52 protein-coding genes (1 of these 52 only partly in view) are annotated in these 56,415 nt (G+C 72.5%); 13 read left to right on the forward strand and 39 right to left on the reverse strand.

Annotated elements, in window-relative coordinates; translation table 11 throughout:
• Positions 1 to 180: 180 nt before the first annotated feature.
• Positions 181 to 822 carry a TetR/AcrR family transcriptional regulator gene (locus ACFWPT_RS24460; protein ID WP_380373201.1) on the reverse strand — a complete coding sequence of 214 codons (642 nt, stop codon included), beginning with the start codon at positions 820 to 822 and terminating at the stop codon, positions 181 to 183.
• A gap of 295 nt (positions 823 to 1,117) precedes the next feature.
• On the opposite strand from ACFWPT_RS24460, the gene ACFWPT_RS24465 reads away from it, so the two are divergent.
• The 3 genes from ACFWPT_RS24465 to ACFWPT_RS24475 all read left to right on the forward strand — a co-directional run bounded on the left by ACFWPT_RS24465 (position 1,118) and on the right by ACFWPT_RS24475 (position 3,926).
• A complete protein-coding gene (locus tag ACFWPT_RS24465; RefSeq protein ID WP_380484294.1) occupies positions 1,118 to 1,711 on the forward strand; it encodes a DUF6542 domain-containing protein in 594 nt (197 codons plus the stop codon).
• Positions 1,704 to 3,356, forward strand: coding sequence for an LCP family protein (locus tag ACFWPT_RS24470; protein WP_380484296.1), 1,653 nt, complete (start codon positions 1,704 to 1,706; stop codon positions 3,354 to 3,356). The genes ACFWPT_RS24465 and ACFWPT_RS24470 overlap by 8 nt, the downstream gene beginning before the upstream one ends.
• Positions 3,357 to 3,545: 189 nt before the next feature.
• Positions 3,546 to 3,926 (forward strand): VOC family protein, encoded by a 381-nt coding sequence (locus ACFWPT_RS24475; protein ID WP_380484298.1) that lies wholly within the window; start codon positions 3,546 to 3,548, stop codon positions 3,924 to 3,926.
• Positions 3,927 to 4,051: 125 nt separating this feature from the next.
• Here ACFWPT_RS24475 and ACFWPT_RS24480 read toward each other — a convergent pair whose 3' ends face one another.
• From ACFWPT_RS24480 to ACFWPT_RS24575, 20 genes are all read right to left on the reverse strand, one after another.
• Complete coding sequence (locus tag ACFWPT_RS24480; protein ID WP_063348136.1) at positions 4,052 to 5,107, reverse strand: 2-oxoacid:ferredoxin oxidoreductase subunit beta; 1,056 nt, start codon at positions 5,105 to 5,107, stop codon at positions 4,052 to 4,054.
• A complete protein-coding gene (locus tag ACFWPT_RS24485) occupies positions 5,104 to 7,101 on the reverse strand; it encodes a 2-oxoacid:acceptor oxidoreductase subunit alpha (RefSeq protein WP_380484300.1) in 1,998 nt (665 codons plus the stop codon). Before ACFWPT_RS24485 ends, ACFWPT_RS24480 begins: the two co-directional genes overlap by 4 nt.
• 245 nt (positions 7,102 to 7,346) lie before the next feature.
• Positions 7,347 to 8,009: a response regulator transcription factor gene (locus tag ACFWPT_RS24490; protein ID WP_063348138.1), complete on the reverse strand. Its 663-nt coding sequence runs from the start codon at positions 8,007 to 8,009 to the stop codon at positions 7,347 to 7,349.
• A gap of 115 nt (positions 8,010 to 8,124) precedes the next feature.
• A complete protein-coding gene (locus tag ACFWPT_RS24495) occupies positions 8,125 to 9,135 on the reverse strand; it encodes a polyprenyl synthetase family protein (protein ID WP_063351191.1) in 1,011 nt (336 codons plus the stop codon).
• 303 nt (positions 9,136 to 9,438) lie between these two features.
• A complete protein-coding gene (gene nuoN / locus ACFWPT_RS24500) occupies positions 9,439 to 11,061 on the reverse strand; it encodes an NADH-quinone oxidoreductase subunit NuoN (RefSeq protein WP_063351192.1) in 1,623 nt (540 codons plus the stop codon).
• Between the two features lie 11 nt (positions 11,062 to 11,072).
• Positions 11,073 to 12,707 (reverse strand): NADH-quinone oxidoreductase subunit M, encoded by a 1,635-nt coding sequence (locus ACFWPT_RS24505; protein WP_063348139.1) that lies wholly within the window; start codon positions 12,705 to 12,707, stop codon positions 11,073 to 11,075.
• A 34-nt stretch (positions 12,708 to 12,741) separates the two neighbouring features.
• A complete protein-coding gene (gene nuoL, locus ACFWPT_RS24510; RefSeq protein ID WP_380484302.1) occupies positions 12,742 to 14,637 on the reverse strand; it encodes an NADH-quinone oxidoreductase subunit L in 1,896 nt (631 codons plus the stop codon).
• Positions 14,638 to 14,650: 13 nt separating this feature from the next.
• Positions 14,651 to 14,950: an NADH-quinone oxidoreductase subunit NuoK gene (nuoK, locus tag ACFWPT_RS24515; protein WP_030060110.1), complete on the reverse strand. Its 300-nt coding sequence runs from the start codon at positions 14,948 to 14,950 to the stop codon at positions 14,651 to 14,653.
• On the reverse strand, positions 14,947 to 15,963 hold the full coding sequence (locus ACFWPT_RS24520) for an NADH-quinone oxidoreductase subunit J (protein ID WP_380484304.1): 1,017 nt from the start codon (positions 15,961 to 15,963) through the stop codon (positions 14,947 to 14,949). The genes nuoK and ACFWPT_RS24520 overlap by 4 nt, the downstream gene beginning before the upstream one ends.
• Entirely contained in the window at positions 15,960 to 16,562 is a 603-nt protein-coding gene (gene nuoI, locus ACFWPT_RS24525; RefSeq protein WP_063348141.1) for an NADH-quinone oxidoreductase subunit NuoI, read from the reverse strand. The genes ACFWPT_RS24520 and nuoI overlap by 4 nt, the downstream gene beginning before the upstream one ends.
• A gap of 6 nt (positions 16,563 to 16,568) precedes the next feature.
• On the reverse strand, positions 16,569 to 17,897 hold the full coding sequence (gene nuoH / locus ACFWPT_RS24530; protein ID WP_380423201.1) for an NADH-quinone oxidoreductase subunit NuoH: 1,329 nt from the start codon (positions 17,895 to 17,897) through the stop codon (positions 16,569 to 16,571).
• The gene (locus ACFWPT_RS24535; protein WP_380484307.1) at positions 17,894 to 20,437 is read right to left on the reverse strand and encodes an NADH-quinone oxidoreductase subunit G; all 2,544 of its coding nucleotides are present in this window, start codon (positions 20,435 to 20,437) and stop codon (positions 17,894 to 17,896) included. The genes nuoH and ACFWPT_RS24535 overlap by 4 nt, the downstream gene beginning before the upstream one ends.
• Positions 20,434 to 21,795, reverse strand: a complete 1,362-nt coding sequence (gene nuoF / locus ACFWPT_RS24540) for an NADH-quinone oxidoreductase subunit NuoF (RefSeq protein ID WP_380344889.1) — start codon at positions 21,793 to 21,795, stop codon at positions 20,434 to 20,436. Before nuoF ends, ACFWPT_RS24535 begins: the two co-directional genes overlap by 4 nt.
• On the reverse strand, positions 21,795 to 22,559 hold the full coding sequence (nuoE, locus tag ACFWPT_RS24545; RefSeq protein ID WP_380373304.1) for an NADH-quinone oxidoreductase subunit NuoE: 765 nt from the start codon (positions 22,557 to 22,559) through the stop codon (positions 21,795 to 21,797). The genes nuoF and nuoE overlap by 1 nt, the downstream gene beginning before the upstream one ends.
• A 17-nt stretch (positions 22,560 to 22,576) precedes the next feature.
• Complete coding sequence (locus ACFWPT_RS24550) at positions 22,577 to 23,953, reverse strand: NADH-quinone oxidoreductase subunit D (protein ID WP_380373228.1); 1,377 nt, start codon at positions 23,951 to 23,953, stop codon at positions 22,577 to 22,579.
• Positions 23,953 to 24,666, reverse strand: a complete 714-nt coding sequence (locus ACFWPT_RS24555; protein ID WP_380373231.1) for an NADH-quinone oxidoreductase subunit C — start codon at positions 24,664 to 24,666, stop codon at positions 23,953 to 23,955. The genes ACFWPT_RS24550 and ACFWPT_RS24555 overlap by 1 nt, the downstream gene beginning before the upstream one ends.
• Complete coding sequence (locus ACFWPT_RS24560; RefSeq protein WP_063348147.1) at positions 24,663 to 25,217, reverse strand: NADH-quinone oxidoreductase subunit B family protein; 555 nt, start codon at positions 25,215 to 25,217, stop codon at positions 24,663 to 24,665. Before ACFWPT_RS24560 ends, ACFWPT_RS24555 begins: the two co-directional genes overlap by 4 nt.
• A gap of 100 nt (positions 25,218 to 25,317) precedes the next feature.
• The gene (locus tag ACFWPT_RS24565; protein WP_030060100.1) at positions 25,318 to 25,677 is read right to left on the reverse strand and encodes an NADH-quinone oxidoreductase subunit A; all 360 of its coding nucleotides are present in this window, start codon (positions 25,675 to 25,677) and stop codon (positions 25,318 to 25,320) included.
• 695 nt (positions 25,678 to 26,372) lie between these two features.
• The gene (locus tag ACFWPT_RS24570; protein WP_380344892.1) at positions 26,373 to 27,053 is read right to left on the reverse strand and encodes a response regulator; all 681 of its coding nucleotides are present in this window, start codon (positions 27,051 to 27,053) and stop codon (positions 26,373 to 26,375) included.
• Positions 27,050 to 28,174 (reverse strand): sensor histidine kinase, encoded by a 1,125-nt coding sequence (locus ACFWPT_RS24575; protein ID WP_380484309.1) that lies wholly within the window; start codon positions 28,172 to 28,174, stop codon positions 27,050 to 27,052. The genes ACFWPT_RS24570 and ACFWPT_RS24575 overlap by 4 nt, the downstream gene beginning before the upstream one ends.
• 193 nt (positions 28,175 to 28,367) lie before the next feature.
• On the opposite strand from ACFWPT_RS24575, the gene ACFWPT_RS24580 reads away from it, so the two are divergent.
• Positions 28,368 to 28,922 carry a hypothetical protein gene (locus ACFWPT_RS24580; protein WP_380373237.1) on the forward strand — a complete coding sequence of 185 codons (555 nt, stop codon included), beginning with the start codon at positions 28,368 to 28,370 and terminating at the stop codon, positions 28,920 to 28,922.
• Positions 28,923 to 28,935: 13 nt separating this feature from the next.
• Here ACFWPT_RS24580 and ACFWPT_RS24585 read toward each other — a convergent pair whose 3' ends face one another.
• Together ACFWPT_RS24585 and ACFWPT_RS24590 are read right to left on the reverse strand one after the other, a co-directional pair.
• On the reverse strand, positions 28,936 to 29,940 hold the full coding sequence (locus ACFWPT_RS24585) for a DMT family transporter (RefSeq protein ID WP_380373239.1): 1,005 nt from the start codon (positions 29,938 to 29,940) through the stop codon (positions 28,936 to 28,938).
• A 248-nt stretch (positions 29,941 to 30,188) separates the two neighbouring features.
• Positions 30,189 to 30,854, reverse strand: coding sequence for a CatB-related O-acetyltransferase (locus ACFWPT_RS24590; protein WP_380484311.1), 666 nt, complete (start codon positions 30,852 to 30,854; stop codon positions 30,189 to 30,191).
• Positions 30,855 to 30,948: 94 nt separating this feature from the next.
• Between ACFWPT_RS24590 and ACFWPT_RS24595 the strand changes: the two genes are divergently transcribed.
• From ACFWPT_RS24595 to ACFWPT_RS24605, 3 genes are all read left to right on the forward strand, one after another.
• Entirely contained in the window at positions 30,949 to 31,695 is a 747-nt protein-coding gene (locus ACFWPT_RS24595; RefSeq protein WP_380484313.1) for a TetR/AcrR family transcriptional regulator, read from the forward strand.
• An 85-nt stretch (positions 31,696 to 31,780) separates the two neighbouring features.
• A complete protein-coding gene (locus ACFWPT_RS24600) occupies positions 31,781 to 32,479 on the forward strand; it encodes a peptidylprolyl isomerase (protein WP_363371732.1) in 699 nt (232 codons plus the stop codon).
• A gap of 131 nt (positions 32,480 to 32,610) precedes the next feature.
• On the forward strand, positions 32,611 to 32,973 hold the full coding sequence (locus ACFWPT_RS24605) for a MazG-like family protein (RefSeq protein WP_063348152.1): 363 nt from the start codon (positions 32,611 to 32,613) through the stop codon (positions 32,971 to 32,973).
• A 54-nt stretch (positions 32,974 to 33,027) separates the two neighbouring features.
• Here ACFWPT_RS24605 and ACFWPT_RS24610 read toward each other — a convergent pair whose 3' ends face one another.
• From ACFWPT_RS24610 to ACFWPT_RS24635, 6 genes are all read right to left on the reverse strand, one after another.
• Positions 33,028 to 34,317: a geranylgeranyl reductase family protein gene (locus ACFWPT_RS24610; RefSeq protein WP_063351195.1), complete on the reverse strand. Its 1,290-nt coding sequence runs from the start codon at positions 34,315 to 34,317 to the stop codon at positions 33,028 to 33,030.
• A gap of 134 nt (positions 34,318 to 34,451) precedes the next feature.
• On the reverse strand, positions 34,452 to 35,147 hold the full coding sequence (locus tag ACFWPT_RS24615; protein ID WP_063348153.1) for a demethylmenaquinone methyltransferase: 696 nt from the start codon (positions 35,145 to 35,147) through the stop codon (positions 34,452 to 34,454).
• A gap of 236 nt (positions 35,148 to 35,383) precedes the next feature.
• The gene (locus ACFWPT_RS24620; RefSeq protein ID WP_159398455.1) at positions 35,384 to 35,971 is read right to left on the reverse strand and encodes a hypothetical protein; all 588 of its coding nucleotides are present in this window, start codon (positions 35,969 to 35,971) and stop codon (positions 35,384 to 35,386) included.
• Positions 35,972 to 36,218: 247 nt separating this feature from the next.
• A complete protein-coding gene (locus tag ACFWPT_RS24625) occupies positions 36,219 to 36,935 on the reverse strand; it encodes a hypothetical protein (protein WP_380484316.1) in 717 nt (238 codons plus the stop codon).
• A gap of 16 nt (positions 36,936 to 36,951) precedes the next feature.
• Positions 36,952 to 38,172 carry a cyclic dehypoxanthinyl futalosine synthase gene (mqnC, locus tag ACFWPT_RS24630; RefSeq protein ID WP_063348156.1) on the reverse strand — a complete coding sequence of 407 codons (1,221 nt, stop codon included), beginning with the start codon at positions 38,170 to 38,172 and terminating at the stop codon, positions 36,952 to 36,954.
• Between the two features lie 189 nt (positions 38,173 to 38,361).
• Positions 38,362 to 39,264, reverse strand: coding sequence for a menaquinone biosynthetic enzyme MqnA/MqnD family protein (locus tag ACFWPT_RS24635; RefSeq protein ID WP_063348157.1), 903 nt, complete (start codon positions 39,262 to 39,264; stop codon positions 38,362 to 38,364).
• 368 nt (positions 39,265 to 39,632) lie between these two features.
• Here ACFWPT_RS24635 and ACFWPT_RS24640 point away from each other — a divergent pair, with 368 nt between their 5' ends.
• Positions 39,633 to 39,836 carry a cold-shock protein gene (locus ACFWPT_RS24640; protein ID WP_052580872.1) on the forward strand — a complete coding sequence of 68 codons (204 nt, stop codon included), beginning with the start codon at positions 39,633 to 39,635 and terminating at the stop codon, positions 39,834 to 39,836.
• A gap of 266 nt (positions 39,837 to 40,102) precedes the next feature.
• On the opposite strand, the gene ACFWPT_RS24645 is transcribed toward ACFWPT_RS24640, so the two are convergent.
• The gene (locus ACFWPT_RS24645; RefSeq protein ID WP_063348158.1) at positions 40,103 to 41,449 is read right to left on the reverse strand and encodes a dicarboxylate/amino acid:cation symporter; all 1,347 of its coding nucleotides are present in this window, start codon (positions 41,447 to 41,449) and stop codon (positions 40,103 to 40,105) included.
• Positions 41,450 to 41,872: 423 nt separating this feature from the next.
• On the opposite strand from ACFWPT_RS24645, the gene ACFWPT_RS24650 reads away from it, so the two are divergent.
• Positions 41,873 to 43,090 carry an MFS transporter gene (locus ACFWPT_RS24650; protein WP_380484318.1) on the forward strand — a complete coding sequence of 406 codons (1,218 nt, stop codon included), beginning with the start codon at positions 41,873 to 41,875 and terminating at the stop codon, positions 43,088 to 43,090.
• A 92-nt stretch (positions 43,091 to 43,182) separates the two neighbouring features.
• Here ACFWPT_RS24650 and ACFWPT_RS24655 read toward each other — a convergent pair whose 3' ends face one another.
• The 4 genes from ACFWPT_RS24655 to ACFWPT_RS24670 form a co-directional block, all read right to left on the reverse strand.
• Entirely contained in the window at positions 43,183 to 44,418 is a 1,236-nt protein-coding gene (locus tag ACFWPT_RS24655; protein WP_380484320.1) for a LacI family DNA-binding transcriptional regulator, read from the reverse strand.
• Positions 44,419 to 44,447: 29 nt separating this feature from the next.
• Entirely contained in the window at positions 44,448 to 44,792 is a 345-nt protein-coding gene (locus tag ACFWPT_RS24660; protein WP_063348160.1) for a DUF4229 domain-containing protein, read from the reverse strand.
• Between the two features lie 137 nt (positions 44,793 to 44,929).
• Positions 44,930 to 45,457, reverse strand: a complete 528-nt coding sequence (locus ACFWPT_RS24665; protein WP_380484322.1) for a GNAT family N-acetyltransferase — start codon at positions 45,455 to 45,457, stop codon at positions 44,930 to 44,932.
• A 45-nt stretch (positions 45,458 to 45,502) separates the two neighbouring features.
• Positions 45,503 to 46,834, reverse strand: a complete 1,332-nt coding sequence (locus tag ACFWPT_RS24670) for an MFS transporter (RefSeq protein WP_380373260.1) — start codon at positions 46,832 to 46,834, stop codon at positions 45,503 to 45,505.
• Between the two features lie 196 nt (positions 46,835 to 47,030).
• Between ACFWPT_RS24670 and ACFWPT_RS24675 the strand changes: the two genes are divergently transcribed.
• Positions 47,031 to 48,002, forward strand: coding sequence for a GlxA family transcriptional regulator (locus ACFWPT_RS24675; RefSeq protein WP_063348163.1), 972 nt, complete (start codon positions 47,031 to 47,033; stop codon positions 48,000 to 48,002).
• A gap of 450 nt (positions 48,003 to 48,452) precedes the next feature.
• Here the strand turns inward: ACFWPT_RS24675 and ACFWPT_RS24680 are convergent, their stop codons facing one another.
• Positions 48,453 to 48,926 (reverse strand): ATP-binding protein, encoded by a 474-nt coding sequence (locus tag ACFWPT_RS24680; RefSeq protein WP_063348164.1) that lies wholly within the window; start codon positions 48,924 to 48,926, stop codon positions 48,453 to 48,455.
• A 629-nt stretch (positions 48,927 to 49,555) separates the two neighbouring features.
• On the opposite strand from ACFWPT_RS24680, the gene ACFWPT_RS24685 reads away from it, so the two are divergent.
• Together ACFWPT_RS24685 and ACFWPT_RS24690 are read left to right on the forward strand one after the other, a co-directional pair.
• Positions 49,556 to 50,227, forward strand: coding sequence for a sigma-70 family RNA polymerase sigma factor (locus ACFWPT_RS24685; RefSeq protein WP_363371749.1), 672 nt, complete (start codon positions 49,556 to 49,558; stop codon positions 50,225 to 50,227).
• Positions 50,224 to 51,459, forward strand: coding sequence for a zf-HC2 domain-containing protein (locus tag ACFWPT_RS24690; RefSeq protein ID WP_380484324.1), 1,236 nt, complete (start codon positions 50,224 to 50,226; stop codon positions 51,457 to 51,459). Before ACFWPT_RS24685 ends, ACFWPT_RS24690 begins: the two co-directional genes overlap by 4 nt.
• A 33-nt stretch (positions 51,460 to 51,492) precedes the next feature.
• Here ACFWPT_RS24690 and purU read toward each other — a convergent pair whose 3' ends face one another.
• Entirely contained in the window at positions 51,493 to 52,359 is an 867-nt protein-coding gene (purU, locus tag ACFWPT_RS24695; RefSeq protein WP_371517487.1) for a formyltetrahydrofolate deformylase, read from the reverse strand.
• A 175-nt stretch (positions 52,360 to 52,534) separates the two neighbouring features.
• Entirely contained in the window at positions 52,535 to 53,050 is a 516-nt protein-coding gene (locus tag ACFWPT_RS24700) for a hypothetical protein (RefSeq protein WP_079135686.1), read from the reverse strand.
• 174 nt (positions 53,051 to 53,224) lie between these two features.
• Between ACFWPT_RS24700 and ACFWPT_RS24705 the strand changes: the two genes are divergently transcribed.
• Entirely contained in the window at positions 53,225 to 54,523 is a 1,299-nt protein-coding gene (locus ACFWPT_RS24705; RefSeq protein ID WP_380484328.1) for an ABC transporter substrate-binding protein, read from the forward strand.
• A 103-nt stretch (positions 54,524 to 54,626) separates the two neighbouring features.
• On the opposite strand, the gene ACFWPT_RS24710 is transcribed toward ACFWPT_RS24705, so the two are convergent.
• Entirely contained in the window at positions 54,627 to 55,850 is a 1,224-nt protein-coding gene (locus tag ACFWPT_RS24710) for a hypothetical protein (protein WP_380484330.1), read from the reverse strand.
• Between the two features lie 207 nt (positions 55,851 to 56,057).
• Positions 56,058 to 56,415: the final stretch of a hypothetical protein gene (locus ACFWPT_RS24715; protein ID WP_063348171.1), read on the reverse strand. Its footprint extends 1,019 nt past the window's final position; 358 of the gene's 1,377 nt are visible here — the last part of the coding sequence; its start codon lies off the right edge, out of view; it ends in the stop codon at positions 56,058 to 56,060.

The following is a 56,415-nucleotide window of genomic DNA, read 5'->3' on the forward strand; positions in this document are numbered from 1 at the left end:
GGGGGGGGGGGGGTTGGGGGGGCGCGCCGGACCCCTCCGGGCCCCCCCACGAGTGGGCCCCGTGACACGCCGCCGGACCCCTCCCCGGCGGCGTGTCACGGTCAGGCTTCCGCCGTCACCGTGCCGCGGGCGTCTCACGCTCCGGCGCCCGCTGTCACCGCGCCACCGGCACCCGCGCCGTCACCGCACCGCGGGCACCCGGTGGATCCGCAGGAAGGCGTCGACACCGAGCGCCGCGATCCGGGCGAGCTCCTCGTCCGCCACCGGCAGGGCGCCCCAGAACGAGCGCTCGGCGACGCCGTGGAAGGTCAGCAGCGTGAACTGCTCGGCGGTCTGCGGGGCGTCGTCGACGACCAGCAGGCCCCGGTCCGCGATCACCTCGAACCGCTGCGCGAGGTCGCGCTGCGAGGCGATCGGGCCGGCCTCCAGCCACGCCTCCAGGACGTCGGCCGGGATGTTGGCGACCTCGGCGCGGATGGCCCGGCCGAGCGCGCCGCGATCCCCGGCCGAGAGGACGGCCCGGGCCCGTTCGACCGCGAAGTCGGTGAGGTCCTGGCGCAGGTCCACCACCCGGTCGAGGTGCTTGTCCATCAACTCGCGTATGACCTCGGTCAGTTCGGCCGAGTTCTGGAGTGCGACGGAGAGGAAGAGGGTCTCCTTGTCGGCGAAGTGGTTGTAGACCGTGCGCTTGGACACCCCGGCCTCCGCCGCGATCGCGTCCATGCTGGCCCGGACGTAGCCCTCGCGCCCGAACACCGCCGTCGCGGCCCGCGTGATCGCCTTGCGCTTCTCCGGCCGTCCCGCTCCGCCCGTCGCCGCCACGGCGTCACTCCTCATCTACCGGGGCTCTCGAAAACTGCCCGGTGTAGTGTCTCCCGAGCCCGCCTGAGCCGGGTTGCCATCGAACAAGGGTGCTCTATGCTGCCTACAACCTCTACACCCGTGTAGAGGGAATTCAACAGCACGCCTGCCCCCGACCGGAAAACGGAAGCCGAGCGCGGGAACCGGCCGGCCGAACAGCAGCGTCCAGAAGTGGCAGCGCACAACGGCTCATCACACGAGGACCGGGCGCAGACGCCACAGGGGCGCAGAGCACGGGAACACCGGGGGTGAGTGCGTGGCGGGGCGGCGAGGACGGACGTCCAACCAAGAGGCACGCGGGCGAACGCCCGGCCAGGAGACGCAGGCGCGGACGACCGACCAACGGACGGCCGGCCAGCGGACGACCGGCCAGCAGGCACCGGGGCGGACGACCGACCAACGGACACCGGGACGCACCTCCGACCAGGGAGCCCGCCGGCGGGCGAACAAGGCCCCCGCCCACCCCCGCCCCTTCCCCGGCGGAGCGGCCCTGCCCGCGGCCCTGGCCGTGGGGCTGCCGGCGGCAGGCGCCGGGATCGACGAGCTCTCCGGCCCCGGCATGGGGACGGCCTTCCTGGTGGGCGCCGTGCTCGGCACCGGCCTGGCGGCCGCACTCAGCAGCCGCAACGGCTGGTGGTGGGTCCTCGCCGCCTCCCCGCTGCTGGTCCTGGGGGTGACGGCCGGCGCGGAACTGCTGGCCAACGGCGACGCCTACCAGGGCAAGAACCTGGCCACCGGCTCCGCGAAGTGGGTGGTCCACGACTTTCCCGTGATGGCCGCGGCCGTCGCAACGGCCGCCCTGGTGATCGTGGTCCGGCTGGTCCGGGACCGGAGGAGGGACCATGGCTGAGAACCCGCAGACCCGGGACGGCGGCCGCACCGCCGCGCCCCCGACCCGCCGCACCTCCCCCCTGCTGATCGCGGGCCGGACGCTGGCCTGCTCGGTCGCCCTGGCGGTGTTCGCCGCCAGCGGGGTGGTCTGGTACGAGGTGACGTCCCTCACCGACGGGATGACCACCTCCAACGCCATCGCCGAGACCAAGAAGAACGCGCCCAAGCACCTCGACAACTCGGTCAACATCCTGCTGATCGGCCTCGACAGCCGCAAGAACATGGACGGGACGGACCTGCCGCCGGAGTTCGTCCAGGACGAACTGCACGCCGGCCACAGCTCCGACATCGGCGGCTACAACACCAACTCCCTGATCCTGCTGCACATCCCCGCCGGCGGCGGCAAGGCGCAGGCCGTCTCCATCCCCCGTGACGACTACGTCATGACCTACACCGGGGACGGCAAGCAGGCCGGCATGCGCAAGATCAAGGAGGCCTACGGCGAGGCCAAGGAGAAGGCCACCCCGGCCCTCCAGGCGAAGGGGCTCAAGGGCGCGGACCTGGAGAAGGCCGGCCGCGACGCCGGCCGGGCGGCCACCATCCAGACCGTGCAGAAGTTCCTCGACCAGCCCGTCGACCACATAGCCGAGGTCAACCTGATGGGCTTCTACGACATCGCCAAGGCCGTCGAGCCGATCGAGGTCTGCCTCACCCACGACACCAAGGACCCGGCCATGGAGGGCCAGGGCTCCGGCGCCGACTTCCACAAGGGCATCAACAAGCTCAACGCCTCCCAGGCGCTCTCCTTCGTCCGCCAGCGCCACAACCTGGACGGCCCGGACGGCAACAGCGGCGACTTCGCCCGCACCCACCGCCAGCAGGCCTTCATCTCCTCCGTCGTGCACAAGCTCAAGCAGGACGGCGTCATCAGCGACCTCGGCAAGCTGCAGCAGCTGTTCGGCGTGGTGCAGAAGGACCTGGTCATCGACAACGAGTGGAACGTCCTCGACTTCGCCCAGCAGGCCCCCAACCTCACCGGCGGCAACGTCGAGTTCAACACCCTGACCTTCGACGGCTTCGGCACCCGCAACGGCCAGGACGTCAACCTCGTCACCCCCGCGAAGCTCCAGAAGGTCGTCAAGCAGATCTTCGGCTACGCCGACTCCGCCCCGGCCGCCCCCGACGCGGCGGGCGACACGCCCACCCCGGCGGCCTCCTCCGCGCCGGCCACGACCGCACCGCCCACCACCAAGGCCGCCGCCCCCACCACCGTGGACGTCTTCAACGCCTCCACGGCCGCCGGGGTCTCCTCCACCGCCGAGTCCAAGGCCCTGGTCGCGATGGGCTTCAAGGCGGGCAGGACCGGCAGCGCCGCCGCGAAGCCCAAGACCACCGCCGTGGCCTACGGCAAGGGCGCCAAGGAGGCGGCCGACCAGATCGCCGCCCGCTACGGCGTCACCGCCACGGAGTCCGCGTCGGCCCCCGCCGACCGGGTGGTCGTCACCCTCGGCACCGGCTTCACCGGCGCGACCGACGACAAGACCGGCGCCGCAGCGCCGGGCGGCGGCGCGACCGGCTCCCCGTCCGACCCGGCGGCCAACCTGCCCGTGCAGGGCCCGTCGGTCGACGCCCAGAGCGACGGCGGCATCCCCTGCGTCTTCTGACACCCCGCACCTGACGCACCGCACCGAGCCGTAGGGAGGCTCCCACCCGGGAGCCTCCCTACGGCTTTTCCCCGCGCCTTCCCCCGCGTCCGGGCCCAGGGCGCACACCCCTCGCCCAATTCTCCGTACTATGTATAGTGTACTGCGTACGGGATAACCGCGCGCTCGCGCCGACGAGAGGGCTCCGCCATGCAGATCACCACCACCACCCTCGCCCTGACCGTCGAGGACGTCACCGCCTCCGCCGCCTTCCTCCAGCGGCACTTCGGCTACACCGAGGAGATGTCGGCCGACGGCTTCGTCTCGCTCCAGCACCCCGGCGGCGGGGTCGACGTCGTCTGCCTGCGGCGCGGCCTGGAGGTACTGCCCGAGGGCCGGCGCGACCGGACCGCGACCGGCGTCATCCTGGCGTTCGTCGTCGAGGACCTCGCCGGCGAGGAGCGGCGGCTGCGCGGCGAAGGGGTCGAGATCACCCTGCCGCTGCGCGAGGAGCCGTGGGGCGAGAAGCTGTTCCAGGTCACCGACCCGAACGGGGTCGTGATCGAACTGGTCGAGTGGGCCAAGCAGTAACCACGCGCCCGAGCAGTGACCGCCCACCCGAGCGGTAACCGCGCGCCCGAAGCGACGGCGCCCCCTCGGCCGATGGCCGAGGGGGCGCCGCGGTGACCGGACCAGGCCGGACCGGACCGGACCGGTCAGTCCACCGTCCAGGTGTCGCCGCCCGCCAGCAGCGCGGCCAGGTCGCCCGGCCCTCGATCGGCCTGCGCGGCCGCCAACTGGCCCGCCATCAGCTCGTCGTAGACAGGCCGCCGCACATCGCGCAGGACACCGATCGGGGTGTGGTGCAGGGTGTCGGCGTCGGCGATCCGGGACAGCGCGAAGGCCGCCGTCGGGTTGGCCGCGTGCGCGTCGTGGACCAGCACCCGCGCCTCGTTGTCCGCCGTCACCGGGGCGGTGAACAGCTCGCCGTCCGGGCCGCGGAACACGCCGCCGGCCAGGTCCGCGCCGAAGCGGATCGGCTGCCCGTGCTCCAGCCGGATCAGCGCCTCGTCCCGGGTGCCGGGCTGCTTCAAGGCCTCGAACGCACCGTCGTTGAAGATGTTGCAGTTCTGGTAGATCTCCACCAGCGCGGTGCCCTCGTGCGCGGCCGCCGCCCGCAGCACCGACTGCAGGTGCTGGCGGTCCGAGTCGATCGTCCGGGCGACGAAGGACGCCTCGGCGCCGATCGCCAGCGAGAGCGGGTTGAACGGCGCGTCCAGCGAGCCCATCGGCGTCGACTTGGTGATCTTGCCCAGCTCGCTGGTCGGCGAGTACTGGCCCTTGGTCAGGCCGTAGATCCGGTTGTTGAACAGCAGGATCTTCAGATTGACGTTGCGCCGCAGCGCGTGGATCAGGTGGTTGCCGCCGATGGACAGCGCGTCGCCGTCCCCGGTCACCACCCACACGCTCAGGTCCTGCCGCGCGGACGCCAGCCCGGTCGCGATCGCCGGCGCGCGCCCGTGGATCGAGTGCACCCCGTAGGTGTTCATGTAGTACGGGAAGCGCGAGGAACAACCGATCCCGGAGACGAACACGGTGTTCTCGCGCTTGATGCCGAGCTCCGGCATGAAGCCCTGCACCGCCGCCAGGACGGCGTAGTCCCCGCAGCCGGGGCACCAGCGCACCTCCTGGTCGGTCTTGAAGTCCCGGGCGCTCTGCGGCTCTTCGGCCTTGGGCACCAGGCGCAGGGAGGGGAAGCCGTTCTCGCTCATCGGTGGTCCTCCTCGTCCAGGGTGCCGATCGCCGCCGACAGCACGTCCGCCAACTGTGCCGCCTTGAACGGCAGTCCACGCACCTGGTTGTAGGACTCCGCGTCCACCAGGTACTTCGCCCGCAGCAGCAGCGCGAGCTGGCCGAGGTTCATCTCCGGCACGATGACCTTCTCGTAACTCCTGAGCACCGCGCCCAGGTTGGCCGGGAAGGGGTTCAGGTGGCGCAGGTGCGCCTGGGCGACCTCCCCGCCGTCCGCCCGCACCCGCCGCACGGCCGCGGTGATCGGCCCGTACGTCGAACCCCAGCCGAGCACCAGCACCCGCGCCTCGCCGCTCGGGTCGTCGACCTCCACGTCGGGGACGGCGATCCCGTCGATCTTCGCCTGCCGGGTGCGGACCATGAAGTCGTGGTTCGCCGGGTCGTAGGAGATGTTCCCCGTCCCGTCCTGCTTCTCGATCCCGCCGATCCGGTGCTCCAGCCCCGGCGTACCGGGCAGCGCCCACGGCCTGGCCAGGGTCTTCGGATCCCGCAGGTAGGGCCAGAACGAGCCGTCCTCGCGGTTCGGACCGGTCGCAAAGTCCGGGCTGATCAGCGGGAGTTCGTCCACCTCCGGGATCCGCCACGGCTCCGAGCCGTTCGCCAGGTAGCCGTCCGAGAGCAGGAACACCGGCGTCCGGTACGTCACCGCGATCCGCGCCGCCTCCAGCGCCGCGTCGAAGCACTCGGCCGGCGTCGCCGGGGCGACGATCGGCACCGGCGCCTCGCCGTTGCGCCCGAACATCGCCTGCAGCAGGTCCGCCTGCTCCGTCTTGGTCGGCAGGCCGGTGGAGGGGCCGCCGCGCTGGATGTCCACGACCAGCAGCGGCAGTTCCAGCGACACCGCCAGGCCGATCGTCTCGCTCTTCAGCGCCACCCCGGGGCCCGAGGTCGTCGTCACGCCGAGCGCGCCGCCGAAGGACGCGCCGAGCGCGGCGCCGATCCCGGCGATCTCGTCCTCGGCCTGGAAGGTGCGGACCCCGAAGTTCTTGTGCCGGCTCAGCTCGTGCAGGATGTCCGAGGCCGGCGTGATCGGGTACGAGCCCAGGTACAGCGGCAGCCCGGAGCGCTGCGCGGCGGCGATCAGGCCGTAGGAGAGCGCCAGGTTCCCCGAGATGTTGCGGTAGCGCCCGGCCGGGAGCTTGGCCGGCGGCACCTCGTAGGAGACCGCGAAGGTCTCCGTGGTCTCGCCGAAGTTCCAACCCGCCTTGAACGCGCTGATGTTCGCCTCGGCGATCTGCGGCTTCTTCGCGAACTTGCTGCGCAGGAAGGTCTCCGTCCCGCGGGTGGGGCGGTGGTACATCCAGGACAGCAGCCCCAGCGCGAACATGTTCTTGGCCCGCTCGGCGTCCTTGCGCGCCAGCCCGCTGTCCTTCAACGCCTCCAGGGTCAGCGTCGTCAGCGGCACCTTGTGCAGGTGGTAGCCCTCCAGCGAGCCGTCGGCCAGCGGATCCGCCGCGTAACCGACCTTCGCCAGCGCGCGCTTGGTGAACTCGTCCGTGTTGACGATGATCTGCGCGCCGCGCGGCAGGTCCTCCAGGTTCGCCTTCAGCGCCGCCGGGTTCATCGCCACCAGCACGTTCGGCGCGTCCCCCGGGGTGAGGATGTCGTGGTCCGCGAAGTGCAGTTGGAAGCTCGACACGCCCGGCAGCGTCCCGGCGGGCGCCCGGATCTCGGCCGGGAAGTTCGGCAGCGTGGAGAGGTCGTTGCCGAACGACGCCGTCTCCGAGGTGAACCGGTCACCGGTGAGCTGCATGCCGTCACCCGAGTCGCCGGCGAAACGGATGATCACCCGGTCGAGTCGGCGAATCGGCTTGCCGTGCCTCGGCGGCGAACCTCCCGGGGCCGTTGGATCGGCGGGCACGGCCGCACCGGGGCGTCCGTCACCACTGCCGGAACGACCACCGTCGCCGTCCGAGCCGTCCACTGCCTCTGACTGATCGACCTGACTGGTCACTGCCGCGGACCTCCTCGAGGGCACACCACCGCAGGCGCGGCCCCGTGCCCCGTCCGCTTGGTGCACCTCCCGCATCCTATGCGCGGGCACTTGATCCCGGACGGAACTCCCACGTGCGGCGGGAAAACACCGGCCCGCGCCCGAACCGCACACGGGGTACAACGTCCGACCGCCGGAGATCATTCCGCGTCCGACGGCCGCTCCCCCGGCCCCCCTGCCCCCGAGCTGCCCGGCCGCCCGGCCGGCTACGAGTTGAGGTAGGTGAGCACCGCCAGCACCCGGCGGTGGTCCTCCGGGCTCTGCGCCAGGCCCAGCTTCAGGAAGATGTTGCTGACGTGCTTCTCCACCGCGCCGTCCGAGACCACCAGCTGCTTGGCCACCGCGCTGTTGGTGCGGCCCTCCGCCATCAGCCCGAGCACCTCCCGCTCGCGCGGGGTGAGGTTGGCCAGCACATCGCCCTTGCGGCTGCGGCTGAGGAGTTGCTGCACCACCTCCGGGTCCAGCGCGGTGCCGCCGTCGGCGACCCGGACCACCGCGTCCGCGAACTCGCGCACCTCCGCGACCCGGTCCTTCAGCAGGTAGCCGACGCCCCGGGTCGAACCCGCCAGCAGCTCGGAGGCGTACCGCTCCTCCACGAACTGCGACAGCACCAGCACGTTCAGCTCCGGGTAGCGGCCGCGCAGCTCGACGCAGGCGCGCAGGCCCTCGTCGGTGTGGCTCGGCGGCATCCGCACGTCGGAGACCACGACGTCCGGCAGTTGCCCGGCCGCGGCCAGGTCGTGGATGGTCTTCACCAGCGCGGCGCCGTCCCCGACACCCGCCACGACCTCCAGGCCCCGGTCGGTGAGCAGCCGGGTCAGGCCCTCCCGCAGCAGTACGGAGTCCTCGGCTATGACGACACGGCGCATGGTGACCTTCCCGGCAGGGCTGAGCTGACAGAAGCCAGTCTCCCCCATCCGGGTAAACACCCGATCCGCCGTCCGCGGATCCGCCGGCCGGGGGCCGCCGCCCGCCGCGCCCCGGTCACATGGTCCGGATCGCCACCGCGTCGCAGAGCCCCTCCAGGGCCGCCTTCGCCGCGCAGTCCGGCAGCGGGGCGAGCAGCGCCCGGGCGTCCTCGGCCTGGCGCAGCGTCTCCCGGCGGGCGCGCTCCAGCGCGGGGTGGCGGCGCAGCAGCCGCAGCGCCTCGGCGTGCAGTTCGTCGTCGGCGAGGTCCAGGGTGAGCAGTTCGCGCAGCCGGGTGTCGGCCGGGTCGGCGGGGTCGGCCGGCATCTGCTCCAGCAGCAGGGTCGGCAGGGTCGGCACGCCCTCGCGCAGGTCGGTGCCAGGGGTCTTGCCGGACTCCTGGCCGTCGCTGGCGATGTCCAGCACGTCGTCGGCCAGCTGGAAGGCGATGCCGATCCGCTCGCCGAACTCGCTGAGGGTGTCCACCATCCACGACTCGGCGCCGGCCATCAGTGCTCCTATCCGGCAGGAGACCGCGATCAGCGAACCGGTCTTGCCGGCCAGCACGTCGAGGTAGTGCAGCAGCGGGTCGCCGTCCGGGCCGGGGCCGCGGGTCTCCAGGATCTGGCCGGTGACCAGCCGCTCGAAGGCGTCGGCCTGCATCCGCACCGCCTCGGGGCCGAGGTCGGCGAGCACCTGGGAGGCGCGGGAGAACAGGAAGTCGCCGGTGAGGATGGCCACCGAGTTGTCCCAGCGGGAGTTGGCGCTGGGGGCGCCGCGGCGCACCGGGGCCTCGTCCATGACGTCGTCGTGGTACAGGGTCGCCAGGTGGGTGAGCTCGACGACGACGGCGGCCGGCACCACCCCGGGTGCCCCCGGGTCGCCGAACTGCGCCGCCAGCAGCAGCAGCAGCGGGCGGAAGCGCTTGCCGCCGGCCTCGATGAGGTGACTGGCGGTGATGGTGATGAACGGGACGTCGCTCTTGACGGCCTCGGCGAGAGCCGTCTCCACCGCGTCCAGTCCGGCCTGAACGTCCCGGGTCAGGTCGCGGTCCTGCACGCTGAGCCCGAAGGGTCCCACGACGGTCACGAAGACCACTCCTCTGTCCCTGGTCGATCTAGCGGCCTGGTCCCTGAGTGCCGCCGCTGGCCATACAGGCAGGGTATCCGGTCACGAGTGGATCACTGCACGGGCGTGCGGATCCTGTCATGATCGGGCCGGATGCCCTGGTCAGGGCGGCTGTGGGGGCAGTACTGCGGTGGGGGCGAATTCAGCTGGAAAACACGGGCCGGAGCCCCTGCGCCGGCAGGCCGGCGGCAAACGCGCGTCCGGACCGCGCGCCGAGGGCGCGGCCCGGACGGGCCCGGGGCGGCGGCGCCGCCCCGGCAGCGGTCAGCGGACGAACAGCGCGGCCTTCGACGCCAGGTCCAGGAAGTACTGCGGCAGCAGGCCGAGACCCAGCGTGACCAGCACCCCCACCCCGATCGCGGTCGCCGTGAAGGCGCTCGGGATCGCCACCGTCGGGCCGCCCGGCTTCGGGTCGGAGAAGAACATCAGCACGATGACCCGGATGTAGAAGAACGCGGCCACCGCCGAGCTCAGCACACCCACGATCACCAGCGGCGTCGCCCCGCCGGCCGCCGCCGCCTGGAACACCGCGAACTTCCCGGTGAACCCGGAGGTCAGCGGGATCCCGGCGAAGGCCAGCAGGAACAGCGCGAACACCGCCGCCACCAGCGGCGAGCGCCGGCCCAGCCCGGCCCAGCTGGACAGGTGGGTCGCCTCGCCCTTGGAGTCGCGCACCAGGGTGACCACGGCGAACGCGCCGAGCGTCACGAAGGAGTACGACAGCAGGTAGAACAGCACCGAGGACAGGCCCTGCTTGTTGGTGGCGATCACGCCCGTGAGGATGAACCCGGCGTGCGCGATCGAGGAGTACGCCAACAGCCGCTTGACGTCCTGCTGGGTGACCGCCAGCACCGCGCCCACCACCATGGTGAGGATCGCCACCCCCCACAGCACCGGCCGCCAGTCCAGCCGCAGGCCCGGGAAGGCCACGTAGAACAGCCGCAGGAACGCCCCGAAGGCCGCGACCTTCGTCGCCGCCGCCATGAAACCGGTCACCGGGGTCGGCGCGCCCTGGTACACGTCCGGGGTCCAGGAGTGGAACGGCACCGCGCCGACCTTGAACAGCAGGCCGACCGCGAGCATCGCCAGGCCGATCAGCAGCAGCGCGTCACTCTGGGTGCTGCTCAGCTGCGCCGGGGTGGTCATCGCCTTGCCGGAGATCACGTCCGAGATGTCGCCGAGCTTCACGCTGCCCGCGTAGCCGTACAGCAGCGCGGTGCCGAACAGGAAGAACGCCGAGGCGAAGGCACCCAGCAGGAAGTACTTGACGGCCGCCTCCTGGGAGAGCAGCCGGCGGCGCCGGGCCAGCGCGCAGAGCAGGTACAGCGGGAGGGAGAAGACCTCCAGCGCCACGAACATCGTCAGCAGGTCGTTGGCCGCGGGGAACAGCAGCATCCCGCCGACCGCGAACATGGTGAGCGGGAAGACCTCGCTGGTGGCGAAGCCGGCCCGGACCGCCGCCCGCTCCTGCTCGCCGCCGGGGGTGGCGGCGGCCTGGGCCGCGAAGGCGTCGGCGGGCAGGCCGCCCGCCTTGGGCTCCAGCTTCCGTTCGGCGTAGGTGAGCACCGCGACGACGGCGACCAGCAGGATCACGCCTTGCAGGAACAGCGCCGGGCCGTCCAGCGCGACCGACTCCATGGCCAGCAGGTCGACCCGGGTGGAGCCGAAGCCCTGGGAGGCCAGCACCACCACGGCGACGAAGGAGCCGATCAGCCCGGCCAGGGCGAGCGACACCTGCGTCCAGTGCCGGTACCGGCGGGGCACGAAGGCCTCCACCAGGATGCCGGCCACGGCGGCGCCGAACACCACCAGCATCGGGGAGAGCTGGCCGTACTCCAGGTGCGGCGCCGGGATGCTGGCGGTGTTGCCGCCGGCGGCGGCGAGCATGCCGGTGGTGCTCACTTCTGCTCACCTCCTGAGGTGGCGGCGACCGGGTGGGCCGGCGCCGGGTCGGTCTCGTGGACCTGCGAGAGCGTCGCGTTCACCGAGGGGTTGACCAGGTCGGTGAGCGGCTTGGGGTAGACGCCGAGCAGGATGGTCAGCGCCACCAGCGGGGCGACCACGGCCAGTTCGCGGACCTTGAGGTCGGGCATCCCGCCGACGCCGGCCTTCACCGGGCCGGTCATGGTGCGCTGGTACAGCAGCAGGGCGTACAGCGCGGCCAGCACGATGCCGAAGGTCGCCACGATGCCGATCGCCGGGTAGCGGGTGAACGTGCCCACCAGCACCAGGAACTCACTGACGAACGGGGCCAGCCCGGGCAGCGACAGGGTCGCCAGACCGCCGACCAGGAACGTCCCGGCGAGCACCGGCGCGACCTTCTGCACCCCGCCGTAGTCGGCGATCAGCCGCGAACCGCGGCGGGAGATCAGGAAGCCCGCCACCAGCATCCACGCGGCGGTGGAGATGCCGTGGTTGACCATGTAGAGGGTGGCGCCACTCTGGCCCTGGCTGGTCAGCGCGAAGATGCCCATGATGATGAAGCCGAAGTGCGAGATCGACGCGTAGGCGACCAGCCGCTTGATGTCCTTCTGGCCGACCGCCAGCAGCGCGCCGTAGATGATCCCGATCACCGACAGGACCAGGATCGCCGGGGCGAAGGTCTTCGAGGCGTGCGGGAACAGCCCGAGGCAGAAACGCAGCATCGCGAAGGTGCCGACCTTGTCCACCACGGCGGTGATCAGCACGGCGGTGCCGGCGGTGGCCTCGCCCATCGCGTTCGGCAGCCAGGTGTGCAGCGGCCACAGTGGGGCCTTCACCGCGAAGGCGAAGAAGAAGCCCAGGAACAGCGCCTTCTCGGCGGTGCCGGACAGCTGCAGCTTGCCGTCGGCGATCGCCGAGGTGAGGGTCTGGAGGTCGAAGGTGCCGAAGCCCTGGTCCTGCGCGATCACGTACAGGCCGATCACGGCGGCCAGCATCACCAGGCCGCCGAGCAGGTTGTAGAGCAGGAACTTCACGGCCGCGTACGAGCGCTGGCGCGCCGCGTCGGGGCCGCCGGCCCGGTCGCCGAAGCCGCCGATCAGGAAGTACATCGGGATCAGCATGGCTTCGAAGAACACGTAGAAGAGGAAGACGTCGGTGGCGTAGAAGGAGACGACCACCATCGCCTCCACCGCCAGGATCAGGGCGAAGAAGCCCTGGGTGCGGCGCCTGCCCTCAAAAGTGTCGGGGGCGAAGGTGCCGTCGGGGCCGGCCGGCCCCGGGTCGGCGTCGTGCCAGGAGGCCAGCATCACCACCGGCACCAGGACGGCGGTGAGCAGGGCGAGGACGGCGCCGATGCCGTCCACGCCGAGCGAGAAGGTGATGCCGAAGGAGCGGATCCAGCTGTACGACTCGGTCAGCTGGTAGCGGTCGCCGTGCGGGTCGAAGCGGGTCGCCACGACGGCGGCCAGCACCAGGGTGACGACCGAGACGCCCAGGGCGACGGCCTTGGTGGTCGAGCGGCGGCGCTCGGTCGACCCGGCGGGCAGCGCGGCGGTCAGCACCGCGCCGGCCGCCGGGACGGCACAGGTGGCGGTCAGCAACGCGCTCATGGCCGCACCCCCCACGTGGAATCTGCGCGAGTCATCAGACGGACCTCATCAGGAGAGTCGTGGCGACCAGCACCAGCGTGCCGCCGAACATGGAGAGCGCGTACGAGCGGACGAAGCCGTTCTGGATCCGCCGCAGCCGACTGGACACCCCGCCGATGGTGGCGGCCAGGCCGTTGACGAAGCCGTCCAGGCCACGGCTGTCGAAGTAGACCAGCGTCGCGGTGAGCGCCGAGCCCGGGCGGACCAGGACGGCGTGGTTGAAGTCGTCCTGGAGCAGGTCGCGGCGGGCGGCCCGGGTGAGCGGGGAGCCGACCGGCGCCACCACGGGGACGGCGGAGCGCCCGTACATCAGGTACGAGACGAGGACGCCGGCCAGCATGCAGGCCGTGGTGAGCACGGTGACCACCAGCGGGGCGAGCGGCGAGTTGCCCTCGGAGTGTCCGGTGACGGGCTCCAGCCAGGTCAGGAACGAGTCGTTGAAGGCGAACAGCCCGCCCGCGAAGACCGAGCCGAAGGCCAGCAGGACCATCGGGATGGTCATGGTCTTCGGCGACTCGTGCGGGTGCGGGGCGTCGCCGTCGGCGTCCGGCTGCCAGCGCTTCTCGCCGAAGAAGGTCAGCAGCATCACCCGGGTCATGTAGAACGCGGTGACGGCGGCGCCGGTCAGCGCGCACAGGCCGAGGATCCAGCCCTCGGTGCCGCCCTTGGCGAAGGCCGCCTCGATGATCTTGTCCTTGGAGAAGAAGCCGGACAGACCGGGGAAGCCGATGATCGCCAGGTAGCCGAGGCCGAAGGTGACGAAGGTGACCGGCATGAACTTGCGCAGGCCGCCGTAGTGACGCATGTTCACCTCGTCGTTCATGCCGTGCATGACCGACCCGGCGCCGAGGAACAGCCCGGCCTTGAAGAAGCCGTGCGTCACCAGGTGCATGATCGCGAAGGCGTAGCCGATCGGGCCGAGCCCGGCCGCCAGCACCATGTAGCCGATCTGCGACATCGTCGACCCGGCCAGCGCCTTCTTGATGTCGTCCTTCGCGCAACCGACGATCGCACCGAACAGCAGCGTGACCGCGCCGACCACCACCACGGCGGTCTGCGCGTCCGGCGCCAGGTCGAAGATCGCCGACGAGCGGGTGATCAGGTAGACGCCGGCGGTCACCATGGTGGCCGCGTGGATCAGCGCCGACACCGGGGTCGGGCCCTCCATCGCGTCGCCCAGCCAGGACTGCAGCGGCACCTGCGCCGACTTGCCGCAGGCCGCCAGCAGCAGCATCAGGCCGATCGCCGTCAGCCTGCCCTCGCTCGCCTGCGCCGCCCCACCGAAGACCGGCTCAAAGGCGAAGGAACCGAACTCGGTGAACATCAGCATGATCGCGATCGACAGGCCCAGGTCACCGACCCGGTTGACGATGAACGCCTTCTTCGCCGCCGTCGCCGCGCTCGGCTTGTGCTGCCAGAAGCCGATCAGCAGGTACGAGGCGAGGCCCACGCCCTCCCAACCGAAGTACAGCAGCAGGTAGTTGTCGGCGACCACCAGCAGCAGCATGGCGGCCAGGAACAGGTTCAGGTACGCGAAGAAGCGGCGCCGGCGCTCGTCGTGCGCCATGTAGCCCACCGAGTACAGGTGGATCAGCGTGCCGACGCCGGTGATCAGCAGGACGAAGGTCATCGACAACTGGTCGAGCCGGAACGACATGTCGGCCTGGAACCCGTTCACCGGGATCCAGCTGAACAGGTGCTCGGTGACGGCCCGGTGCTCGGCCTCGCGGCCCAGCATGTCCCAGAACAGCGCCAGGCCGAAGCCGAACGAGAGCGCCGCGAGGGCGGTGGCCAGCCAGTGGCCGAAGCGGTCCAGCGCGCGGCCGCCGAGCAGGAGCAGGGCGGCGCCGGCCAGCGGGGCCGCCACCAGCAGCGGAATGAGAGAGTTCACCGAGGCCCTCCGCCTACAGCTTCATCAGATTGCTGTCGTCGACCGAAGCGGAGTGCCTGGTCCGGAAGATGGAGACGATGATGGCGAGGCCGACCACGACCTCGGCCGCCGCGACCACCATCGTGAAGAACGCGATGATCTGGCCGTCCAGGGTGCCGTGCAGCCGGGAGAAGGTCACCAGGGCGAGGTTCGAGGCGTTCAGCATCAGCTCCACGCACATGAACAGCACGATCGCGTTGCGCCGGATCAGCACTCCGGCCGCGCCGATGGTGAACAACAGGGCCGCGAGGTACAGGTAGTTGACCGGGTTCACTCCGCTCCCCCCTCGTCGGCGCGGCCGTTCAGGCCGTCCTTGCCGTTAAGGCCGTCCTTGGCGTTCAGACCGCCGTTGGCATTCAGACCGCCGTTGCCGTTCAGACCGTTCGGACCGCCGTTGCCGTCCTTGCCGTTCACCGACGCCGGCACCGACGCCGGCACCGGCTCCAGGGACTTGCGCGGTCCGGCGACCGCCGGCCGCTCGGACGACGGCCGGCCCAGCCAGTCCGCCGTGGTGTTCTCCAGCTCGGCCATCCGCCGCAGCATCTCCTGACTGACGTCCCGGACCTGGCCGCGCTCGCGCAGCGTCGCCATCACCGAGTCCTCGGCGATCGTGCCGTCCGGCAGCAGCGCCGGAACGTCCACCGCGTTGTGCCGCGCGTACACGCCCGGCGCCGGCAGCGGCGGCAGCTGGAGGTTGTCCACGACCCGCTGGGCGGCCAGCTCGCGCTGCGTCTTCGGCGCCTTCACGTGCTCGCGGTGGGTCAGCACCATCGCACCGATCGCCGCGGTGATCAGCAGCGCGCCGGTGACCTCGAACGCCCACACGTACCGGGTGAAGATCAGCCGGGCCAGGCCCGGTACATTGCCCTCGGCGTTCGCCTCGGACAGGCCGGTGAAGTGGTCCAGCCGCGCGTTGGCGATCCCGGCGATCAGCAGCACGCCGAAGCCCAGCCCGCACAGCACCGCGGCGACCCGCTGACCCTTCAACTGCTCCTTCAGGGAGTCCTCGCTGGTGACGCCGACCAGCATCACCACGAACAGGAACAGCATCATGATCGCGCCGGTGTACACGACGATCTGCACCACGCCCAGGAACACCGCGCCCTGCGCCATGTAACAGACCGCCAGCGCCATCATCGTGGCCGCCAGGCACAGCGCGCTGTGCACGGCCTTGCGCATCAGCACCATGCCGAGCGCGCCGCCGACCGCGAGCACCGCGAGCACCCAGAACTGGACGGCCTCCCCGACGGAGGTCGTCCCGGTCGCGGCCAGGTTGAGGGAGGTCACTGCTGGACCTCCCGCTCCCGGTCGGTGCGCTCCTGCTGGACCGTCCCGGGCGCCGCCGCGGTGATCTCGCCCCGGTAGTACGCGCCCTCGTCGGCGCCCGGGAAGATCGAGTGCGGGGAGTCCACCATGCCCTCGGACAGGCCGACCAGCAGCTGCTCCTTGGTGAAGATCAGGTCCCGGCGCGAGGAGTCGGCCAGCTCGTACTCGTTGGTCATGGTGAGCGCGCGGGTCGGACAGGCCTCGATGCACAGCCCGCACAGGATGCAACGGGCGTAGTTGATCTGGTAGACCGCGCCGTAGCGCTCGCCCGGCGAGTAGCGCTCCTCCTCCCGGTTGTCCGCGCCCTCCACGTAGATGGCGTCGGCCGGACAGGCCCACGCGCACAGCTCGCAGCCGACGCACTTCTCCAGGCCGTCCGGGTGCCGGTTCAGCTGGTGGCGGCCGTGGAAGCGCGGAGCGGTGGGCTTCTTCTGCTCCGGGTACTGCTCGGTGAGCCGCTTCTTGAACATGGCCTTGAAGGTCACGCCGAAGCCGGCGGCCGGGCCGAGGATCGACGGCTTGTCGGGCCGTTCGGCCCGTTCCGTCTGGTCGGACGACATCTCGGTTCAGCTCCCTTCGGTATGGTCGGCCCCGTTGAGGGCTTCCTGGAGTTGCTTCGGGGCCCGGCTGCGCCGGCGCGGCACCGGCGGGAGCTCCTGCCCGGGCAGCGGGGGCACCGGGTAGCCGCCCGCCATCGGGTCGAACTCCCCCTTCGGCAGGGTTGGTTCGGGCTCGGGTTCCTTCTTCAGGAAGTCCCGCAGCAGGGCGAGCAGCAGGATCGCCCCGACCGGCGCGCCGACGTACAGCACCACCTCGCCGAAGCCGTAGCCCTCGTTGCGCAGCGCCCGCACGCTCGCGATCAGCACCAGCCACACCAGCGAGACCGGGATCAGCACCTTCCAGCCCAGCTTCATGAACTGGTCGTAGCGGAACCGGGGCAGCGTGCCGCGCAGCCAGATGAAGAAGAACAGCAGCAGCTGGATCTTCAGCGTGATCCACAGCATCGGCCACCAGCCGTGGTTGGCGCCCTCCCAGAAGGTCGACACCGGCCACGGGGCCCGCCAGCCGCCCAGGAACAGGGTGGAGGCCACCGCCGAGACGGTCACCATGTTGACGTACTCGGCCAGCATGAACATCGCGAACTTCAGCGAGGAGTACTCGGTGTTGAAACCGCCGACCAGCTCGCCCTCGGCCTCCGGGAGGTCGAACGGCGCCCGGTTGGTCTCACCCACCATCGCGATGATGTACACGATGAACGACACCGGCAGCAGCGCCGCGAACCAGGTCGGCTGCTGGTGCGCCACGATCTCCGAGGTCGACATCGACCCCGAGTAGATGAACACCGCCGCGAAGGACAGGCCCATCGCGATCTCGTAGCTGACCATCTGCGCGGCCGAGCGCAGCCCGCCCAGCAGCGGGTACGTCGAACCGGACGACCAGCCGGCCAGCACGATGCCGTAGATGCCGATCGAGGCCGTCGCCAGGATGTACAGCAGCGCCACCGGGAAGTCGGTCAGCTGCATCGCCGTCCGGGTGCCGAAGATCGACACCTCGTTGCCGGCCGGCCCGAACGGGATCACCGCGAAGGCCATGAACGCCGGGACGGCGCAGACGATCGGGGCCAGGATGTAGACCACCTTGTCCGCGCCCTTGACCACCAGGTCTTCCTTGAGCGCCAGCTTCACGCCGTCCGCCAGGGACTGCAGCATCCCCCACGGCCCGTGCCGGTTCGGCCCGATGCGCAACTGCATCCAGGCCACCACCTTGCGCTCCCAGACGATCGCGATCAGCACCGTCAGGACCAGGAAGCCGAAGCAGAACACCGCCTTCAGCAGCACCATCCACCACGGGTCCTGCCCGAAGAAGTGGAGCGTCTCGTACGGCTGCGGAGTCATCGCTCCTCCCCTTCACTGCCCGCGTCGCCCGCCGCGGCCTCGGCCCGGACGGCCGGCTCGGGGGCGGCCACGGCGATCGTGACCAGATGGCCGACGGTGGTGCCGAGCGCGCGGTGGGCGCCGCCCGGCGTGGAGTTGAGCGGGATCCAGACCGTACGGTCCGGGATCGAGTCGGTGACCTCCAGCGGCAGGGTCAGCGAGCCGACCGGGCCGGTCAGCCGCAGCGCCCCACCCTCCCCGCCCGCCTCGGCGCCGGTGTCCTTCGCGCCGATCTCCTTCGCGGTGGCCGGCGAGACCCGGGCCACCGCCCGGTGCCGGGTGCCCGCCAGGTGCGGATCGCCCTGCTGCAACGTGCCGTTGTCCAGCAGCTGGCGCCAACCCGCCAGCACCGCCTGGCCGGTGGCCGGGCGGGGCAGCACGCCGGGGTGCGCGGCCGGGTCCGCGGACCGGTCACCCGCCCACGGGGTGAAGTGGTCCAGCTCCAACCGGGCCGCCCGGACGTCCGGCAGACCCAACCGGTGGCCCAGCGCCTCCGCCAGCATGGTCAGCACCCGCAGGTCCGGGTACAGATGGCGGCCCATCTGCTGATCGGGCTTGAGCGCCGCCTCGAACATCCGCAGCCGGCCCTCCCAGTCCAGGAAAGCACCGGCCTTCTCCGCCACCGCCGCCACCGGCAGCACCACGTCCGCGTGCGCCGTCACCGCGGAGGGCCGCAGCTCCAGCGACACCACGAACGGCACCGCCGCCAGCGCCGCGTCGGCCAGCGCCGGATCCGGCAGGTCGTCCGGGTCGACGCCGCCGACCAGCAGCGCGTCCAGCTCACCGTGCGCCGCGGCCGTCAGGATCTGGCCGGTGTCCCGGCCCGGCCCGGACGGCAGCTCCGCCACCCCCCACACCCCGGCGGCCTCCGCCCGGGCAGCCGGAGCCGCCACCGGACGGCCGCCGGGCAGCAGCCCCGGCAGCAGGCCCGCCTCGACCGCACCGCGCTCACCCGCCCGACGCGGCACCCACGCCAGCCGGGCGCCGGTCGCGTGCGCCAGCCGCAGCACCGCCGTCAGCGCGCCCGGGGCCGCGGCCAGCCGCTCGCCCACCAGGATCACCGCGCCCGGGCTACGCAGCAGCTCGGCGGCCCGCCCGGCCTCGTCGTTCAGCGGCTCGTCGGCGGCCAGCGCGGCGAACCACTCCGCCTCCGTGCCCGGGGCCGCCGGCAGCAGCGCGCCGCGCAGCTTGGCCAGGCCCCGGGAGGCGAACGCCGCCACCGAGTACACCTTCAGGCCCCGGTCACGGCTCGCCTTGCGCAGCCGCAGGAAGACGATCGGCGACTCCTCCTCCGGCTCGAAGCCCGCCAGCAGCACCGCCGGCGCCTGCTCCAGCTGCTCGTAGGTCAGGCCCTCGCCGTCCACGTCCACCCCGCGCCCGGCGACGGCGGCGGCCAGGAAGTCCGCCTCCTCGCCGCTGTACGGGCGGGCCCGGAAGTCCACGTCGTTGGTGCCGAGCACCACCCGCGCGAACTTCCCGTACGCGTAGGCGTCCTCGACGGTGACCCGGCCACCGGTCAGCACCCCGGCGCGGGCGCCGCGCAGGCCCTCGGCGGCCCGGGCCAGCGCCTCCGGCCAGGAGGCGGGCACCAGCTCGCCGTCCACCCGCACCAGCGGGGTCGCGATCCGGTCCCGCTGCTGGGCGTAGCGGAACGCGAACCGGCCCTTGTCGCAGTTCCACTCCTCGTTGACCGCCGGGTCCTCGCCCGCCAGCCGGCGCAGCACCTTGCCGCGCCGGTGGTCGGTGCGCTGGGCGCAGCCCGCGGAGCAGTGCTCGCACACGCTCGGCGAGGAGACCAGGTCGAACGGGCGGGAGCGGAAACGGTAGGCCGCCGACGTCAGGGCGCCCACCGGGCAGATCTGGATGGTGTTCCCGGAGAAGTACGAGTCGAGCGGCTCGTCGTCCCCGGTGCCGACCTGCTGGAGCGCGCCGCGTTCCAGCAGGTCGATGAACGGGTCCCCGGCGATCTGCTGCGAGAAGCGGGTGCAGCGCGCGCACAGCACGCAGCGCTCCCGGTCCAGCAGCACCTGGGTGCTGAGCGGGATCGGCTTCTCGTAGGTGCGCTTCATCCCCTCGAAGCGGGTGTCGGCGTCACCCGTGGACATCGCCTGGTTCTGCAGCGGGCACTCGCCGCCCTTGTCGCAGACCGGGCAGTCCAGCGGGTGGTTGATCAGCAGCAGCTCCATCACGCCGCGCTGCGCCTTCTCGGCCACCGGCGAACTCACCTGGGTGCGCACCACCATGCCCTCGGCGACCGGGATGGTGCAGGAGGCGACGGGCTTGCGCTGGCCCTCGATCTCGACGATGCACTGCCGGCAGGCGCCGGCCGGGTCGAGCAGCGGGTGGTCGCAGAAGCGCGGGATCTGGGTGCCGATCCGTTCAGCGGCCCGGATCACCAACGTCCCCTTGGGGACCTGCACTTCGACGCCGTCGATGGTGAGCGTGACCAGCTCGACCGCGGCCTTGTCGCCCGTGGAGGTGGATGGCTCTGTGATCGTCACGCGTGCACCTCCCTTTCGGTGGCGGACTGGTGGCCGGGGCGGGGGCCGTCGGCCCAGACGGTGGAGGCGGCCGGGTCGAACGGGCAGCGGCGCTCGGCCAGGTGCTGCTCGTACTCGGCCCGGAAGTGCTGGAGGGAGGAGACGATCGGACTCGCGGCGCCGTCGCCCAGTGCGCAGAAGGACTTTCCGTTGATGTTGTCGGCGATGTCGAGGAGCTTCTCCAGGTCCCCCTCGACGCCCGCGCCCGCCTCGATCCGCTTGAGCAACTGGACCAGCCAGTAGGTGCCCTCGCGGCAGGGGGTGCACTTGCCGCAGGACTCGTGGGCGTAGAACTCGGTCCAGCGGGTGACCGCCCGCACCACGCAGGTGGTCTCGTCGAAGACCTGCAGCGCCTTGGTGCCGAGCATCGAGCCGGCCGCGCCGACACCCTCGTAGTCCAGCGGGACGTCCAGGTGCTCGTCGGTGAACATCGGGGTGGACGAGCCGCCCGGGGTCCAGAACTTGAGCCGGTGCCCGGGGCGGACGCCGCCGCTCATGTCCAGCAGCTGGCGCAGCGTGATGCCCAGCGGCGCCTCGTACTGGCCGGGGTTGGTGACGTGGCCGGAGAGCGAGTACAGCGTGAAGCCGGGGGACTTCTCGGTGCCCAGGCCCTTGAACCACTCCTTGCCGCGGGCCAGGATCGGCGGCACCGAGGCGATCGACTCGACGTTGTTGACCACCGTCGGGCAGGCGTACAGGCCGGCGATCGCCGGGAACGGCGGCCGCAGCCGGGGCTGGCCGCGGCGGCCCTCCAGCGAGTCCAGCAGCGCCGTCTCCTCGCCGCAGATGTAGGCGCCGGCGCCGGCGTGCACGGTGATGTCGAGGTTGACGCCCGAGCCGAGGATGTCCCGGCCGAGCAGCCCGGCCTGGTACGCCTCGGCGACGGCCGCGTGCAGGCGGCGCAGCACCGGGACGACCTCGCCGCGCAGGTAGATGAACGCGTGGTCGCAGCGGATCGCGTAGGAGGCGATGATCATGCCCTCGATCAGCGCGTGCGGGTTGGCGAACAGCAGCGGGATGTCCTTGCAGGTGCCCGGCTCGGACTCGTCCGCGTTGACCACCAGGTAGTGCGGCTTGCCGTCGTTCTGCGGGATGAACTGCCACTTCATCCCGGTGGGGAAGCCGGCGCCGCCGCGACCGCGCAGCCCGGAGTCCTTCACCAGGGCGATCACGTCGTCCGGCGGCATCGCCAGGGCCGCCTTGAGGCCGTCGTAGCCGTGGTGGCGGCGGTAGGTGGCCAGCGTCCAGGGCCGGTCGTCGTCCCAGGAGGCGGACAGGACGGGGGTGAGCAGCTTCTCGGCCGGCTCGGCGGCGGTCATCACGCTTCCGTCCCTTCGTGGCCGGTGCCCTCGTGGCCGGTGCCCTCGTGGCCGATGCCCTCGTGGCGGGGTGCGACGACCTTGGTGCCGCCGGTGCCGGGCAGCGCCTCGCCCTTGGCCAGGCGCAGGCCCGCCAGCGAGGGCGCGCCGCCCGCGCCGGACTCGTCGTTGGCACCCGGGCGCTCGTCGGGGAAGCCCGCCAGGATCCGGGCGGACTCCTTGAAGGTGCACAGCCGGGCGCCGCGGGTCGGCCGGACCTCCCGGCCCGCGCGCAGGTCGTCGACCAGCCGCTTGGCGCTCTCCGGGGTCTGGTCGTCGAAGAACTCCCAGTTGACCATCACCACGGGCGCGTAGTCGCAGGCCGCGTTGCACTCGATGTGCTCGATCGAGATCTCGCCGTCCCCGGTGGTCTCGTTGTTGCGCACGCCGAGGTGCTGCTGGAGCTCGTCGAAGATCTGGTCGCCGCCGAGCACCGCGCACAGGGTGTTGGTGCAGACCCCGACGTGGTACTTCCCGGCCGGGCGCCGCCGGTACATGGTGTAGAAGGTGGCGACGGCGGTCACCTCGGCGGTGGTGAGGTCCAACTGCTCGGCGCAGAACCGGATGCCGGTCGGGCTGACGAAGCCCTCCTCGGCCTGCACCAGGTGCAGCAGCGGCAGCAGCGCCGACCGGGCCTGCGGGTAGCGGCCGATCAGCTCCGCGGCGTCGGCGGCCAGCCGGGCGTGCACCTCCTCGGGGTACGGTGTGGCCGGCAGCGCCGGCATCCCCAACTGAACGTCTGTCACCGGTCCACGCCTCCCATCACCGGGTCGATCCCGGCCACCGCGACGATCACGTCGGCGACCTGGCCGCCCTCGCACATCGCCGCCATCGACTGCAGATTGGTGAACGACGGATCCCGGAAATGGACCCGGTACGGGCGCGTCCCGCCGTCGCTGACCACGTGCACGCCCAGCTCGCCCTTGGGCGACTCGACCGCCGCGTACGCCTGGCCGACCGGGACCCGGAAGCCCTCGGTGACCAGCTTGAAGTGGTGGATCAGGGCCTCCATCGAGGTGCCCATGATCTTGCGGATGTGGTCGAGCGAGTTGCCCATCCCGTCCGGGCCGACGGCGAGTTGGGCGGGCCAGGCGATCTTCTTGTCGGCCACCATCACCGGGCCCGGCCGCAGCCGGTCCAGGCACTGCTCGACGATCCCCAGCGACTGCCGCATCTCCTCCAGGCGGATCAGGAAGCGGCCGTAGGAATCGGCGCTGTCCGCGATCGCGACCTCGAAGTCGTAGTCCTGGTAGCCGCAGTACGGGTCGGTCTTGCGCAGGTCGTGCGGCAGGCCGGTGGCGCGCAGGATCGGGCCGGTGGCGCCGAGGGCCAGGCAGCCGGGCAGGTCGAGGAAGCCGACGTCGACCAGGCGGGCCTTGAACACCGGGTTCCCGGTGGCGAGTTTGTCGTACTCGTGCATCCGGGAGCGCAGGGTCTTCACGCACTCGCGGATCTGGTCGACGGCGCCGGGCGGGAGGTCCTGGGCGAGGCCGCCGGGGCGCACGTACGCGTGGTTCATGCGCAGGCCGGTGACCAGCTCGAAGACGTCCAGGATCAGCTCGCGGTCGCGGAAGCCGTAGATCATCAGGGTGGTGGAGCCGATCTCCATGCCACCGGTGGCCAGGCAGACCAGGTGCGAGGCGATCCGGTTGAGCTCCATCATCAGCACCCGGATCACGGTGGCCCGGTCCGGGATGTCGTCGGTGATGCCGAGCAGCTTCTCGACGGCCAGGCAGTACGCGGTCTCGTTGAACAGCGGGGTCAGGTAGTCCATCCGGGTCACGAAGGTGGTGCCCTGGACCCAGTTGCGGAACTCCATGTTCTTCTCGATGCCGGTGTGGAGGTAGCCGATGCCGCAGCGGGCCTCCTTCACCGTCTCGCCGTCGATCTCCAGGATCAGCCGCAGCACGCCGTGGGTGGACGGGTGCTGGGGGCCCATGTTGACGATGATGCGCTCGTCGTCGGCCCGGCCGACCGCCTCGACCACCTCGCCCCAGTCGCCGCCGGTGACCGTGAAGACCCGGCCCTCGGTGGTCTCCCGGGCCTCTGCCTGCTCGGCTTCTTCGTGGGGACGAGTCCCTTCGTCGTGCCGAGCCTCTTCGTCGTGCCGAGTACTCATCAGCTGTACGACCTCCGCTGGTCGGGAGCCGGGATCTGGGCGCCCTTGTACTCGACGGGGATGCCGCCGAGCGGGTAGTCCTTGCGCTGCGGGTGGCCCAGCCAGTCGTCCGGCATCATGATCCGGGTGAGTGCCGGGTGGCCGTCGAAGACCAGGCCGAAGAAGTCGTAGGCCTCGCGCTCGTGCCAGTCGTTGGTCGGGTAGACGCTCACCACGGAGGGGATGCGCGGGTCGGCGTCCGGCGCGGTGACCTCCACCCGGATCAGCCGTCCGTGGGTGATCGACCGCAGGTGGTAGACCGCGTGCAGCTCGCGGCCCTTGTCGTCGGGGTAGTGCACGCCGCTCACGCCCAGGCACAGCTCGAAGCGCAGTGCCGGGTCGTCGCGCAGGGTGCGGGCGGTCCGGAGCAGGTGGGCGCGGTCGATGTGGAAGGTGAGCTCGCCGCGGTCGACGACGGTCTTCTCGATCACCTCGGCCGGGTCCATGCCCTGCTCCTCCAGGGCGCCCTCCAGCTCGTCGGCGACCTCGTCGAACCAGCCGCCGTACGGCCGTTCGCTCGGGCCGGGCAGCACGATCGGCGCGGCCAGGCCGCCGAAGCCGGAGGTGTCACCGCTGCCCAGGGCGCCGAACATGCCCTGCCGGCGGCCGACCACCTCGACCGGGATCTCGCGGACCGGGTGCTCGCGACGGGTCTCGGGTACCTGCTCGTTCATCGCAGCAGCCCCCGCATCTCGCTGACCGGGGTGGCCTTGAGGGCGAGCGCCTCGCCGAGCTCCTCGGCCCGGATCCGGTTCGCGCCCAGCGGCTCGTGCTGGATCTTGTCGTGCAGCTTCAGGATGGCGTCCATCAGCATCTCCGGGCGGGGCGGGCAACCGGGCAGGTAGATGTCCACCGGGACGATGTGGTCGACGCCCTGCACGATCGCGTAGTTGTTGAACATCCCACCCGAGGAGGCGCAGACGCCCATCGAGATGACCCACTTCGGGTTGGCCATCTGGTCGTACACCTGGCGCAGCACCGGGGCCATCTTCTGGCTCACCCGACCCGCCACGATCATCAGATCGGCCTGCCGGGGGGAGCCCCGGAACACCTCCATGCCGAACCGGGCCAGGTCGTAGCGGCCGGCGCCGGTGGTCATCATCTCGATCGCGCAGCAGGCCAGACCGAAGGTGGCCGGGAAGAGTGACGCCTTGCGCACCCAACCGGCGGCCGTCTCCACGGTCGTGAGCAGAAAGCCGCTCGGCAGCTTCTCCTCGATTCCCATCAGATCCCTCTCAATGCCCTCAAGAAGCCCTCAAGTCCTGTGGTACCTCGGCCCGTTCGGGCTTGTCCGCTCGTTCACAAAGGCGGCGGCCACCCCGCGCTCAGTCCCACTCCAGGCCGCCGCGGCGCCACACGTAGGCGTAGGCGACGAAGACCGTGGCGATGAACAGGAGCATCTCGACCAACCCGAAGATCCCCAGGGCGTCGAAGGTCACCGCCCAGGGATAGAGAAAGACGATCTCGATGTCGAAGACGATGAAGAGCATCGCCGTCAGGTAGTACTTGATCGGGAACCGACCGCCGCCCACGGGCTGCGGGGTCGGCTCGATGCCGCACTCGTACGCCTCCAACTTGGCCCGGTTGTAGCGCTTGGGGCCGGTGAGTGAGGCCATCACGACGGAGCCGACCGCGAACGCCGCCGCGATGGCACCGAGTACGAGGATCGGCGCGTAGGCATTCATAGCCCCCGCTCCCTCCGTCCAGTCGTCCTTGACTGCAGATCGGAACCGGCGAGTCACGCTGAGGTGAACCCGCGTTCCGGTTCCCGGGATCCACCTCATGTGAGGCAGTTCACAAAGCCTGGAACGAGCGCATCCTATGCCCGTCGGCTTGTGATCTGCGACACGCAGTTCAACGTCATCTTTGTGATCTACGCCACGATGGGAATCGTGCCGAATATGAACATGTCCAGAATTGTCGACACAAAGAAGTCAAATGGTCACAACCAGTCGCATTTACTTGTGAAGCGGCTGGTCAGAGCCGCGCTCCTATATCAACTATGCGTCGACGGGAGCAAATTTCGAGGCGCCATGTTGACGTGTTATAGCGGCTCACTCTGAGGGGTGGCGGGGGGCCGAACGCTCGCTTGACCCTTCGTTCACAAGCGCGCGAAACGGTCCTTGGGGCCCTCCCCCTCCCCCCTCCCCCACCCCGCCCGCCGCCCGCCGCCCGCCGCCCGCCGCCCGCCGCCCGCCCGACCCTCTCCTGCGCTGGGCCATGCCCGGCCCAGCGTGCGGCGCCCCGGCCTCCGTGCGCTGCCCTTCCCGCGCCACCTTCCCTGGGGCCCTTTCCTCGGGGCCCTTCCTCGGGGCCGCTGCCCTCTGCCCTCGCGCCCGCGTCCGGGCTCGCCCCACCGTTCACCGGGGCCGGTTACCGGCTACCGGCCCTGCTCCCAGACCCAGGCCGCGATGCCCACCCGGTTACGGGCACCGAGCTTGCGCTGGACGTTGGCGAGGTGGTTCTTGACCGTCCCCGGCGAGATGAACAGCCCCGCTCCGATCTCGGCGTTCGTCGCGCCGTCTGCCACCTGTTCGGCGATCTCCCTTTCTCTCGCGGTCAGTTCCTCGATCGGGCCGGCTATCAGCGGCGCCGCCGCCGAAGGCCCTGCTCCGGCCGTACGGTCGCTCCCGGGCGCCGTCATGTGCCGCAGCAGCCGGACGGTGACCTGTGGACTGATCAACGCGTCCCCGGCCATCGCCGCCCGCACCGCCTCGATCAGCAGCACTGGCCCCGATCGCTTCAACAGGAAGCCGGCCGCCCCATGCCGCAGGGCCGTATGCACGTACTCGTCCAGGTCGAAGGTGGTCACCACGATCACCTTGCACTCGCCGGCCAGCTGCCTCGTGACCTCCAAGCCGTCGAGCCTCGGCATTCGAATGTCCGCGAGCACGACGTCCGGTCGAAGCCGTCGGGCCTCCTCCACCGCCGCGGCGCCGTCCGCCACCTCCGCCACCACCGACATGTCCGGCTGAACGTCCAGGATCATCCGGAACGCGGTGCGGACATCGGCCTGGTCGTCCGCGACCAGGATCCGGATCGGCCCTGTGCTGCCGATCATTTCCACCTCTCCCCTGAACTGGTCCTCACCGGAATCACTGGTTTCTCCTGACTCTCCTGTCGTTCCTGCCTCTCCAGCGGCAGTCTCGCCGCCACCCGCCAGACCTCCCGCTCCTCCGTGCCTGCCGCGAACGTGCCGCCGAGCGCCTCCACTCGGGCCGCCAGCCCCGGCAGTCCGCTGCCGCCGCCACCGCGCGGGCGCCCACCCGCGCCGGGTGCGAGTCCGTCGTTCGTCACGGTCAACTCCAGCCACCCGCCCGCGCGACGGGCACGGACCTCGACCGTCCGGGCGCCCGCAGCGTGCCGCCGGACATTGGTCAGCGCCTCGACCACGATCCGGTGGACCGTGCCCTCCACCTCCCGGGGGACCGGCCCGTCCGGCAGCTCCAGCCGGACCTCGGCGCCGCCCAAGGCGGTGAACCGCTCTGCCACCTCCGCCAGTTCGGCCAGCCCCTGTTGCGGTCCGCGCCCACTCCCCTCCTCCGTGCGCAGCAGTTGAACCGTCCGGTCCAGCGAGGCCAGGGCCCGCTGCCCGGCCTGTTCTATCCGCTCGAACATCTCGACCGCCCGGGCTGGGTCAGCCGCGGCCAGGTACACCCCGGCCTGAGCCTGGGCGACCATGCCGCTCACGTCGTGCGCCACGAAATCGTGCAGATCGTGGGCCAGTTCGAGCCGCTGGGAACGCCTGGCCTCGGCCACCGCCCGACACCGCCCCTCGTCCAGGCCGCGCAGGTAGAGCCCGGTCAGGACGGCCGGCAGGGCCAGCATCGACCCGAATCCGAAAAGGGTGAGCACGTCTCCGGGCCCGCCGATCGCCTCGAACCGGGACGGCCAGAGCGCGACCGCGCCGCAAGCCGTCCACGTCGCCAGCGCGCACCGGAGGCCGTCCTCGACGCGCAGGGCGAGGACCACGGACAGCAGGAGGACGGCCAGTTCGACCAGGCCGACCAGGCCGGGCCACCGGTCCGACTCCGTCCAGCGGCCGGTGAGCCAGACGGCAACCGTGACCGCGGCCGACATCGCCCCGGCCGTCGCCGTCACGACCGCCATGCCGTGGCGCCTGTGCGCCGCCCGGACCAGCGGAAGCACGGCCGGGACGATCACCGCCAGCATCTGATTCATCGCCATCTCCTCCCTTCGACTGCCGCCACGTTACGACGCGGCGCAGGTTGCCCGCCTGTGCCGATCGGCATATTTCAGAGGCCTGTTGAGCAGGGAGAACAGCCCGATCGGCAGCTGCCGCTCGCCGCGTGGAACGGCCAGGCTTGAGCCATCGAAGCGGCCGGAGGGCCGGCCGCGAAGGGAGTTCACCACCATGTCGAAGCTCGCGATCAACGCCCGGACCACCACCCGTCCGGCCGTCCCGCCCGCACCACGCTGGGCCGAGCTCGCCGCCAAGGCCACCGTGCTGACCACCGTTCCCTCGGGGCTGTGGCGGATCGCGTTCGGCTTCGGCGTCCCGGTCGGCTTCACGGGTGCCACCGCCGCACGGTACGCCGAGCACCAGCCGGGCTGGGGCACGGTCTACGTCGTGGTGCTGAGCGCCCTGGCCGAAGCGCTGGCCTTCCTGACCGTCGGGCTGGTCCGGCCCTGGGGCCAGCTGGCGCCGCGCTGGATCCCGCTGATCGGCGGCCGGGCGGTGCACCCGCTCGCCGCGATCGTTCCGGGCGCGCTGGGCTCGGCGTTTCTGACCGCGCTCGGGATAACCGCGGCGGTCGGCGGCTGGGGCCGGAACATGGCGGAGCCGGACTCCCCGCACGGTGCCGCCGGCCTGGTGATGACCCTCGCCTACCTGCCGCTGGTGGCATGGGGTCCGCTGCTCGGCGCGGTCACCATCGACTACGCCCGTCGGACGCTGAGTCGCCGGTGACCACCACCGCGGATCACACCGGGGCCGGCTCCGGGCCCCGCTCCCCGACCCCGGTCGCGGACTCGGCAACAACAGATCCAGCGGCCTCGGACTCGACGATCTCGGACTCAGCGGCTTCGGTCTCCCCGCGCCGGACGGGGGCGGGAGCGGTACGGCGGCCCCACTCGGTGGCGACCACGACCAGGGCTCCGCCGACCAGGGCGAGCGGCCCCATCCGGTTCCCGGCGATGGTGATGCCGAAGACGGCGGCCCACAGCGGTTCGGTGCCGAGCAGCAGACTCACCCGGGACGGCGAGGTGGCGCGGACAGCCCACATCTGAACGAAGAAGGCGAACAGCGTGCACAACAGGGACAGGTGCAGCAACCAGGCCCACTGGCCGGGCCCGTACGAGCGGGCGACGGCCCACGGCGACGGCCCTACGGCTGGTGCAACGGCCGCGAACACGGCGGTCGCGACGGCGAGTTGGACCCAGGTCAGGGCCAGCATGTCGGTTTCGCGGACGGCGCGGACGCGGGCCGTCGCCAGGACGAAGGCCGAGCGAACCAGGGCAGCTCCCAGCACCAGCAGGTCGCCGAGCGAAGGCGGGCGCAGCCCGCCGTCCCCGGTGAGCAGGGCGACGCCGAGCACGGCCAGCGCGGCGGCCGCGAGGAAGGCGCGGGGCGGCGCCGTCCGGCTGAGGACGCTCTCGCCGAGCGGGGTGAGCACCATCGCGAGGCTGATGATCAGCCCGGCATTGGTGGCGGAGGTGTGCACGGCGCCGTACGTCTCCAGCAGGAAGATCCCGCTGAGCACCAGCCCCAGTGCACCGCCGCCCAGCCACTCGGCGCGGCTCAGCCTCCGTAGCGCCGGCCAGGCGACCATCCCGAGCAGCGGCAGCACCAGCCCGAACCGCAGGACCAGCATCGCCACGGCCGTCCCGGGCTCCGCCACCCGCTGGACGGCGAGGAAGCTCGACCCCCACACCACCGCCACCAGGAGAACCGGCAGGTCGCGAAGGGCCGATGAGGACGAAGACATGGACAGGGAGGCACGCATGAGTCAGATCCCTCCGAGCGAACGGAACCGGCGGGGCGCGAGTACCGTACGGCGTCGGACGGACCCTGGAGCTGGGCGAAGGGCACAGCTATCGACGGGGCGGAGCATGGAGCAGGGGGACGCCATCCTCCCGCACCGGCCCACCCGTGATCAACGCCCTGCCGTAACTCGCTGGATCTCCGGAGGGCTCCGGCGTCCCCGGGGCCAACGCCCTTCCCAGGCCCGGCAGGTCAGCGGGCGAGCAGGCCGTTCGCCGCGGCGATCTCCTCGATGTCGGCCGGGGTCCCGGACATGATGGCGCGGACGTGCTCGGTGACGAGCTCGACCGGCCAGTCCCACCAGGCCGCACGGAGCAGGCGCTCGACGTCGGCGCCCTCGAAGCGGCGCCGGATCGGGCGGGCCGGGTTGCCGCCGACGATGGTGTACGGCTCGACGTCGGCGGTGACCATCGCACCGGCCGCGATGATCGCGCCGTCACCGATCCGGACGCCGGGCAGGACGGTGGCACCGAAGCCGAACCAGACGTCGTTGCCGATCACGGTGTCGCCCCGGCTGGGCAGGCCGGTGACGAGGTCGAGGGTCCGCTCGGTCCACTCGCCGCCGAACATCGTGAACGGGAAGGTGGACACGCCGATGGTCGGGTGGGCGGCGCCGGCCATCAGGAAGCGGGCCCCGGTGGCGATCGCGCAGTACTTGCCGATCACCAGCCGCTCGGGTCCGTAGGCGTAGAGGACGTTGCGCTCCTCGAAGTGGGTGGCCCCCTCGGGGTCGTCGAAGTAGGTGTACTCGCCGACCTCGATCCGCGGGTCGATGACGAGTGGGCGCAGCAGGACGACCCGGTCGTGGCCGGCGAGCGGGTGCAGGGCAGTGGGGTCGGGAATGGCGGTGGCGGTCACGCAGGCTCCTCTCGTAACGCGACCAAAGTCGCATTACGATGAGCATGGCACGACCGCCACACCGCAGCAAGCCTTAACGCGACTGGAGTCGACTTTGAACGAGAACGCCCCGGAGCCGACCCACCCCGCGACGGCCCGCCCCGCGACGACCCGCCCCGCCACCACCGCACCACCCGCGACGACTCGCCTCGAAACGACCCACCCCGAGCCCCGCACCCCGACCCCGCGCCCCGGCGGCCGCAGCGCCCGGGTCCGGGAGGGGGTGGTCGCCGCCACGCTCGCCGAGGTCACCGAGAAGGGGTACGACGACCTCACCATCGAGGCGGTCGCGAGCCGCTCCGGCGTCCACAAGGCGACGCTGTACCGGCGGTGGGGCGGAGTGGACGGCCTGGTCGCGGACGCCCTGACCGCCTCGGCCGACCAGCCCTGGCCGCTGCCCGACACCGGCGACCTCCGCGAGGACCTGCGACTGATCACCCAGGAGGTGTTCACCGTCTTCACCGATCCCGACCTGGGGGCCACCCCCACCGCGCTGATCTTCGCCGCCCAGCGCTCCGACACCGGCGCGACCGCCCTGCGCGCCTTCTTCGCCTCCCGCCACCGCCAGGCCGCCGAGGTCGCCGAACGAGCCGTCGCCCGAGGCGAGTTGCCCACCGGAACGGACGGTGCCGAGGTGGTCCGGGCCGCCACCGCCCCGCTCTACTACCGGCTGTTCGTCACCGGCGAGCCGCTGGACGCCCGCACCGCCGAGCGGGCCGCCGACGCCGCCGCACTGGCCGCCCGCGCCGGACTGTTCACCCCCGCCCCCCGGGCCAACCCCGTTCCCCCGGAGTCCACCTGACCCTCCACCCGCCCGACGGGGCCTGAACCCCACCGCTCCCTACCGCCCCCTACCGGATCGCCGCCCCGGCGTGGATGATGGCGCCATGCCAACCCCGCCGTCCACCACCCTTCGGAAGGCCCGTCACGTGAAGCGCGCACCCTGGGCTCTGCTCGCCGTCGCCACCGTCCTCCCGCTCACGGCGAGCACCGGCACCGCCGTCGCGGACACCACGCCGCCCGCGCCCGCCTGCACCTACACGCCCGCGGTGCCGGCCGACAACTTCAAGGGCATCCCGGTCTTCGACGCCAAGAAGGCCGCCCAGCCCTACCGCGCCACCCTGCGCACCAGCCAGGGCGCGATCACCTTCCAGGCGTTGACCGACAAGGCGCCCTGCACCACCTTCTCGTTCCGCTTCCTCGCCGAGCACGACTACTTCGACCGCAGCCACTGCCACCGCCTCACCACCCAGCGGCTCTACGTCCTGCAGTGCGGCGACCCGACCGGAACGGGCAGCGGCGGGCCCGGCTACTCCTTCCCGGACGAGAACCTGACCGGCGCCACCTACCCGGCCGGCACCGTGGCGATGGCCAACGCCGGTCCGAACACCAACGGCAGCCAGTTCTTCTTCGTCTGGAAGGACACCAAGCTCTCCCCCGCCTACACCCCGTTCGGCCGGATCACGGCGGGCCTGGACGTCCTGCAGAAGATCGCCGCGGGCGGCGAGGACGACCAGAACAACCCCGGCGACGGCTTCCCCACCCTCCCCGTGAACATCCGCCACGTGAAGATCAGCACCCGCTGACCGGGAGCCCGCCCCTCACCGCCAGCCCCTCACCGTCCGTGCCTCACCGCCCGCCCCCACGCCGTTCCCGTGCGTCGGCAGCGCCTCCCGTACGGTGGCAGCACCAACGACACCGCACGGGAGCAGCGCGCATGGACAGCCGGATCTGGGAGAGCGTGGACCACCTCGTCGCGTGGCTCGACGAGCAGGGCACGCAGTCGCCCCGGGAGGAGCGCCTGCTGCGGATCCTCAAGCTCTCCGAGGAGGTCGGCGAGGTGGGCGCCGCGGTGATCGGCGCCACCGGCCAGAACCCGCGCAAGGGCGTCACCCACAGCTGGGAGGACGTCCAGCACGAGCTCTGCGACGTCGTCTTCACCGCCCTCGTCGCCCTCCGGACGCTCACCCCCGACGCGGCCCGGGTCTTCGCCGACCGCCTCGCCTACGTCGAACAGCGCTCCGCCGCCTCCCGCCGCCCGGCGGACGGGGAGCGGAAGGCGGCGGAGGAGACGCCTTGAGGTCCTGGAAAGGACCGGGGGGACCGGGGGGACCGGGGGAAGGCCTCAGGCCCGCTACGCGTTGGGCGCGACCTTCGCGAGGCCGTTGATGATGCGGTCCATCGCGTCGCCTCCCTGCGGGTCGGTGAGGTTGGCGAGCATCTTGAGGGTGAAGCGCATCAGCATCGGGTGGGTGAGGCCGCGCTGGGTGGCGATCTGCATCACCTTGGGGTTGCCGATGAGCTTCACGAAGGCGCGGCCCATCGTGTAGTAGCCGCCGTAGACGTCCTTGAGGACGCGCGGGTAGCCCTGCAGAGCGCGCTCGCGCCCGGTCTCGGTGACCCGGGCGTGGGCCTGGACGATGACGCCGGCGGCGATCTGGCCGGATTCCATCGCGTAGGCGATGCCCTCGCCGTTGAACGGGTTGACCATGCCGCCCGCGTCGCCGACGAGCAGCAGGCCGCGGGTGTAGTGCGGCTGCCGGTTGAAGGCCATCGGCAGCGCGGCGCCGCGGATCGGGTCGGTCATGTTCTCGGGGGTGTAGCCCCATTCCTCCGGCATGCCGGCGCACCAGGCCTTGAGCACCTCGCGCCAGTCGAGTTCGCCGAACGCGGGCGAGGAGTTGAGGATGCCGAGGCCGACGTTGGAGGTGCCGTCGCCCATGCCGAAGACCCAGCCGTACCCGGGCAGCTGCTTGCGCTGGCCGCCGCGGGTGTCCCACAGCTCCAGCCAGGACTCCAGGTAGTCGTCGTCGTGGCGCGGCGAGGTGAAGTACGTCCGGTAGGCGACGCCCATCGGGCGGTCCTCGCGGCGGTGCAGGCCCATGGCGAGCGAGAGCCGGGTGGAGTTGCCGTCGGCGGCGACCACCAGCGGGGCGCGGAAGGTGACCGGCCGCTTCTCGTCGCCGAGCTTGGCGGTGACGCCGACGATCCGGCCGGTGCGCTCGTCCAGGACGGGCCCGCTGACGTTGCAGCGCTCGTAGAGCCGGGCGCCGGCCTTCTCGGCCTGACGGACCAGCAGCTCGTCGAAGTCGGCGCGCTTGCGGACCAGGCCGTAGTCGGGGAAGGCGGACAGCTCGGGCCAGTCCAGCTCCAGCCGGACGCCGCCGCCGATGATGCGCAGGCCCTTGTTGTGCAGCCAGCCGTTCTCGGTGGAGACGTCGATGCCCATGTCCACCAGCTGCTTGGTGGCGCGGGGGGTGAGGCCGTCGCCGCAGACCTTCTCGCGCGGGAACGCGGTCTTCTCCAGCAGCAGCACGTCCAGCCCGGCCTGGGCGAGGTAGTACGCGGTGGTGGACCCGGCCGGACCCGCGCCGACCACGATGACGTCGGCCGTGCTCTCGACCGGGCTGTCCGGCTTCGTCAGATCGGCTGCGGTCTCGGACACGGTGGACACTCTCCTGGAGCTGCGGCTGTGGGGACGGCGGCTTTTGTCTCCGGCAGTCTAGTTCCGTCCCCGCCGCCGGAAACGACCACGCCCCCATCCCGCCGGTGCAGCGGCTAACCGAGCTTGTACGCCCGGTGCAGCGCGACGATGCCGCCGGTGAGGTTGCGCCAGGCGACCTTGGACCAGCCGCTCTCCTGCAGCCGGGCCGCCAGCTCGGGCTGGTCGGGCCAGGACCGGATGGACTCGGCGAGGTACACGTACGCGTCCGGGTTGCTGCTGACCGCGGTGGCGACCGGCGGCAGGGCGCGCATCAGGTATTCGGTGTAGACCGTCCGGAACGGCGTCCAGGTCGGGGTGGAGAACTCGCAGATCACCAGCTTGCCGCCGGGCTTGGTGACGCGCTGCATCTCGCGCAGCGCCGCGTCGGTGTCCTGGACGTTGCGCAGCGCGAAGGAGATCGTCACCGAGTCGAAGGTGCCGTCCGCGAACGGCAGCCGGGTGGCGTCGCCGGCGGTGAGCGGCAGTTCGGGGTGGCGGCGCTTGCCCTCGACGAGCATGCCGACGGAGAAGTCGCACGGGACGACCTGCGCGCCGGCCTCGGCGAAGGGCAGCGAGGAGGTGCCGGTGCCGGCTCCGAGGTCGAGCACGAGGTCCCCCGGTCCGGCGGCCACCGCCTCGGCCACCGCCCGGCGCCAGGCGCGGGCCTGGCCGAGGGACAGCACGTCGTTGGTGCGGTCGTACTTGGCCGCGACGTCGTCGAACATGGCGGCGACTTCGTGCGGCTGCTTGTCCAGAGAGGCTCGGGTCACGCCCCCATTGTTCACCCTGGCGCCGACAGCCCGACCAACGGGGCACGCCGCGGGGCGTCCGCACCCGCCGCACGGGCCCCGCCGCACAGACCCGTCCACCCGGCACCCGTCGCACGGACGTCGCCGCGCGCCCCCGCCGCCCAGCTCCCCCGCCCCCGCCCACCAGCGCCCCGCCCGGCCCACCGGCGCTACGCGCCCCGCCGGTGCTGCGCGCCCCACCGGTGCTGCGCGCCCCGTCAGTGCTGCGCGCGCCGCCCGCCCGCGCGCCGCCGGCGCCGGGAGCGCTTGCCGTGGGTTATCGCGGGCATCCCGTCGGCCAGCGCCCCGGTCGCCAGCGCGACGGTGGTGGCCAGCCGGCCCTGCCCGGCGCGGACCGCGAGCGCCCGCCGGTGCCGCCGGATGCGCAGCACGCAGATCACGAACATCCCGACCGCGACCGGCACGCTGAACCGGGCCAGGCCGACGCCGACCGGCTGCGGGTAGGTGTCGCCGCAGATCCGCACCGCCCCCGGGTCGTCGGCGGCGTGCTCCAGGCAGATCGGGTCGCCGATCCTGGCGCCGTCGGCGAGCGGCAGCGCGGCCGCGGTGTGCGACTGGCCGGACGCCCGGTAGCTGACGGCGCTGTAGGAGCCGCCGCCGGTGGGGAGCTGGGTGACGACGCCTTCGACTCTCACGGGGTGGGCGCCGATCCGGTCGGCCTGGTCGGCCTGGCGCCAGCCGAGCAGGCACATGCCGACGGCCAGCACGGCGCTGAGCACGGCGGCGAGGTACCAACCACGGCCCATCCGCGGGGATCGCGGCGGGGGGACGGTCGCGGATCGCATGGTTCCTGTCCTGGCTTGCCTTCGGGGCCTGGGACACGGCCCCGCCACCCGCGGGCACGGGCGGTAGGTGGTGAGGGTACGGAGTGAGCTGTCCGGGATCGTATCCGCTGGCGGGCCCTCAGGTCACGGCGAAGGGGGAATCACCCCACAGGGTGGACAGTGGAGTTCGGCGGCACACGAAGGAAGTGCCGTACGCCGCAAGGAAGTCCGACTACCGGCGAGTACGTCGCCCGGTTCCCGGCCTCGTTCAGCGCCGCCGGTACACCAACCGCCCGCCCAGTACGGCGGCCAGGCAACCGCCCGGCGATGGCTGGGCGAAGCCCTCCCCAACGGCCGGGAACACCGCGAAGTCGGCCCGGCCGCCCGCCGCCACCCGGCCGTGCACGGCCGCCGCGAGCGGCAGCACCGACAGCGGGTCCAGCGGGCCGTCTCCCAGGCCCAGCAGGCAGTCCCCCGCGCCCACCGCGCCAGGGCCACCCCCCGGGCCCGGGCCGCTCCCCGCCTCAGGGCCACCCCCCGTGTCAGGGCCGCCCGGCAGCGCGACCAGCCCGGAGCGCGCCACGGCCGTGCGCACCGCGGCCCGCTCGAACGGCCCGGCCACCGCCGTCACCCCGAACCCGAGCATCCGTTGCAGCCCGCGCCGGGCGCTCGCGCCGCAGCGCCCCTCGTCGGCGGAGCCCGTCAGCCCGTCCGCGACCGGCTCGACGCCGATCTCCTCGCGCGGGTCCGGGTGGTAGGCGTGTTCCAGCAGCCGGTGCCCGTACGGGTTGCGCAGCCCCGGCGTGAGCACCGCGGCGCCCCAGTCCCGCAGTCGCGCCCCCGGGTGCGCGGCGGCCAGTTCCCGGTACGGTCCGACGGCCTCGACGCGGTCGCCGCGCACCAGCACCGCCCCGTCCGGGAGGGACGGGGCGGTGGGGTCGGCCGGGTCGGGCAGCACCAGGGCCGCCCGGTGCAGGGTCAGCACGGCGGTGCCCCGGGCCTCAGTTGTCCAGGATCTTCAGCTCGGGGTGCGCGGTGCCGCCCTCGATCGCCGTGGAGGCGATGTGCGAGGCGACCCGCGGGTCCACCGGGTCGTTGGCCGGGTCGTCCAGCACCCGCAGGTGCTCGTACGTGGTCGCGCGCTGCGCCGGGACGCGGTCGGCGGCCCGGATGAGGTGGATCAGCTCGGTGAGGTTGGAGCGGTGCTTGGCACCGGCCGCCGAGACGACGTTCTCCTCCAGCATGACCGAGCCGAGGTCGTCCGCACCGTAGTGCAGCGACAGCTGGCCGGCCTCCTTGCCGGTGGTGAGCCAGGAGCCCTGGATGTGGGCGATGTTGTCGAGGAACAGGCGGGCGATCGCGATCATCCGCAGGTACTCGAAGACGGTGGCCTGCGTCGAGCCCTTCAGGTGGTTGTTCTGCGGCTGGTAGGTGTAGGGGATGAAGGCCCGGAAGCCGCCGGTGCGGTCCTGCACGTCGCGGATCATCCGCAGGTGCTCGATCCGCTCGGCGTTGGTCTCGCCGGTGCCCATCAGCATGGTGGAGGTGGACTCCACGCCGAGGCCGTGCGCGGCCTCCATGATCTCCAGCCAGCGCTCGCCGGACTCCTTGAGCGGGGCGATCGCCTTGCGCGGCCGCGCGGGCAGCAGCTCGGCGCCGGCGCCGGCGAAGGAGTCCAGGCCGGCCCGGTGGATCCGGGTGATGGCCTCCTCGATCGAGACGCCCGAGATCCGGGCCATGTGGTCGACCTCGGAGGCACCCAGGGAGTGGATCACCAGCTGCGGGAAGTCGGCCTTGATGGCCGAGAAAGCGCGCTCGTAGTACTCCACGCCGTAGTCCGGGTGGTGGCCGCCCTGGAACATGATCTGGGTGCCGCCCAGTTCGACGGTCTCGGCGCAGCGGCGCAGGATCTCGTCGAGCTCGCGGGACCAGCCCTTGTCGCTCTTCGGCGGCACGTAGAAGGCGCAGAACTTGCACGCCGTCACGCAGACGTTGGTGTAGTTGATGTTGCGCTCGATGATGTACGTCGCGATGTGCTCGGTACCGGCGTAGCGGCGGCGGCGCACCGCGTCGGCGGCGGAGCCGAGCGCGTGCAGCGGCGCCGAGCGGTACAGCTCCAGCGCCTCCTCCGGGGTGATCCGGCCACCGCCGGCGGCGCGGTCGAGCACGGCCTGCAAATCGGTGCTGGGCGCATCGAGGGTGGTCGCTGCGAGCTCGGTCACCTGGCCGCCTTCTCTCTCTCGGATACTGCAGTTCTCGGCGCTGCCGCCCCCGGACGACGGGCGTCCGGGTACGGCCGAACCAGCCTACGCCAGGCCTTTCGAGCGTCCGCGTCAGCCCGCTGCCCGTCGGCCCCGGAGCACCGGAGCCGGCGCACCGGCGCACCGGTGCACCGGTGCGCCCCGCCGCACTCAGCCGACCGGCAGCGCCGCCGGCTCCAGCAGCCGCACCGCGACGTCCGACGCGAAGCCGCTGTCGTGCGCGACCCGGCGGGCGAACTCGGCGACGCCGGCCAGCTGCCGCTCGCCGAGCGAGAAGTCGAGGGCCTCGCTGAAGTACCGCTCCAGCACGTCCGCGCCGAAGGCCTCCCAGCGGGCGGCCTGTTCGGCGACCTTGGCGGCCTCGACCAGTGAGAGGTCGCGGGACTCCAGGAAGGCCCGGTGCACGGCCGCGGTCAGTTCCGGACGGCGCTCGGCGAACTCGCGGCGCACGGCCCAGACGGCGAAGACGAACGGCAGGCCGGTCCACTCCTTCCACATCTCGCCGAGGTCGTGGACGGTCAGTCCGAGGTCGGCGGCCTGGCCGAGGTAGGCGCGCAGCGCCGGGTCGCCGATCAGGACGGCGGCGTCGGCCTCGGCGAGCATCGAGCTGAGGTCGGGCGGGCAGCTGAAGTAGTCGGGGCGGACGCCCTCGCGTTCCTCCAGCAGCAGCCGGGCGAGCCGGACGGAGGTGCGGCTGGTGGAGCCGAGGGCGACGCGGCGGCCGTCCAGGTCGGCGAGCGGCACCTTGCTGACGATGAGGCAGGACATCACCGGGCCGTCGCTGCCGACCGCGATGTCGGGCAGGACCAGCAGGTCGTCGGCGTTGCGCAGGTACTCCACGCAGGTGATCGGACCGATGTCCAGCGAGCCGTCGACGAGCTGGTCGCTCAGCTTCTCCGGGGTGTCCTTGGTGAGGTCGAGGTCGAGCAGGTTGCCGGTCCTGGCGAGGCCCCAGTAGAGGGGTACGCAGTTCAGGAACTGGATGTGGCCGACGCGAGGCCTGACCGGGGTGTGTTCCTGGGGCTCCCGCGATTGTCCGTCCGGTGCTGCCACTGCGCCGCTCCCTTGTACTGTTCGTGCGCTTTCCCGCAGCGTATGCCTGCTGTTCACAAAGGCCTGCACCGGGCACCCGACACGCGCTCGCGAGGCCTGCGGGACGCGCCTGCGAGGGCCTACGACACGCGTCGTGGGGGCCGCAGTTCACCCCTGGTCGTCACAGCGACCGCATGCTAGCGTTGCCCTCAGTTGCAGTTTGATTCCCCTTGCAGTACTTGAAGCCTGCGGAGCATGTAACCGCGGGCTTTTTGTAGTTTTTCAGCAATATCGAAAAACTTCGGACTCGTCCGGAGGCAGGGCGATCAGCGCAGCGGACCGGGTGCCACACGGTGTGGCCCCGACACGTCCCTCGCAAGGAGAACGGCATGGCCACGGGAACCGTCAAGTGGTTCAACGCTGAGAAGGGCTTCGGCTTCATCGCCCAGGAGGGCGGCGGCCCCGACGTCTTCGTCCACTACTCCGCCATCAACGCGAGCGGCTTCCGCTCGCTGGAGGAGAACCAGGCGGTGAACTTTGACGTCACCCAGGGCCCGAAGGGCCCGCAGGCGGAGAACGTCACCCCCATCTGACCATCTTCTGATGTTCTGATCGCTCGGGACCCCAGCGGGTCCGTCGGCGGCTCCCGACAGCCGTCACCATGAGCACAAGAGCAACACCCAAGGGGGCCCGCCCAACCGGCGGGCCCCCTGCCTTTTCCCCTGGCCGCCGCCCCGGAGAGCAGCACACGAGCACGCGCCAGCACCCGCGCCCCCGCGCCCCAGTGGCACGCACAAGGGCCCGCTGCCGCACCGGGGAACGGTGCGGCAGCGGGCCCTTGTCGCCGAGCCGGCGGGGATCAGGCGGCCACCGGGGCCGCCTTGTCCGCCTGCGCCGGGACGACGGCCGACGGCGCGTCCTCGTACAGGTCGCCGGAGGGGCGGTTGTAGGCGGCGACGTCGAGGATCTTCTCCCGCGAGGCCACCAGGACCGGTACCAGCACCTGGCCCGCGACGTTGGTCGCGGTGCGCATCATGTCGAGGATCGGGTCGATGGCGAGCAGCAGGCCGACGCCCTCCAGGGGCAGGCCCAGGGTGGAGAGGGTGAGCGTCAGCATGATGATCGCACCGGTGAGGCCCGCGGTGGCGGCCGAGCCGACGACCGAGACGAAGGCGATCAGCAGGTAGTCCCGGATGCCGAGGTCGATGTTGTAGACCTGGGCGACGAAGATCGCGGCGATCGCCGGGTAGATCGAGGCGCAGCCGTCCATCTTGGTGGTGGCGCCGAACGGCACGGAGAAGGACGCGTACTCGCTGGGGACGCCGAGGCGCTCGGTGACGCGGCGGGTGACCGGCAGGGTGCCGACCGAGGAGCGCGAGACGAAGGCCAGCTGGATCGCGGGCCAGGCGCCCTTGAAGAAGTTGACCGGGTTCAGGCCGGCGGCGAACTTGAGCAGCAGCGAGTAGACGACGAACAGCACCAGCGCGCAGCCGACGTAGATGTCGAGGGTCAGCGTGGCGAAGGGCTTGAGCAGGTCCCAGCCGTACTTGGCGACGGACTTGCCGATCAGGCCGAGGGTGCCGAGCGGGGAGAGCCGGATGACCCACCACAGGGCGGTCTGGGTCAGCTCCAGGACGGACTCGCTGAGCTTGAGGACCGGCTCGGCCTTGCTGCCGAGCTTGATGATCGCCGCGCCGACCACGACCGCCATGAAGACGATCTGCAGGACGTTCACCTTGGCGAAGGCGTCGACGATGTTGGTCGGGAAGATCCCGGTCAGGAAGTCGATCCAGGAGCCCTTGGAGTCGAGCGCCTTGAGGCCGTCGGTCTTGAGGTTGGTGCCCTGGCCGGGGTTGGTCAGCAGGCCCAGGCCCAGGCCGACGGCCACCGCGATCAGCGAGGTGATCATGAACCAGAGCAGCGTGCGGGTGGCCAGGCGGGCCGCGTTGGTGACGTTGCGCAGGTTGGCGACGCTCACCACGATCGCGGTGAACACCAGCGGCGGGACGGCCAGCTTGAGCAGCTGGACGAAGATCTTGCCGATGGTCTCCAGGGTGGTGGCCAGCCAGGAGATGTCGGCGGCGCGGGCCAGGTAGCCCAGGCCGACGCCGAGCAGCAGGCCGCCGACGATCTGGACCCAGAACGGGGTCTTGCGGATTCTCGCGAGCACGGACGGCGACGGGGTCGCCTCGGGCGCTGTGGACATGACGGTGCGGCTCCGGGGGAGGGCGTTGCTGACGGTGGGGTGTGGCGGAGGAGGCGGCACGGCGCGCGGGCCGGGTGGGGAGGTCCCGGCCCCCGGTCAGGGGCGTGCCGCCGGGATACAGCTCGTGGCGCGACAACGGCGCGGGCTGTCCACAGCACCGGTCAGAGCGCACGGGCGGGCGGCGCCGGGCAGCGAGCCCTGGCCGTTCTTCCGCGATGCGTCTGAGGTGGTCATGGCCGACACATTAGCAGCAAAGGTTTGAGATGTTCAAAGTAGTTGTTTGAGGTTGGGGTGAGATCCGGACACGAACGAAGCTGACGCACCATCAGATCATCCTCACCGGCCCGATTGACCGCTGAGCGGTTATACGTATAACTTTGACGGCGTCCCCGCCCTCGCCTGCCCAGACCGGAGAAGACGCCGATGGGCTACCTCGCCCTGCTCCGCGCCCCCCACGTCAGCCGCCTGCTCCTCGGCACCCTGCTCGGCCGCCTGCCCGCCGGTATGACCGCCCTGGTGATCGCCCTCGCCCTGCGCGAGGCCGGCGCGCCGTACGGGCGGATCGGACTGGCCACCGCCGCCTACGCGATCTCCGCCGCCGTCGGCGGGCCGGTGCTCGGGCGGATCGTGGACCGCACCGGGCAGCCCCGCGTCCTGCTCGCCTCCGCCGTGCTCGCCGGCGGCGGGTACGCGCTGCTCGCCCTCGCCCCCGGCTCCGGGTTCGCCGCCCCGCTCGGCGCCGCGATCGCCGGGCTCGCCATGCCCCCGCTCGAACCCTGCCTGCGCTCGCTCTGGCCGGACGTGGTGGAGGAGGAGCAGCTCGACACCGCCTACGCCTTCGACTCCGCCTCCCAGCAGATCCTCTACGTGGCCGGCCCGCTGGCCGTCGCCGGGATCGCCGGCCTGTTCAGCCCGGTCGCCGCGCTCTGGATGGCCGCCGGACTGGGGCTGGCCGGCGCGCTGATCGTGGCCACCACCGCCCCGGCCCGGGCCTGGCGCGCCCCGGCCCGCGCACACTCCGCCGGGCTGCTCGGCCCGCTGCGCTCCCCCGGCCTGGTGCTGCTGCTGGTCGGACTGGCCGGGGCCGGCTGGGCCGTCGGCGCGCAGAACGTGCTGTTCATCGCCTACGCCGAGCACCACGCCGACGCCCTGCCCGGCGGCGCGGGCACCCTGCTGGCGCTGGCGGCGCTCGGCGGCCTGCTCGGCGCGCTCGCCTACGGCGCGGTGAAGTGGCGCAGCAGCACGGCCACCCGCACCTGGGTCATGGCGCTCGCGATGGCCGCGTCCTACCTGCCGCTGGTGCTGCTGCCCGGACCGTACCCGATGGCCGCGCTGGCCTTCCTCTCCGGGATCGGGCTGGCGCCGCTGCTGGCGGCGGCGTTCGTGCTGGTCGCCGAGCTGGCGCCGACCGGGACGGTGACCGAGGCGTTCGCCTGGCTGGTGACGCTGTTCGCGACGGGCAACTCGCTCGGCTACGCGGTGTCCGGCAACCTGGCCGAGGACTCGCTGCGGCCGGTGGCGCTGTGCGCGGCGGGCGGGATCGCCCTCGGCGCCCTGCTGCTGTTCGGCGCCCGTCGCTGGTTCCACCCGGTGCCGCCGACGCCGTCGGTGCAGCCGGTGCAGCCGGTGCCGGTGGGCTGAGGCCCCCCACAGACGACCGCGCCCACCGGGGTCTGGCCGGCGGGCGCGGTCTTTCGTTCTCCCCTACGACTACCTACTGCTTCTCCTACTACCTACTGCTTCGCGCCCCGCCCCGGCCCGCCGACCGCCGACGCGGTGGAGGAGCGCAGCACCAGCGAGGTGGCCAGCGGCGGGACGGGCGCCGCCCGCTCGCCGCGCAGCAGGCCCGCCAGCGCCGCCGCGCCGACCCGGCCCAGCTCCTCGCCGGGCAGGTCGACGGTGGTCAGCGGCGGGGCCAGCAGCGCGGCCACCGCGACGTTGTCCATGCCGACCACCGACAGGTCGGCCGGCACCCTCAGCCCCAGCTCGGCGGCGGCCTGGTACACCCCGGAGGCGACCACGTCGTCGTCGCAGATCACCGCGCGCGGGCGGTCCGGGCGCTCCAGCAGGCGGTGCGCCACGCTCCGCGCGGCCGGCTGGCCCTCGTTCAGACTCACGCCCAACTCCACGACCTCCAGGTCGAGTTCGGCGGCGACCTGCTCGAACGCGGCCTGCCGCACCCGGAACGTGTACGCGGAGTGGGTGGAGCGCAGCCGCCCGATCCGGCGGTGGCCGAGCCCGGCCAGGTGCTCGACGGCGGCGCGCATCCCGCCCGCCACGTCGAGTTCGACGGTCGGCCGGGCCCGGTCGGTGCCCGGGTCGGCGTCGAGGAAGACGGCGGGGGTGTCGGCGGGCAGCTCGCCGAGCTGGCTGTCGTCCGGGGAGCAGATCAGCAGGCCGTCGAAGCGGCTGGTGGTGGCGGCCTCGGCGAGGGTGGCGCTCCCCCAGCCGGAGCTGACCACGACCGCCAGGCCGTGCCGGCCGGCCTCCTCGTGGACGCCCTCCAGCACCCGGCCGAAGAACGGACCCAGGATGTTCGGCACCGCCAGCAGGATCATCCCGCTACGGCCGAGCCGCAGCTGCCGGCCGGCCGCCTGCGGGCGGTAGCCGAGGCTGCGGGCGGCCTCCCGGACCCGCTCCCGGGTGGCGTCGGAGACCCTGCGGCCGGCCTCGGCGCCGGAGAAGACCAGTGAGACGGTGGCTTGGGAGACCCCGGCGAGCCTGGCCACGTCCCGACCGGTGGGCCGACGCACCGGGGCCGGCCAGGTCCCGGCCTCCGCCTCGACGGGCGCCCCCTCGACGGGCGCCCCCTCGACGGGCGCCGCCTCGACGGGCGCCGCCTCGACGGCCGACCCGCGCAACGCGGACGGCCCGGACGGCGGGTCGGCCGGTCCGGGCTCGGAAGCTGCGGAAGCGGAAGCGGGGTCGGGGTCGGAAGCGGAGGCGTCCGAGGCGGCGGAGTCGGGCACGGCGGCTGCGGTCGCGGGTCCGGCCGGGGTCAGCTCTGCCGGACGGCGGCCGTCCGGGCCGCCTCGTCGACGGCGTCCTCCTCGGCGTTCTGCGCGGCGATCCGCTCGGCGGTGCGGCTGCGCAGGCCGGAGACCTTGGTGGTGATCTGGGCGGACATGTCGTCGCGCTGACGGCTCAGCAGCACGTAGCTGAGCGGCGCGGACGCGATCGCGGCCAGCAGGAACAGGAAGATCACGCCGGCCTGGCCGCTGACCGGGATGATCTTGAAGTGCCCGAGCAGCAGGGCGACCAGCAGGCAGCCGAGGAAGATGCTGACCCGCAGGGAGGTGTAGCGGAGCGTGGCGTGCGACTTCTCCTGGCCGGTGCTGCTCACGGGACACATCCTTTTCACTGGTCTGGCTTTTCACTGGTCTGGGCGGGGGCCGGTCTCCCAGTGAAGCATGCCTGACGGGCGGCGAGGGGAAGGGGGCGCCCGTCCCCCGCCCGCCGCCGCCCGACCGGACCCGCCGCTCAGCGCAGGTCGAGCCAGAGGGTGATGTCGTCGCGATCGTCCCCGGGGGCGACCCGGATCGCGGCCGGCACCCGGCCGACCTCCCGGTAGCCGCAGCGGGTGTAGAAGCGCTCCAGGCCCTGGCCGCCGCGCGCGGTCAGCCGCAGGCTCTCCAGGCCCCACTCCCGGGCTATCCGCTCGGCCTCGGCGAGCAGCCGGGCACCGTAGCCGCGGCCCTGGCAGTCGGGGTGCACCCTGACCCGCTTGAGCATCCGCCAGTGCTCCATCAGGTCGAAGCGCATCGACTCGAAGAAGAGGACACCGACCAGCCGGCCGGTGTCACTCTCGTGGGCGACCAGCAGCCGGTCCGGGCCGTCCGGCTCGACCCCGGCGAACTGGTGGTCGGCGGTGTCCCAGACCTCGTCCTCCGTCACCGGCGCCACGAAGCCGACCGCGCCGCCGGCGTTGGTGACGTCGGCCCACAGTCGGACGACGGCGGTGCGCAGGTCCGGGTCGAGCTTCGGGTCCAGGGTGAAGGTGAGCGCCATGGTCGCGGAGCCTAGCCGTCCGGTCCGACAGGCCCCCGGCCCGCCCTACGAGAGGGCCGGGACGGAGCGGTCCGGCCGGCTGGTGCGCAGCGCCAGGCAGAGCCCGACGGCGACCACGCACAGGGCGCCGGCGCCGTACCAGGTGAGGTCGTAGTTCCCGAGCGCGTCGCGGGCCAGGCCCGCCAGCCCGGCGACGACGGCCGCGCCGATCTGGTGGCTGGCCAGCACCCAGCCGAAGACGATCGGGGCGTCCCCGCCGAAGTGCCGGCGGCACAGCGCGACGGTCGGCGGCACGGTGGCCACCCAGTCCAGGCCGTAGAAGATGACGAAGGCCAGGATCGGCGGTTGCAGCGAGCCGGCCAGCAGCTGCGGCAGCAGGAGCAGCGAGATCCCGCGCAGCCCGTAGTAGGTGACCAGCAGGATCCGGGAGTCGACCCGGTCGGTGAGCCAGCCGCTGAAGATGGTGCCGACCACGTCGAAGACGCCGATCATGGCGAGCAGGCCGGCCGCGGTGGTCACCGGCATGCCGTGGTCGTGGGCGGCCGGGATGAAGTGGGTGCCGACCAGGCCGGCGGTGGTGGCGCCGCAGATCGCGAAGGAGCCGGACAGCAGCCAGAACGCCCGGCTCCGGGCGGCGTCCCGCAGCACCCGCAGCGAGCGGGTCAGGGCGCGGCCGTCGGCGGCGGGCGCCGGGGGCTCCTCGGTCGCCCCGTACGGGAGCAGGCCGAGGTCGGCGGGCCGCTCGCGCATCAGCAGCAGGACGGGGACGGCGACCGCGCTGGCCGCGAGCGAGACCACGATCACCGCCGAGCGCCAGCCGTGGTGCTCGACCAGCCAGGCGCCGACCGGCAGGAACACCAGGTTTCCCGCCGCCCCGGCGGCGGTCAGCACGCCGGTGACCAGGCCCTGGCGGGCCTGGAACCAGCGGCCGGTGATGGTGGTGGCGAAGGCGCCGGCCATCGAGCCGCTGCCCAGGCCCACCAGCACGCCCCAGCAGAGCACCAGTTGCCAGGGCTCGCGCATCAGCATGGTGAGCCCGGAGCCGACCGAGATGGTCAGCAGCGCGCAGACCACCACCAGGCGCACGCCGAAACGGTCCATCAGGGCGGCGGCGAAGGGGGCGGTGAGGCCGTAGAGGGTCAGGTTGACGGAGGTGGCGCTGGATATCGTCCCGAGCGACCAGCCGAACTCGTTGTGCAGGGCGTCCATCATCAGGCTGGGCGTGGACCGGAAGCCGGCCGAGCCGAGCAGGACCAGCAGCGAGACACCGGCCACCACCCAGGCGTAGTGCACCCGGAAGCGGGTCGGACGGGCGGGGCGGACGGGTCCTTCGGGGGCGGGCGCGGGGGCGGGGGCGGGGGCGTTGCGTTCGGTCACGCGGACGAGTGTCCCGAAGCGGCGCGGCCGCGACGAGTGGCCTGAATGACAGCTTTCGCAAGAATCGGGCCACGGTCCCGGCGTACCCTGGCCCGAACCGGCCGGACTGGCCCGAACCGACCGACCCGACCGACCGAACCGACCGGCCGACCCGACCCAACCGGCCCGGGCGGCCGCACCACCGAAGGGGAACGGCATGGCCCACCTGGTCGCGGTACTCGCCCTCGACGGCGTGATCGCCTTCGAACTCGGCATCCCCGCCCGCATCTTCGGCGGCGCCAAGGACCCGGCCGGGCGGCCGCTCTACGAGGTCGCCACCTGCACGCTGGACGGCCGGCCGATCGCCACCAGCGCGGACTTCCGGATCAGCGTCGACCACGGGCCCGAACTGCTGGAGCGGGCCGACACGGTGGTGATCCCGGCCTCCGCCGACGCGAGCACGGCCACCGTCGACGCCGCCTTCACCCCCGAACTGGCCGCCGCCCTGGGCCGGATCCGGCCCGGCACCCGGCTGATGTCGATCTGCACCGGGTCCTTCCTGCTGGCCGCCGCCGGACTGCTGGACGGCCGCCCGGCCACCACCCACTGGCGCTACACCCGGCGCTTCGCCGAGCTGTACCCGAAGGTGCGGCTGGACCCGGACGTGCTCTACACCGACGACGGCGACGTCCTCACCTCCGGCGGGGTGGCCGCCGGGGTGGACCTGTGCCTGCACGTGGTCCGCCGCGACCACGGCAGCGCGGTGGCCAACGCGGTGGCCCGCAACTGCCTGGTGCCGCCGTGGCGCGAGGGTGGCCAGAAGCAGTACGTGGAGGCCCCGAGCCCGGTGGACTCCACCGGCCAGGGCACCGCCGCCGTCCGCGCCTGGGCGCTGGAACACCTGGACCAGCCGCTGGCGCTGAGCCGGCTCGCCGACCGGGCGGGCATGAGCCTGCGGACCTTCACCCGGCGCTTCCGCGAGGAGACCGGCGCCAGCCCCGGGCAGTGGCTCACCGTGCAGCGCACCGAGCGGGCCCGGCAGCTGCTGGAGCGCACGGACCTGACGATCGACCAGGTCGCCCGGGAGTCCGGTTTCGGCACCGCCGCCTCGCTCCGGCTGCAACTGCGCGGCCGGCTGGACGTCGCCCCGAGCGCCTACCGGCGAACCTTCCGCGCCGTCCCCGGGTGACCCCGGGCGGCTTCAGGTGCCCTGGACGGCTCTCGGCCGAGTGGCCGGAAAGCGCCGCCGGACGACGGCGGATCGGACGGTGGCCGGCCGCGTGCACCCCGAGCACGGCGCGGCCGACCACCATCCAATCGCGACGCGCGGGCCCTGAACCCGCGCCGCACCCTCCGCACTCGCCAAGGAGCGCCCGCGACCGGCGGTCCACGGCCCCCCTGCTGGCGTGGTCCCCCTGGACAACAGCACCGCGGCGGCGTTCGGGCGTCCCCTCGGCGTCCCCTCACTGACGGAGAGCCGCACCCAAGCGTGATCAGTCGGATACGTCACGTCAATGGGTAGTCCGAAATTCGGAATGGTTGCGTCAACTTTCGGCCGGTGATCTCCGCCAGTGATCTCCGCCGACGATCACCGGCGGGAACGGCAGCGAACCGAGCAGGCCCCGGGCTGCCGCTGCCGCTACTGCGCCAACGCCGCCCAGTCCACGCCCGCCAGCGGGTCCGCCGGCCGGGCGTCCGCGCCGATCTCGCACCACACCCGCTTGCCCGAGCCGTCCGGGAACCAGCCCCAGCGCTCGCAGAGCAGCTCGACCAGCTCCAGGCCGCGCCCGTTGGTGGCGTTCTCGTCCGCCCCGGCGTGCCGTGGGGCCGGAGCCGTCCGGCTGGCGTCGGCGACCTCCACCCGCAGCGGACCGGCCGGCTCGCCGCCCGCCTGGTCCTCCTCCACCGGCAGGCAGAGCCGCAGCACCGCCGGACACCCGGTGTGCACCACGGCGTTGGTCACCAACTCGGAGACCACCAGCACCACCGTCTCGGCGACCGGCGCGTCCGGGTCCACCCCATGGTTCAGCAGCCGCGAGCGCACCCACCGACGGGCCCGGCCGACCTCGGCCGGGTCCGCCTGCACCGCCAGCTGTACCTGAAGAACCTGCACCGCTCCACCACCCGCACTCGCAGTTCGGCCATCGTCCCGATCGGGCCGGATCGTCCAGCCGGCGAACCCTCGCACATCGCCCGGTGCCACCCGGGCCCTCGGCCGGGCTCCCGCCCGGCGCTCACCCGAGCTGTCCCGTCCGGGCCAACTCGTCCGTCGCGCACTGGCCGCGACTCGATTACGCCTCAGGATGAGTGGGCGGACGGACCTCGGCAAGCGCTTCGGGCATATTCCAGCGATCGGGGGACAGCGCAGTGCATACTGTCCCGTTCACTCTCGCGAGCCTCGTACCGGCACTCGTCCGGCCCGGGCCGACCCGCCGGTCCCGCAGTGGCGAACCTACCTCCGGACGCCCCGCGCACCCGGCCCGCCACTCGCGAACCACCCGTGCGACATATGTCCAACGGCCTTCGAACAGCGGCCTCCACGGACCGCCCCGCGCACGGGCCACCGGTACGAGCGACGACCGGGCACTGAGCCGGGCGCCGGGCCGGGTGACGATCCGGATGGCGGCCCGGGTGACGATCCGCAGGCCCGGGTTCCGTTCTTCGGGGAATGCTCCCGCCGCCGACCGGCCGCAAGATACCGTTGGGTACGCCAGCGAAACCCGGGCAGGAGGGTGGTTCCCGATGGCCACCCCCGACCGCGCGCCGCGCTGGGACGAGCAGCTCCAACGCCGCCTCGCCCGCGGCGAGGAGACCGCGCTCGGCGAGATCTACGACCAGCTCGCGCCGATGGTGCACGGACTGGCCGGGCGGATACTCGCCGACCAGGCCGCCGCCGCCCAGCTCACCCGGGAGATATTCGCCCACGTCTGGGAGCACCCCGAGGACTTCGACCCCGCCCAGGGCTCGCTGCGCTCCTGGCTCGGCGCGCTCACCCACCGCCGCGCGGTCGACCGGCTGCGGGCGCGGCGGGCCGCCGAGCGGGTACCGGGCGGCCCGGGCAGCGGACTTGACGGCCCGGGCGGCGGCGAGGGCGCGGCCGAGGCGGAGATCCGCGCCGTGGCCACCGCCGCGCGCATGCAGTACGTGGTGGACTCCCTGCCCCAATCCCTGCGTGAGACCATCGCGGTGACGTACTACGACGGCCGCACCTACCAGGAGACGGCCCGGCTGCTCGGCATCAGCGAGCAGGCCGCCAAGCAGCGGATGCGGCTCGGCCTGGAACTGCTGGCCACCGAACTGGCCGAGGAGCGCGCCCGCCACGACGAGCGGCACGGCCGCGAGGACGACCGGGCCGACGACCGGGACCACCGGGACGACGCGGGCGACAGGGACGACGGGGACAGGGGCGCATGAGCGAGCGGAGCGAGCCCACCACCGAGGAGCGCCACGACGCCCTGCGCTCGCTGCTCGGCGCCTGGGCCCTCGGCGCCTGCCCGAGCCGTGACGCCGCCGAGCTGGAGCAGCACCTGCGCACCTGCCCGGAGTGCGCCGAGGAGGCCGCCCGGCTGCGTGAGGCGGCGGGGTGGCTCGCCCTGGACGAGCCGCTCGACCAGCCCAACTCGCTGCGCCAGCAGGTGCTCGACTGGTGCCTGGCCCGCCGCCCGGCCGAACTGCCCGTCCCCGCCTGGGGCATGCCGTACACCGCGGAGACGGCCAAGCTCGACGCGCTGCTGCGCGACCTCGGCCCGGAGGAGTGGCAGGAGGTGGCCGACCTGCCGTGGCACGGCGGCACCGGGCGGCTGCGTCCGGCCGAGGTGCTGTGCCATCTCGCCGCCGTGGACGGCTATCTGGCGCTCGCCCTCGGCCTGCCCGACCCGGTGCCGGCCGGCCCGGGCGCCACGCCGGCCCCGGCCGCCCGGCGGGTGCCGCCGCAGGAGCCGCCCGCGCGGCTGCCGGCGCCCCTGCTCCTGCCCCGGGTCCCGCTGCAGGGCGGGCCGTACGCCGGGATCGCCGAGCGCACCGCCCGGCTGGTCGCCGACCGGGCCGGCCTCCCGCCGCAGTCGGTGCGGGAGCGGTGGCGGCGGCAGACCCACGACCTGGTGCGCACCGCCGCGCTCGCCCCGCGGGGCAACACCCCCGTCGACTACGGCTTCGCCGTGCTGCCGCTGCGCGACGCCTTCGTGGACCGCGCCTTCGAGTGCTACGTGCACGGCGAGGACGTGGCCCGCGCGGTCGCCTACCCGTACGACCCGCCGGCGCCCCAGCACCTGCGGCAGATGGTGGACCTGGCGGTCCGGATGGTCCCGCGGGCACTGGCCGACCTGCGTGCCGCCCGCGCCACCCGTCCCGAGCCCGCCGGGGCGCCGGACCTCCCGCCCGTGGCGGGCCAGGGCCAAGGCCGGGGCCGGCGGCTGCGGCTGGTGATCGACGGCCCGGCGGCCGGCGAGTGGCTGATACCGCTGGACGGGCCGGAGTCGGGGCCGTCCGGCGGCGAGCCGGTGGCCTCGATGGTGCTGGACGGCCTGGAGCTCTGCCAGTTGGCCGCCGCGCACCGCGATCCGGACCGGCTGCCGGTCGGCGAGCACGGCGACCGGGCCGCGATCCGCGAGGTGCTGCACGCCCTGCCGCTGCTGTCGCGGCCGTAAACGGCCACAGCCGCTCCGACCACGCCGACCGCTCTACGCGAAGACCACCGTGCGGGTGCCGTTCAGCAGCACCCGGTGCTCGCTGTGCCACTTCACCGCACGGGCCAGCGCCTGGCACTCGACGTCCCGGCCGAGCGCGACCAGCTGGTCCGGGGTGACGTCGTGGGTCACCCGGGCCACCTCCTGCTCGATGATCGGGCCCTCGTCGAGGTCGGCGGTGACGTAGTGCGCGGTGGCGCCGATCAGCTTCACGCCCCGGGCGTGCGCCTGGTGGTAGGGCTTGGCGCCCTTGAAGCTCGGCAGGAAGGAGTGGTGGATGTTGATCACCCGGCCGGACAGCGCGGTGCACAGCTGGTCCGAGAGCACCTGCATGTAGCGGGCCAGCACGACCAGTTCGACGTCCTCCTTGGCGACCAGGTCCAGCAGCTGCTGCTCGGCGTCGGCCTTGGTGTCCCGGGTGACCGGGATGTGGTGGAACGGGACGCCGTAGCTCTCGGTCAGGTCGCGCAGGTCGGTGTGGTTGGACACCACCGCGGCGATCTCCACCGGCAGGGCGCCGATCCGGGTGCGGTAGAGCAGGTCGTTCAGGCAGTGTCCGAACTTGCTGACCATGAGGACGATCCGCATCCGCTGCTCGGTCGGGTGGATCTGCCAGTCCATCCCGAACGAGGCCCCGATCGCCGCGAAGCTGGCCCGCAGCTTGTCGGCGGTGACCGGCTCGGCGGCGGAGAAGTGCACCCGCATGAAGAACAGCCCGCTGTCCCCGTCGCCGAACTGTTGGCTGTCGATGATGTTGCAGCCGGTCATGAAGAGGTAGCTGGAGACGGCGTGGACGATGCCCTGCTTGTCGGGGCAGGACAGCGTGAGGACGTACTGGGCGCTGGCCGGCTGCTGGTCCACTGGGGGTATCCCGTCCTGAGGTCGTGGCGTTCGTGGGTGGTCCAGCGTGTCACATCCTGGACAGTCGCCGCCCCGCTGCCCGTACTGCGGGACGGCACTGCTCAGCGGCCCGACCGAAAGCCCGACCAGGCACCCGGCCGGCGGCCCCGCCGTGGACCCGGACTCAGACCCGGGCTCAGACCCGGGTGAGGATGCGCAGCACGTCCAGCGACTTGGGCGCCGCGTCCGGGTCGTCCCCGTCGTTCACCGCCAGCGCGACGTGCGCCTCGCGCGCGGCCCGGACCGCCTCCGGCCAGCCGGGGTGGCCGAAGTAGGCGGAGGCGTGGGCGTCCGCGCCGACCTCGTGCAGCAGCTGGACCACGCGCAGCACCGCGACGTCGACCAGGGCGGCCTCGGCGGAGTCGCGGAAGATCGTGCCCACGTACTTCTCGGCCGACCAGTGGTCCAGCCAGGTGTCCTCGACCAGTCGGTAGACGGCGTCGGTCACGTCGCCGTACCCCTCCCGGCCGTTCAGCCAGGTCTCCTGCTGGAAACCGGGGTCGGACAACATGTGCAGCGCCGAGCGCAGTCGGGCTCGCCAGCGCCACCAGGGCAGGTCGTTGAGCGGCATGCCGTTCATCGTGCTGGAGCGGTGGCCCGGACGAGAAGTGTTTCGGGCAGACCGATGCGAAGAATCTGTGCTGGCGGACATGGAGAACGATCGTACGTTCCCTGTCCGTTCGTACTCCACTCCCGATCTACACGCGTGCCCCGCCGGATTTCAGCTCCCGTTATCCGACCGTTCGCACTTCGGCCCTCTCGGCGTGTGGCGCCGGGGCTTGGCTTGCTCCGGTGCGCCGGATGGCGCCCCAGAGAGGGAAGGCCGATGACCAGCCGAAGGGACCCGTTCCAACCCCGGCACCAGTTCGCGCGGCGCCGCCGCCGCCCGATCGCCGCAGCCGCCACCGCCGCGGCCCTGCTCCCCACCCTCTTCTCGGCCTCCGCGTGCGGCGGACCGGCCGATGCCTCCACCAACGGCGGCGACCTCACCGTGATGACCTGGTCCCCGTCCGGCACCGGCTCCGCCGACCGGCCCGGCATGACCGCGCTCGCCGAGGCGATCGGCCGGGACGTCAACCTCAAGGGCGGGCTGAACGGCCGCCGGCTGCAGGTGCTCACCTGCAACGAGCACAACACCTCCGAAGGCGCCAAGGCCTGCGCCCAGCGGGCGGTGGACGCCAAGGTGGTCGCCGTGATCGGCTCCTACAGCCAGTACGGCTTCGACTTCATGCCCGTCCTGGAGCGCGCCGGCATCCCCCTGATCGGCGGCTACGGGCTCTCCCAGCCCGAGTTCAGCAGCCCGCTCTCGTACCCGGTGGACGGCGGCATGCCCGCGCTGATCGGCGGCAGCGGCCGTCAGCTGGTCGAGGCCGGCTGCAAGGCCGTCGCGCTGGTCCGCCCGGACACCCCGTCCGGCGACAACCTGCTCGGCTACCTGGCCAACGCGCTCAAGCCGGCCGGCATCAAGCTGCTCGACGTCAAGGCGCCCGAGCAGTCCACCGACTACACGGCGGTGGCCCGCAAGGCGATCGGCAAGGACGAACCGGCGAACTGCGTCACCAGCGCCCTCGCCGCCGAGCCGACCGGCAACCTGCTGGACTCCTACCGCCGGCTGAACCCGAGGAACACCCGGTTCGCCTCGGTGATCGGCAGCGTGCAGCAGTCGGTGGTCGACTCCACCGGCGGCGACTCCGGCCCGCTGGCCGGCACCTACGTCACCAGCTGGTACCCGCCGGAGTCGGCGAAGGTCTGGGACGGGCTGCGCGCGGTGGTGCGCGCCGACGCCACCGGCGGCCACACCATCGACGTCTCCGATCCCGGCGTGCAGACCACCTGGGTCGCGTACGAGGTGTTCCGGCTGGTCGCCGAGAAGGTCGCGGCGTCCGGCCGGCAGGTCACCGAGAAGACCGTCACCGGGCTGCTGGACAGCGGCGAGGGCATCGACGTCGGGCTCACCCCGCCGCTGAACTGGGGCACCCCCAACATGCTGCCCAGCACCGAGTCACCGCGGCTGGTGAACACCTGGGTCACCTACCAGGTGGTCAAGGGCGGCCGGATGACCCTGCAGCAGCCGGGCTTCGTGGACATCCGCTGGGTGCTCACCGGGGGCCGCCCACCGGCGTGACGCCCGGACGACGCAGAACGGACGACGAAGGACCAATGACGAAGGACGGACGACGAAGGGGCGGGCCGGCGGGCCCGTTCCCTCGTCCGTCCGTTCGTCCGTCCTACAGGTCGCCGTCGCTGCGGCTGGGCAGGCCGGTCTGGGTGGCGATCGCGTTCCACAGGGTCGAGGCCTGCTTCTTCGCGGTGGTCGCCGCGCCGCTGGCCTGGACGGCGTTCTTGTAGTGCTGGTTGTCCAGCTTCTTGGGGTCGCAGGCGCCCTGCGAGTCCCCGGCCCAGGCCGCGTACTCGTCGTCGGCCTGCGCGGAGGCGGTCCACGCCGCGTTGAGCTGTTCGACCAGCTGCTGGCCGCCGGGCAGCTTGTCCGCCTTCAGCTGGCCGAGCTTGGTTTGGAGTTCGCGCCGCTTGCCGGCCGCGCCGGTGAGCGCCTGCTGCGACTCGGGCAGCTTGTCGCACTTCTGCACCGAGGCGACCGCGCCGACCACCGCCGAGCGGCTGTCGCTCGCGGTGCCGAGCAGGTCCGACAGCGGCTGCGCCTGGGCCTTGACCGCCGGGTCGACGGTGGTGCCCGAGCTGCTCGCGCTCGCCGTGCCGGGGGTGGCGCTGCCGGTGGCGGCCACCGGCAGGGTCTTCTTGGCGTCGGCGGCGGGGGTGGTTTCGTCCCCGTTCACCAGGACGGCGACCAGGATGCCGGCCGCCGCGAAGCCGGCCACCACCCCGCCGATGATCAGCTTGTTGGACGGGCGGCCGCCACGGGCGGCCGGAGCCTGCGCGCCCGCCTGGGTGGCGTCGAAGCCCTGCCCGTGGTCCTGGCCGTAGCCCTGCCCCTGCCCGTGGTCCTGGGCGTAGCCCTGGCCGTAGTTCTGCCCGTAGTCCTGACCGGGGTAGGCCGGCACCGGCTGCGGCTGCCCGGCCTGCGAGTAGCCCTGGTAGCCGCCCGGGCCGGGCTGCTGCGGGTAGCCGGCCTGGGACTGGCCCGTGGGGTAGCCGCCCGCGTGCGGGTCCGCGCCCGGGTAGGGCGGGAGGTGCTGCGTCTCCGGCGCCGGCTCGTGCTGCGGGGCGCCGTAACCGGGCTGCGGAGCGCCGGCCCACGGGGCGGGCTGGGCCGGCATGGCCTGGGTCGGCCGCGCATGCCCGCCCTCGCCGAGGTACTCCGGCTGCCCGGACGGCTGCCCCACCGGCGGCACGCCCGTCTGCCCCTGCGGGTGGCCCTGGGGATGACCCTGCGGCTGGCCCGGCACGCCGCCCTGGGTCTGGCCGGGCTCGGGGCGGAACAGGTCGTCCAGGTTGAAGTCACCCGAGTTGGGGTACGAGCGGCGCTGGCTCAACGCGATTCCTCACCTGTGCACGACCGCGCGCTGACGGCGGACCACATCTCGTCGGTTCTTGGGGGCATCACAGTTCCTTGGACGTCGCGCCCACGCTACCGGTTCGCCGAACCGGGTGGCCACGCGGGCGGGACATCCCTCACGCTCCCCTCACCCCGCCCGCCGGGGCCCGGGGCCTTGGACGGGCCCTGGTGCCCCGGGCAGGGCCTAGGCAGCCTCCGCATCCGCCCTGGCGTGGAACTCGCGGACCACCCGCTGCTCCCGGTACGGCTCCAGCCGGCGCCGGAACTCGTCCAGGTACTCCACGCCCCGGTTGGACCGCAGCCCACTCAGCAGCCGGACCGCCTGCGCGCCCGTCTCACAGGCGCGTTCGAGGTCCCGCTGCTGCAACTGGGCGGTGGCGAGCAGGACGAGGTCCACCGCGCGGCGGCGGACCCGGGTCGGCGGGTGCAGGTCGAGCGCCCGGCGGGCGTAGTGCTCAGCCTGGCCGGCCTGCTCCAAGTCCCGGTGACAGTGGGCCAGTTCGTCCGACAGATAGGCGTCGTCGAAGTGGGCGATCCAGTCC

The sequence above is a fragment of the Kitasatospora sp. NPDC058478 genome, from assembly GCF_042720345.1.
In the GTDB taxonomy this organism is placed as follows: domain Bacteria; phylum Actinomycetota; class Actinomycetes; order Streptomycetales; family Streptomycetaceae; genus Kitasatospora.

Excerpts from the sequence above, each read along its gene's own strand:
- ACFWPT_RS24470 (WP_380484296.1), top strand. The coding sequence starts at position 1,704 with ATGGCTGAGAACCCGCAGACCCGGGACGGCGGCCGCACCGCCGCGCCC.
- ACFWPT_RS24475 (WP_380484298.1), top strand. The coding sequence starts at position 3,546 with ATGCAGATCACCACCACCACCCTCGCCCTGACCGTCGAGGACGTCACC.
- ACFWPT_RS24480 (WP_063348136.1), bottom strand. The coding sequence starts at position 5,107 with ATGAGCGAGAACGGCTTCCCCTCCCTGCGCCTGGTGCCCAAGGCCGAA.
- ACFWPT_RS24490 (WP_063348138.1), bottom strand. The coding sequence starts at position 8,009 with ATGCGCCGTGTCGTCATAGCCGAGGACTCCGTACTGCTGCGGGAGGGC.
- nuoN (WP_063351192.1), bottom strand. The coding sequence starts at position 11,061 with ATGCTCGCCGCCGCCGGCGGCAACACCGCCAGCATCCCGGCGCCGCAC.
- ACFWPT_RS24505 (WP_063348139.1), bottom strand. The coding sequence starts at position 12,707 with ATGAGCGCGTTGCTGACCGCCACCTGTGCCGTCCCGGCGGCCGGCGCG.
- nuoI (WP_063348141.1), bottom strand. The coding sequence starts at position 16,562 with ATGTCGTCCGACCAGACGGAACGGGCCGAACGGCCCGACAAGCCGTCG.
- nuoH (WP_380423201.1), bottom strand. The coding sequence starts at position 17,897 with ATGACTCCGCAGCCGTACGAGACGCTCCACTTCTTCGGGCAGGACCCG.
- nuoF (WP_380344889.1), bottom strand. The coding sequence starts at position 21,795 with ATGACCGCCGCCGAGCCGGCCGAGAAGCTGCTCACCCCCGTCCTGTCC.
- nuoE (WP_380373304.1), bottom strand. The coding sequence starts at position 22,559 with ATGCCGGCGCTGCCGGCCACACCGTACCCCGAGGAGGTGCACGCCCGG.
- ACFWPT_RS24550 (WP_380373228.1), bottom strand. The coding sequence starts at position 23,953 with ATGAGTACTCGGCACGACGAAGAGGCTCGGCACGACGAAGGGACTCGT.
- ACFWPT_RS24555 (WP_380373231.1), bottom strand. The coding sequence starts at position 24,666 with ATGAACGAGCAGGTACCCGAGACCCGTCGCGAGCACCCGGTCCGCGAG.
- ACFWPT_RS24560 (WP_063348147.1), bottom strand. The coding sequence starts at position 25,217 with ATGGGAATCGAGGAGAAGCTGCCGAGCGGCTTTCTGCTCACGACCGTG.
- ACFWPT_RS24565 (WP_030060100.1), bottom strand. The coding sequence starts at position 25,677 with ATGAATGCCTACGCGCCGATCCTCGTACTCGGTGCCATCGCGGCGGCG.
- ACFWPT_RS24570 (WP_380344892.1), bottom strand. The coding sequence starts at position 27,053 with ATGATCGGCAGCACAGGGCCGATCCGGATCCTGGTCGCGGACGACCAG.
- ACFWPT_RS24575 (WP_380484309.1), bottom strand. The coding sequence starts at position 28,174 with ATGAATCAGATGCTGGCGGTGATCGTCCCGGCCGTGCTTCCGCTGGTC.
- ACFWPT_RS24580 (WP_380373237.1), top strand. The coding sequence starts at position 28,368 with ATGTCGAAGCTCGCGATCAACGCCCGGACCACCACCCGTCCGGCCGTC.
- ACFWPT_RS24585 (WP_380373239.1), bottom strand. The coding sequence starts at position 29,940 with ATGTCTTCGTCCTCATCGGCCCTTCGCGACCTGCCGGTTCTCCTGGTG.
- ACFWPT_RS24600 (WP_363371732.1), top strand. The coding sequence starts at position 31,781 with ATGCCAACCCCGCCGTCCACCACCCTTCGGAAGGCCCGTCACGTGAAG.
- ACFWPT_RS24605 (WP_063348152.1), top strand. The coding sequence starts at position 32,611 with ATGGACAGCCGGATCTGGGAGAGCGTGGACCACCTCGTCGCGTGGCTC.
- ACFWPT_RS24620 (WP_159398455.1), bottom strand. The coding sequence starts at position 35,971 with ATGCGATCCGCGACCGTCCCCCCGCCGCGATCCCCGCGGATGGGCCGT.
- ACFWPT_RS24640 (WP_052580872.1), top strand. The coding sequence starts at position 39,633 with ATGGCCACGGGAACCGTCAAGTGGTTCAACGCTGAGAAGGGCTTCGGC.
- ACFWPT_RS24645 (WP_063348158.1), bottom strand. The coding sequence starts at position 41,449 with ATGTCCACAGCGCCCGAGGCGACCCCGTCGCCGTCCGTGCTCGCGAGA.
- ACFWPT_RS24650 (WP_380484318.1), top strand. The coding sequence starts at position 41,873 with ATGGGCTACCTCGCCCTGCTCCGCGCCCCCCACGTCAGCCGCCTGCTC.
- ACFWPT_RS24665 (WP_380484322.1), bottom strand. The coding sequence starts at position 45,457 with ATGGCGCTCACCTTCACCCTGGACCCGAAGCTCGACCCGGACCTGCGC.
- ACFWPT_RS24675 (WP_063348163.1), top strand. The coding sequence starts at position 47,031 with ATGGCCCACCTGGTCGCGGTACTCGCCCTCGACGGCGTGATCGCCTTC.
- ACFWPT_RS24685 (WP_363371749.1), top strand. The coding sequence starts at position 49,556 with ATGGCCACCCCCGACCGCGCGCCGCGCTGGGACGAGCAGCTCCAACGC.
- ACFWPT_RS24690 (WP_380484324.1), top strand. The coding sequence starts at position 50,224 with ATGAGCGAGCGGAGCGAGCCCACCACCGAGGAGCGCCACGACGCCCTG.
- ACFWPT_RS24700 (WP_079135686.1), bottom strand. The coding sequence starts at position 53,050 with ATGTCCGCCAGCACAGATTCTTCGCATCGGTCTGCCCGAAACACTTCT.
- ACFWPT_RS24705 (WP_380484328.1), top strand. The coding sequence starts at position 53,225 with ATGACCAGCCGAAGGGACCCGTTCCAACCCCGGCACCAGTTCGCGCGG.